This window comes from Alteromonas sp. McT4-15, from assembly GCF_020515205.1.
GTDB lineage: Bacteria > Pseudomonadota > Gammaproteobacteria > Enterobacterales > Alteromonadaceae > Alteromonas.
This window is the reverse complement of record NZ_JAJALG010000027.1, coordinates 1-57,225: the sequence shown is the minus strand read 5'-3', so window position 1 is coordinate 57,225 and position 57,225 is coordinate 1. Positions and strand designations below refer to the sequence as shown.

At 45.2% G+C, this 57,225-nt stretch carries 59 protein-coding genes and 1 pseudogene; 27 read left to right on the top strand and 33 right to left on the bottom strand.

Features of this window, described 5'->3' with window-relative positions; translation table 11 throughout:
* Positions 1-128 precede the first annotated feature (128 nt).
* Complete coding sequence (locus LHL20_RS16035) at positions 129-443, bottom strand: hypothetical protein (RefSeq protein ID WP_226434009.1); 315 nt, start codon at positions 441-443, stop codon at positions 129-131.
* 422 nt (positions 444-865) lie between these two features.
* Here LHL20_RS16035 and LHL20_RS16030 point away from each other — a divergent pair, with 422 nt between their 5' ends.
* Positions 866-2,104: a malic enzyme-like NAD(P)-binding protein gene (locus tag LHL20_RS16030; RefSeq protein ID WP_159627545.1), complete on the top strand. Its 1,239-nt coding sequence runs from the start codon at positions 866-868 to the stop codon at positions 2,102-2,104.
* 73 nt (positions 2,105-2,177) lie between these two features.
* Here LHL20_RS16030 and metJ read toward each other — a convergent pair whose 3' ends face one another.
* Positions 2,178-2,510, bottom strand: a complete 333-nt coding sequence (metJ, locus tag LHL20_RS16025) for a met regulon transcriptional regulator MetJ (RefSeq protein WP_159627547.1) — start codon at positions 2,508-2,510, stop codon at positions 2,178-2,180.
* A gap of 161 nt (positions 2,511-2,671) precedes the next feature.
* Here metJ and metF point away from each other — a divergent pair, with 161 nt between their 5' ends.
* Both metF and LHL20_RS16015 read left to right on the top strand, forming a co-directional pair.
* Positions 2,672-3,559 (top strand): methylenetetrahydrofolate reductase, encoded by an 888-nt coding sequence (metF, locus tag LHL20_RS16020; protein ID WP_159627549.1) that lies wholly within the window; start codon positions 2,672-2,674, stop codon positions 3,557-3,559.
* Positions 3,560-3,677: 118 nt separating this feature from the next.
* Positions 3,678-4,562 carry a virulence factor BrkB family protein gene (locus tag LHL20_RS16015; protein WP_226434008.1) on the top strand — a complete coding sequence of 295 codons (885 nt, stop codon included), beginning with the start codon at positions 3,678-3,680 and terminating at the stop codon, positions 4,560-4,562.
* A gap of 81 nt (positions 4,563-4,643) precedes the next feature.
* Here LHL20_RS16015 and LHL20_RS16010 read toward each other — a convergent pair whose 3' ends face one another.
* Together LHL20_RS16010 and LHL20_RS16005 are read right to left on the bottom strand one after the other, a co-directional pair.
* Positions 4,644-5,282, bottom strand: coding sequence for a DUF2959 domain-containing protein (locus tag LHL20_RS16010; RefSeq protein ID WP_159627553.1), 639 nt, complete (start codon positions 5,280-5,282; stop codon positions 4,644-4,646).
* Between the two features lie 4 nt (positions 5,283-5,286).
* Complete coding sequence (locus LHL20_RS16005; protein ID WP_159627555.1) at positions 5,287-5,523, bottom strand: hypothetical protein; 237 nt, start codon at positions 5,521-5,523, stop codon at positions 5,287-5,289.
* 187 nt (positions 5,524-5,710) lie between these two features.
* Here LHL20_RS16005 and pip point away from each other — a divergent pair, with 187 nt between their 5' ends.
* The 3 genes from pip (at position 5,711) to LHL20_RS15990 (ending at position 8,153) form a co-directional block, all read left to right on the top strand.
* Complete coding sequence (pip, locus tag LHL20_RS16000) at positions 5,711-6,688, top strand: prolyl aminopeptidase (protein ID WP_226434007.1); 978 nt, start codon at positions 5,711-5,713, stop codon at positions 6,686-6,688.
* Entirely contained in the window at positions 6,685-7,122 is a 438-nt protein-coding gene (gene dtd / locus LHL20_RS15995; protein WP_159627559.1) for a D-aminoacyl-tRNA deacylase, read from the top strand. The genes pip and dtd overlap by 4 nt, the downstream gene beginning before the upstream one ends.
* Before the next feature lie 116 nt (positions 7,123-7,238).
* A complete protein-coding gene (locus LHL20_RS15990; RefSeq protein WP_159627561.1) occupies positions 7,239-8,153 on the top strand; it encodes a bifunctional GNAT family N-acetyltransferase/hotdog fold thioesterase in 915 nt (304 codons plus the stop codon).
* 112 nt (positions 8,154-8,265) lie between these two features.
* On the opposite strand, the gene rpoH is transcribed toward LHL20_RS15990, so the two are convergent.
* On the bottom strand, positions 8,266-9,120 hold the full coding sequence (gene rpoH / locus LHL20_RS15985) for an RNA polymerase sigma factor RpoH (RefSeq protein ID WP_159627563.1): 855 nt from the start codon (positions 9,118-9,120) through the stop codon (positions 8,266-8,268).
* 518 nt (positions 9,121-9,638) lie between these two features.
* Between rpoH and LHL20_RS15980 the strand changes: the two genes are divergently transcribed.
* Together LHL20_RS15980 and LHL20_RS15975 are read left to right on the top strand one after the other, a co-directional pair.
* Complete coding sequence (locus LHL20_RS15980) at positions 9,639-10,871, top strand: EAL and HDOD domain-containing protein (RefSeq protein ID WP_226434006.1); 1,233 nt, start codon at positions 9,639-9,641, stop codon at positions 10,869-10,871.
* Between the two features lie 177 nt (positions 10,872-11,048).
* Positions 11,049-12,284, top strand: coding sequence for an EAL and HDOD domain-containing protein (locus LHL20_RS15975; RefSeq protein WP_226434005.1), 1,236 nt, complete (start codon positions 11,049-11,051; stop codon positions 12,282-12,284).
* Between the two features lie 107 nt (positions 12,285-12,391).
* Here the strand turns inward: LHL20_RS15975 and ftsX are convergent, their stop codons facing one another.
* The 3 genes from ftsX to ftsY are packed head-to-tail and all read right to left on the bottom strand — an operon-like array spanning position 12,392 to position 15,682.
* A complete protein-coding gene (ftsX, locus tag LHL20_RS15970) occupies positions 12,392-13,372 on the bottom strand; it encodes a permease-like cell division protein FtsX (RefSeq protein ID WP_226434004.1) in 981 nt (326 codons plus the stop codon).
* Positions 13,369-14,070: a cell division ATP-binding protein FtsE gene (gene ftsE, locus LHL20_RS15965; protein ID WP_202262662.1), complete on the bottom strand. Its 702-nt coding sequence runs from the start codon at positions 14,068-14,070 to the stop codon at positions 13,369-13,371. The genes ftsX and ftsE overlap by 4 nt, the downstream gene beginning before the upstream one ends.
* 25 nt (positions 14,071-14,095) lie before the next feature.
* The gene (ftsY, locus tag LHL20_RS15960) at positions 14,096-15,682 is read right to left on the bottom strand and encodes a signal recognition particle-docking protein FtsY (RefSeq protein ID WP_226434003.1); all 1,587 of its coding nucleotides are present in this window, start codon (positions 15,680-15,682) and stop codon (positions 14,096-14,098) included.
* Between the two features lie 66 nt (positions 15,683-15,748).
* Between ftsY and rsmD the strand changes: the two genes are divergently transcribed.
* The gene (gene rsmD / locus LHL20_RS15955; RefSeq protein ID WP_226434002.1) at positions 15,749-16,417 is read left to right on the top strand and encodes a 16S rRNA (guanine(966)-N(2))-methyltransferase RsmD; all 669 of its coding nucleotides are present in this window, start codon (positions 15,749-15,751) and stop codon (positions 16,415-16,417) included.
* Positions 16,418-16,426: 9 nt separating this feature from the next.
* Here rsmD and LHL20_RS15950 read toward each other — a convergent pair whose 3' ends face one another.
* The gene (locus LHL20_RS15950; protein ID WP_226434001.1) at positions 16,427-17,005 is read right to left on the bottom strand and encodes a YjaG family protein; all 579 of its coding nucleotides are present in this window, start codon (positions 17,003-17,005) and stop codon (positions 16,427-16,429) included.
* On the bottom strand, positions 17,006-17,608 hold the full coding sequence (locus LHL20_RS15945) for a YhgN family NAAT transporter (protein WP_159627581.1): 603 nt from the start codon (positions 17,606-17,608) through the stop codon (positions 17,006-17,008).
* Positions 17,609-17,954: 346 nt separating this feature from the next.
* Between LHL20_RS15945 and LHL20_RS15940 the strand changes: the two genes are divergently transcribed.
* Positions 17,955-18,137: a helix-turn-helix domain-containing protein gene (locus LHL20_RS15940; protein ID WP_159627583.1), complete on the top strand. Its 183-nt coding sequence runs from the start codon at positions 17,955-17,957 to the stop codon at positions 18,135-18,137.
* 82 nt (positions 18,138-18,219) lie between these two features.
* Here the strand turns inward: LHL20_RS15940 and pepB are convergent, their stop codons facing one another.
* Entirely contained in the window at positions 18,220-19,506 is a 1,287-nt protein-coding gene (gene pepB, locus LHL20_RS15935) for an aminopeptidase PepB (protein ID WP_226434000.1), read from the bottom strand.
* Between the two features lie 99 nt (positions 19,507-19,605).
* On the opposite strand from pepB, the gene sfsA reads away from it, so the two are divergent.
* The 7 genes from sfsA to panC all read left to right on the top strand — a co-directional run bounded on the left by sfsA (position 19,606) and on the right by panC (position 25,643).
* Positions 19,606-20,307 (top strand): DNA/RNA nuclease SfsA, encoded by a 702-nt coding sequence (sfsA, locus tag LHL20_RS15930; RefSeq protein ID WP_226433999.1) that lies wholly within the window; start codon positions 19,606-19,608, stop codon positions 20,305-20,307.
* A gap of 274 nt (positions 20,308-20,581) precedes the next feature.
* Complete coding sequence (gene dksA / locus LHL20_RS15925; protein WP_159627589.1) at positions 20,582-21,031, top strand: RNA polymerase-binding protein DksA; 450 nt, start codon at positions 20,582-20,584, stop codon at positions 21,029-21,031.
* A gap of 66 nt (positions 21,032-21,097) precedes the next feature.
* Complete coding sequence (gene gluQRS / locus LHL20_RS15920; RefSeq protein WP_226433998.1) at positions 21,098-22,015, top strand: tRNA glutamyl-Q(34) synthetase GluQRS; 918 nt, start codon at positions 21,098-21,100, stop codon at positions 22,013-22,015.
* A gap of 98 nt (positions 22,016-22,113) precedes the next feature.
* Positions 22,114-23,430, top strand: a complete 1,317-nt coding sequence (pcnB, locus tag LHL20_RS15915) for a polynucleotide adenylyltransferase PcnB (protein WP_226433997.1) — start codon at positions 22,114-22,116, stop codon at positions 23,428-23,430.
* The gene (gene folK, locus LHL20_RS15910) at positions 23,423-23,920 is read left to right on the top strand and encodes a 2-amino-4-hydroxy-6-hydroxymethyldihydropteridine diphosphokinase (protein WP_202262670.1); all 498 of its coding nucleotides are present in this window, start codon (positions 23,423-23,425) and stop codon (positions 23,918-23,920) included. The genes pcnB and folK overlap by 8 nt, the downstream gene beginning before the upstream one ends.
* A 63-nt stretch (positions 23,921-23,983) precedes the next feature.
* Positions 23,984-24,778 carry a 3-methyl-2-oxobutanoate hydroxymethyltransferase gene (panB, locus tag LHL20_RS15905; protein ID WP_202262671.1) on the top strand — a complete coding sequence of 265 codons (795 nt, stop codon included), beginning with the start codon at positions 23,984-23,986 and terminating at the stop codon, positions 24,776-24,778.
* Positions 24,779-24,791: 13 nt separating this feature from the next.
* Complete coding sequence (panC, locus tag LHL20_RS15900) at positions 24,792-25,643, top strand: pantoate--beta-alanine ligase (RefSeq protein ID WP_226433996.1); 852 nt, start codon at positions 24,792-24,794, stop codon at positions 25,641-25,643.
* A gap of 75 nt (positions 25,644-25,718) precedes the next feature.
* Here the strand turns inward: panC and panP are convergent, their stop codons facing one another.
* Positions 25,719-27,356: a pyridoxal-dependent aspartate 1-decarboxylase PanP gene (gene panP, locus LHL20_RS15895; protein ID WP_159627601.1), complete on the bottom strand. Its 1,638-nt coding sequence runs from the start codon at positions 27,354-27,356 to the stop codon at positions 25,719-25,721.
* Positions 27,357-27,731: 375 nt separating this feature from the next.
* Between panP and LHL20_RS15890 the strand changes: the two genes are divergently transcribed.
* A complete protein-coding gene (locus LHL20_RS15890; protein ID WP_226433995.1) occupies positions 27,732-28,463 on the top strand; it encodes an EAL domain-containing protein in 732 nt (243 codons plus the stop codon).
* Positions 28,464-28,520: 57 nt separating this feature from the next.
* Here the strand turns inward: LHL20_RS15890 and trmB are convergent, their stop codons facing one another.
* The 3 genes from trmB to LHL20_RS15875 are packed head-to-tail and all read right to left on the bottom strand — an operon-like array spanning position 28,521 to position 30,964.
* Positions 28,521-29,189: a tRNA (guanine(46)-N(7))-methyltransferase TrmB gene (gene trmB / locus LHL20_RS15885; RefSeq protein ID WP_159627605.1), complete on the bottom strand. Its 669-nt coding sequence runs from the start codon at positions 29,187-29,189 to the stop codon at positions 28,521-28,523.
* Positions 29,189-30,004 (bottom strand): ABC transporter permease, encoded by an 816-nt coding sequence (locus LHL20_RS15880; RefSeq protein WP_226433994.1) that lies wholly within the window; start codon positions 30,002-30,004, stop codon positions 29,189-29,191. Before LHL20_RS15880 ends, trmB begins: the two co-directional genes overlap by 1 nt.
* 33 nt (positions 30,005-30,037) lie before the next feature.
* Positions 30,038-30,964 carry an ABC transporter ATP-binding protein gene (locus LHL20_RS15875; RefSeq protein WP_202262673.1) on the bottom strand — a complete coding sequence of 309 codons (927 nt, stop codon included), beginning with the start codon at positions 30,962-30,964 and terminating at the stop codon, positions 30,038-30,040.
* Positions 30,965-31,230: 266 nt separating this feature from the next.
* Here LHL20_RS15875 and LHL20_RS15870 point away from each other — a divergent pair, with 266 nt between their 5' ends.
* Positions 31,231-31,833 carry a carboxymuconolactone decarboxylase family protein gene (locus tag LHL20_RS15870; protein ID WP_226433993.1) on the top strand — a complete coding sequence of 201 codons (603 nt, stop codon included), beginning with the start codon at positions 31,231-31,233 and terminating at the stop codon, positions 31,831-31,833.
* 31 nt (positions 31,834-31,864) lie between these two features.
* On the opposite strand, the gene pdsO is transcribed toward LHL20_RS15870, so the two are convergent.
* Positions 31,865-32,635: a sortase-associated OmpA-like protein PdsO gene (gene pdsO / locus LHL20_RS15865; protein ID WP_226433992.1), complete on the bottom strand. Its 771-nt coding sequence runs from the start codon at positions 32,633-32,635 to the stop codon at positions 31,865-31,867.
* 263 nt (positions 32,636-32,898) lie between these two features.
* Between pdsO and pdsR the strand changes: the two genes are divergently transcribed.
* From pdsR to LHL20_RS15835, 6 genes are all read left to right on the top strand, one after another.
* A complete protein-coding gene (pdsR, locus tag LHL20_RS15860; RefSeq protein ID WP_202262676.1) occupies positions 32,899-33,588 on the top strand; it encodes a proteobacterial dedicated sortase system response regulator in 690 nt (229 codons plus the stop codon).
* A 45-nt stretch (positions 33,589-33,633) separates the two neighbouring features.
* Positions 33,634-35,805 (top strand): proteobacterial dedicated sortase system histidine kinase, encoded by a 2,172-nt coding sequence (gene pdsS, locus LHL20_RS15855; protein ID WP_226433991.1) that lies wholly within the window; start codon positions 33,634-33,636, stop codon positions 35,803-35,805.
* Between the two features lie 135 nt (positions 35,806-35,940).
* Positions 35,941-38,247 carry a TonB-dependent receptor gene (locus tag LHL20_RS15850; protein ID WP_226433990.1) on the top strand — a complete coding sequence of 769 codons (2,307 nt, stop codon included), beginning with the start codon at positions 35,941-35,943 and terminating at the stop codon, positions 38,245-38,247.
* A 28-nt stretch (positions 38,248-38,275) separates the two neighbouring features.
* Positions 38,276-38,956, top strand: coding sequence for a Fe2+-dependent dioxygenase (locus LHL20_RS15845; protein WP_226433989.1), 681 nt, complete (start codon positions 38,276-38,278; stop codon positions 38,954-38,956).
* Between the two features lie 137 nt (positions 38,957-39,093).
* Complete coding sequence (locus tag LHL20_RS15840; protein ID WP_226433988.1) at positions 39,094-39,747, top strand: methylamine utilization protein; 654 nt, start codon at positions 39,094-39,096, stop codon at positions 39,745-39,747.
* A gap of 23 nt (positions 39,748-39,770) precedes the next feature.
* Positions 39,771-40,976, top strand: coding sequence for an outer membrane beta-barrel protein (locus LHL20_RS15835; RefSeq protein ID WP_226433987.1), 1,206 nt, complete (start codon positions 39,771-39,773; stop codon positions 40,974-40,976).
* Here LHL20_RS15835 and LHL20_RS15830 read toward each other — a convergent pair.
* The 4 genes and pseudogenes from LHL20_RS15830 to LHL20_RS15815 all read right to left on the bottom strand — a co-directional run bounded on the left by LHL20_RS15830 (position 40,973) and on the right by LHL20_RS15815 (position 45,640).
* Complete coding sequence (locus LHL20_RS15830) at positions 40,973-42,139, bottom strand: energy transducer TonB (protein WP_226433986.1); 1,167 nt, start codon at positions 42,137-42,139, stop codon at positions 40,973-40,975. The genes LHL20_RS15835 and LHL20_RS15830 overlap by 4 nt on opposite strands.
* A gap of 66 nt (positions 42,140-42,205) precedes the next feature.
* The gene (locus tag LHL20_RS15825) at positions 42,206-43,288 is read right to left on the bottom strand and encodes a CNNM domain-containing protein (protein ID WP_159627627.1); all 1,083 of its coding nucleotides are present in this window, start codon (positions 43,286-43,288) and stop codon (positions 42,206-42,208) included.
* A gap of 132 nt (positions 43,289-43,420) precedes the next feature.
* Positions 43,421-43,726: pseudogene (locus tag LHL20_RS15820) on the bottom strand (permease); the annotation flags it as partial.
* Positions 43,727-43,969: 243 nt separating this feature from the next.
* Positions 43,970-45,640 carry a carbon starvation CstA family protein gene (locus LHL20_RS15815; protein ID WP_159627631.1) on the bottom strand — a complete coding sequence of 557 codons (1,671 nt, stop codon included), beginning with the start codon at positions 45,638-45,640 and terminating at the stop codon, positions 43,970-43,972.
* Between the two features lie 105 nt (positions 45,641-45,745).
* Between LHL20_RS15815 and LHL20_RS21090 the strand changes: the two genes are divergently transcribed.
* Positions 45,746-45,871: a hypothetical protein gene (locus tag LHL20_RS21090; RefSeq protein ID WP_264180962.1), complete on the top strand. Its 126-nt coding sequence runs from the start codon at positions 45,746-45,748 to the stop codon at positions 45,869-45,871.
* A 17-nt stretch (positions 45,872-45,888) separates the two neighbouring features.
* Here LHL20_RS21090 and LHL20_RS15810 read toward each other — a convergent pair whose 3' ends face one another.
* The 11 genes from LHL20_RS15810 to LHL20_RS15760 all read right to left on the bottom strand — a co-directional run bounded on the left by LHL20_RS15810 (position 45,889) and on the right by LHL20_RS15760 (position 55,676).
* Positions 45,889-47,289, bottom strand: coding sequence for an NADPH cytochrome P450 oxidoreductase family protein (locus LHL20_RS15810; RefSeq protein ID WP_226433985.1), 1,401 nt, complete (start codon positions 47,287-47,289; stop codon positions 45,889-45,891).
* Positions 47,290-47,328: 39 nt separating this feature from the next.
* Entirely contained in the window at positions 47,329-48,159 is an 831-nt protein-coding gene (locus tag LHL20_RS15805; RefSeq protein ID WP_226433984.1) for a DUF4198 domain-containing protein, read from the bottom strand.
* 25 nt (positions 48,160-48,184) lie between these two features.
* Entirely contained in the window at positions 48,185-48,718 is a 534-nt protein-coding gene (locus LHL20_RS15800; RefSeq protein WP_226433983.1) for a DUF2271 domain-containing protein, read from the bottom strand.
* A gap of 104 nt (positions 48,719-48,822) precedes the next feature.
* Complete coding sequence (locus LHL20_RS15795) at positions 48,823-49,425, bottom strand: PepSY-associated TM helix domain-containing protein (RefSeq protein WP_226433982.1); 603 nt, start codon at positions 49,423-49,425, stop codon at positions 48,823-48,825.
* Positions 49,426-49,589: 164 nt separating this feature from the next.
* Positions 49,590-50,981 (bottom strand): tetratricopeptide repeat protein, encoded by a 1,392-nt coding sequence (locus tag LHL20_RS15790; protein WP_226433981.1) that lies wholly within the window; start codon positions 50,979-50,981, stop codon positions 49,590-49,592.
* 18 nt (positions 50,982-50,999) lie between these two features.
* A complete protein-coding gene (locus LHL20_RS15785; protein ID WP_226433980.1) occupies positions 51,000-51,620 on the bottom strand; it encodes an energy transducer TonB in 621 nt (206 codons plus the stop codon).
* A 17-nt stretch (positions 51,621-51,637) separates the two neighbouring features.
* A complete protein-coding gene (locus LHL20_RS15780) occupies positions 51,638-52,045 on the bottom strand; it encodes an ExbD/TolR family protein (protein ID WP_226433979.1) in 408 nt (135 codons plus the stop codon).
* Positions 52,046-52,048: 3 nt separating this feature from the next.
* Complete coding sequence (locus LHL20_RS15775) at positions 52,049-52,435, bottom strand: MotA/TolQ/ExbB proton channel family protein (protein WP_226433978.1); 387 nt, start codon at positions 52,433-52,435, stop codon at positions 52,049-52,051.
* The gene (locus LHL20_RS15770; protein ID WP_226433977.1) at positions 52,432-53,733 is read right to left on the bottom strand and encodes a MotA/TolQ/ExbB proton channel family protein; all 1,302 of its coding nucleotides are present in this window, start codon (positions 53,731-53,733) and stop codon (positions 52,432-52,434) included. Before LHL20_RS15770 ends, LHL20_RS15775 begins: the two co-directional genes overlap by 4 nt.
* Positions 53,730-54,500 (bottom strand): DUF3450 family protein, encoded by a 771-nt coding sequence (locus LHL20_RS15765; protein ID WP_226433976.1) that lies wholly within the window; start codon positions 54,498-54,500, stop codon positions 53,730-53,732. Before LHL20_RS15765 ends, LHL20_RS15770 begins: the two co-directional genes overlap by 4 nt.
* A 126-nt stretch (positions 54,501-54,626) precedes the next feature.
* Positions 54,627-55,676 carry an alpha/beta hydrolase gene (locus tag LHL20_RS15760; RefSeq protein ID WP_226433975.1) on the bottom strand — a complete coding sequence of 350 codons (1,050 nt, stop codon included), beginning with the start codon at positions 55,674-55,676 and terminating at the stop codon, positions 54,627-54,629.
* A 93-nt stretch (positions 55,677-55,769) separates the two neighbouring features.
* On the opposite strand from LHL20_RS15760, the gene LHL20_RS15755 reads away from it, so the two are divergent.
* Positions 55,770-56,660 (top strand): TraB/GumN family protein, encoded by an 891-nt coding sequence (locus LHL20_RS15755; RefSeq protein WP_226433974.1) that lies wholly within the window; start codon positions 55,770-55,772, stop codon positions 56,658-56,660.
* Positions 56,661-56,725: 65 nt separating this feature from the next.
* Here LHL20_RS15755 and LHL20_RS15750 read toward each other — a convergent pair whose 3' ends face one another.
* Together LHL20_RS15750 and LHL20_RS15745 are read right to left on the bottom strand one after the other, a co-directional pair.
* Positions 56,726-56,926 (bottom strand): hypothetical protein, encoded by a 201-nt coding sequence (locus LHL20_RS15750; RefSeq protein WP_226433973.1) that lies wholly within the window; start codon positions 56,924-56,926, stop codon positions 56,726-56,728.
* 216 nt (positions 56,927-57,142) lie between these two features.
* On the bottom strand, positions 57,143-57,225 hold an 83-nt coding region (locus LHL20_RS15745), incomplete at its 5' end, for a hypothetical protein (RefSeq protein WP_136783439.1).

Here is a 57,225-nt window from a genome sequence, read left to right as displayed (position 1 = left end):
CTCCACGGCGAGAACGCAGCTTCCCCCGAACAGTTAAGAAGAGACCACAGCGATACAGCAGAAAGAAAAATGCCGCTCACCTTAAGTGAACGGCATTACCTATATGGCGCTTTTTTATTGCCTAGGCATTAATGCAAGTGATGAGTTTGCAAATGTCTGTCCCAATTGCCACCACTCAACCGTTTACATTTTTCCTCGCTATCAAAACGTATTGAAGCAGCCTGAGACTTAATACTATCTAAGGCAATATTCACACTGTTTATAAAGTCCATATTCCACTGCGAGGTAACTGCCGCGTTGCGCTGCGACTCAGTTTGAAACACCGCAACGACATGAGGCGCATGCCAGTGTCCGGTGTGGGTAAGCCACACAAAGCCAACACCGTCTTTTTTAGCCGCTTCGCACACATCGGTAAGCACGTTAACAAGCTTTCTATCCGTCACAAATACTTCTCCTGAACGATTACAGCCAACTGCGTAAGACTGTTTTTGTTACCCACATCCCCACATTTAAAAATACAGTATGCGTATGAGGTTGATGTCATTAATAAATCATATGAATGGCAATTATAGCGCTATATTACTGGTCTAATAAGTACGCGTCACCTACATTGGTACATGAGAATTCTGATCAGATATGTACACAGTGAAAGGCTGTGTTAGAGTTGCGATCAACAAGCGATATAGTGAGTATTAATTTTGTGAATAATACCTTACTATTGCCTGTGCATCAGCTAAGGCTGGATTAATTCTAACAAAAACGTCGTGTAACCCTTGCTGTAACATTAACAATAACAACGATAAAAATGCGTACAAGGCGTGAGCGAAGACACCGATGAACCCTACATCTAAGGATACCATTTTACATGTCAGATTTTAGACAACGCGCACTTGATTACCATGCTAAACCCACGCCGGGAAAAATTCGCGTGGAGCTTTCTACCCCGGCTGATAGCGTTGACGATCTTGCACTCGCCTATAGTCCCGGCGTTGCCGAGCCTGTCAGAGAAATAGCTGAAGATCCTGATAACGCCTATAAGTATACTGCGAAAGGCAATATGGTTGCTGTTATTAGTAACGGTACTGCTATTTTAGGACTGGGTAATCTTGGACCTTTAGCATCTAAACCTGTAATGGAAGGTAAAGCGCTTTTGTTTAAACGCTTCGCTGGACTCGATGCCATTGATATTGAAGTTAAGCACAGAACTACCGAAGAGTTTATTAACACGGTAGCCAACATTGCAGACACGTTTGGCGGTATTAACTTAGAAGATATCAAAGCGCCAGAATGTTTTGAAATAGAACAAGAACTTATCAAGCGCTGTAATATCCCTGTGTTCCATGACGATCAACACGGAACAGCTATCGTTACCGCTGCGGGTATGCTTAATGCCCTTGAAATTCAAGGTAAGTCGATAGAGAGCGCCAAGATTGTATGCATGGGCGCAGGCGCAGCGGCTGTTGCATGCATGGAGCTACTGATTAAGTGCGGCGCGCAGCGCGAGCGTATTTACATGCTCGATAGAAAAGGGGTTATTCACACTCGTCGCGAGGATTTAACCGAACATAAAAAGCTCTTTGCAAATAATACTGACAAGCGCACTCTTGAAGACGTGATGGAAGGCGCTGATATATTTGTAGGCGTTTCTGGTCCAGATGTACTGCCTCCAGAAACGTTAGCATTAATGGCTGAAAACCCAATTGTGTTTGCTTGTTCAAACCCAGACCCAGAAATAAAGCCTGAACTTGCTCACGAAGTACGCAAAGACTTAATTATGGCCACTGGCCGTTCGGACTACCCGAACCAAGTAAACAACGTACTGTGCTTCCCGTTCATCTTCCGTGGTGCTCTGGATGTACGTGCTAAAGCCATTAACGATGAGATGAAAGTGGCCGCGGTTGAAGCGCTGCGCGCTATCACTAAAGAAGAGGTGCCAGCAGAGGTACTTGCGGCAAGTAAAAGTGAGAGTTTGACGTTTGGTAAGGACTATATTATCCCGAAGCCTATGGACCCTCGCTTGTGTGAACGTATCGCGTCTGCGGTATCAAAAGCCGCTATTGAGTCTGGTGTAGCGCGCATCGTGCAAACACCAAATGCTGAATAACAACTAATAAAAACGGCGCTTATCTTAAGCGCCGTTTTTCATTATCTATAGCCAACAATTGTTGAGTATTTGCTTACGCGTCTTCTGTCACGTCATTCTCGAAACTAGGGTCTATGCCCATCTCTTCCATAATACGTCTAGCTTCTGCCGGCACGCGATTAGGATTGTCTTTTCTCAAATCATCATCATTGGGCAGGGGTTGCCCTGTAAATGCATGTAGAAATGCTTCGCACAGCAACTCTGAATTGGTTGCGTGTCGTAAATTATTTATCTGCCGACGAGTGCGTTCGTCTGTCAACGCTTTAAGCACATTAATGGGTATAGAAACAGTGACTTTCTTAACCTGTTCGCTCTTTTTACCATGCTCTGCGTAGGGGTGAATATATTTACCGTTCCATTCTGCCATTGTACTAACTCGGTCTACTCTTATTTATGTTATGAATAGAAATTCTAAACAAGTTCACGAAAAGGTCAATTGAGCAGTGTAAACCTCTTGACGTCTAGACATATATTCTTTAATTTAGACGTCTAAACGTCTATATGATTACTATTTTGAGAGAATAAGCCATGGTTTCTTACGCACAGGGTATCGATGCATTAAATCAGTCACTATCAGAGCTGCGTGATATTGATGTGTCTTTTGAGTTTTTCCCACCGAAAACCGAAGCCATGGAAAAAACACTCTGGAAATCAGTTGAGCGTCTTGCGCCGCTAAAACCAAGTTATATGTCAGTAACCTATGGTGCAAACAGTGGCGAGCGCGATAGAACACACGATGTGGTAAAGCGCATTCAACAACAAACAGGCGTAGCAGCTGTGCCGCATTTAACCTGTGTTGATGCAAGCCGTGAAGAGTTAAAGCAAATTGCACAAGATTACTGGGACTCCGGCATTCGCCGTATCGTTGCCCTGCGTGGTGACTTACCACCGGGTGTCGATAAAACAGAAATGTACGCGTCAGACTTAGTCGCATTGCTAAAAGACGTGGCTGATTTTGACATTTCAGTTGCAGCGTATCCTGAAAAACACCCTGAAGCACCTAACGCTCAATTCGATCTACTGAATTTAAAGCGCAAAGCTGAAGCGGGCGCCACAGAAGCCATTTCACAGTTCTTTTTTGATACCAGCGTATTCTTACGCTTTAGAGACCGTGCCGCCGCCGCAGGGGTAGACCTAGACCTGGTGCCCGGAATATTACCCGTTACCAATTACCAAACTTTGGTGAAGTTTGCCGGGTTTACCAATGTGCACGTACCGGGTTGGCTACATAAAATGTTCGACGGATTAGATGAGGACGACCAAGCAACACGTAACCTTATTGGTGCCAACATTGCCATGGACCAAGTTAAAGTGTTGGCAAAAGAAGGCGTTAAACATTTTCACTTCTACACGCTTAATCGCAGTGAGTTGAGCTATGCCATTTGTCACATGCTTGGAGTGCGCGGAAACGGATAAATAGCTTTTTACACAAAAGTTTTGCTACAACGTCTTCTCACAGTTAACATTTCATAAGGTGCGCTAAGGTGCACCTTATTCTTATCTTAAGTCATTGAGTGTTATCGGGAGAGCTAGCGTGGATTTAGACAGGGTAAAAGCCATATATAGGGACGTTGCCCCGCAGGTCAAAGATCTCTTTGATATCTTTATTAAGCGCTGCAAAGAAGACAATATTGCGGTGTCCGCTGGGCATTTAGCTTATGTCACTTTACTCTCGCTTGTCCCTTTTATAATGGTGACGTTTACCATAATGTCAGCGTTTCCCGCATTCGCATCGGTACGCAGCAAGCTCGAGCACTTTATTTTTAGTAACTTTGTGCCAACCGCCAGTGATGTTGTTCACAAATACATGACTGACTTTGTGGGAAATGCGTCACAAATGAGTGCCATTGGTATTTTGTCACTGCTCGTCGTTGCACTTTTGCTTATTTCAAATGTCGATAAAACCCTTAATCGAATATGGCGTACGCAAAGTGACAGACCCATCATCTATACCTTTGCGATTTATTGGATGGTTATAACGCTTGGCCCCATGCTTATTGGCTCAAGTGTTATTGTAAGTTCATATCTAACAGGCCTTGCTGCGTTTACCGAAGAATATACACCAGGCCTTGGCACTTTCTTGCTCAGTTTAGTGCCAAGCGGCGCTGCCATGCTCGCGTTCGCTATTTTGTATATGGTAGTGCCAAACAGACGGGTATTTGCGCGCCACGCCTTCGCGGGTGCGTTAGTTGCCACTATCGCATTTGAAATGACAAAGTCAGGTTTTGCACTTTACGTCACCAACTTTCCCTCTTATGAGTTAATTTACGGTGCACTTGCGGTTATACCCATCTTGTTTTTCTGGGTTTATTTGTCGTGGATCATCGTGTTATTTGGTGCCGAATTCACATGTAGTTTGGGTGAAGCATTTGAGAATAGAAAAGCGGAACACGAGCCCAGAAAGGTCCCTCAAGAATAGGTGTGAGGATAGAAGCTATCTAGCGCGTGAATTACGCACAAAAAAAGGGAGCTGCAGCTCCCTTTCTAAATAGCTCTGCTATTAGTTTTTCATTGACGCAATAAACGCATCAGACTCAGCAATGGCTGAGTTCATTTGGCGAATAAGCTGAGCAACATTGTTCTCAATAGTCGATAATTCACCTTGCAGTGCACCAATGGCACTCGCATTTAGGTTGTGTTTTAAATACAACACATTGTCTTGTAAGGCCGTTAATACTGGCGGCATTTTGCTTTCAGCATTTCGCATAGCGCTCATAAGCGACTTATAACGACGCTGCGTTTCACGCAACTTTGCAGCACTATCACGCTTAAGCGATGCATTTTGGTACTTTTCTAGCTCTTCCTGCCATTCATCGAAGAGCGCTTCGGCAACACTTTCCACCTTATCGATACGAGCACTCACCTCTTCGGCAGCCGCTACGCTATCTTCGTACTGCCCGTTTAAACGGTCATATACATCTTCAAGTTCACCGCCATCAAAGGCAACCGCAGCACTAAATGCTTCAAGTGCAGAACTAAACTGCTCTTGCGCGTCTTCTTGTGACTCTTTGGCATTTTCAACACGGTCTACTAAGATATCGCGCTTTTCTACGCCAACCTTTTCCCATGCCGCATAGTAAGCAGACTGACAACCGCTAAGGGCTACCATTGCCACAAAGACTGATGCTATGAGTTTCATTAGGCTAATCTCCACCCTTGTAGCGCGCTGCGCTGATAATACAAATTAAATGTAAAATGACACCTAGGGGCCAAAATACAACGGCTAACACCACAGTGGCCGCAAGTGCATAAGACACACCTACCGCTACGAAGTAAAACAGCGCTCCTAAAATGCGGCCTTGTACTAAATGCCCTAAACCAGGGATAAAAAAGTTACAAATAGCGGCAATAACGTTACCACCTGATCCTTGACCTGCCATATAAACATCCTCGCATTTATGACTATAATGTGATTAGCTAGTACGCATAACACTTTTTCTAGCGTTTATCTTTTTGTGAAACAACCAACAAGATTCGGCGTTAGGAAGGTGAAAGCGGTAAGCTCGCGTAAGTCTTATAATGATAAATTAAACTAAAACAGGCACTCGCACAACGCGCAGAAACAAAATGAAACGACTTTACCCCGATGTCACCTGCTATCAAAATGGATTTATAGACGTAGGAAGCGGGCACTCGCTCTACTTCGAGCAAAGTGGTAACCCTAACGGGATACCTGTATTGTTTGTTCACGGTGGACCCGGTGCAGGTCTGCCACCCAACTATAAGTGCTTTTTCGACAGCAACAAGTATCGCATTATAGGCTATGAGCAGCGTGGCTGTGGTCGCTCTACTCCTATAGCCTCAACATCAAATAACGACACGGCAAACAACGTCAACGATATTAATGTATTGCGCGAGCACTTAGGCATTTCTCAGTTATTGCTGTTTGGTGGGTCGTGGGGCTCTACCTTAGCGTTGCTTTATGCAATTGAATATCCTCAAAGGGTGACAGGGTTAATATTACGCGGTGTATTTCTGGCAAGACAGCAAGATAGAGACTGGTTTCTTTCTCCTCAAGGTTGCGCAGCACAACTGTTTCCTGAGTACTACAGGAAATTCACTAAAGATATTCCTGAGCCTATCACTACCGCCGCGGTTTGCGATTTTTACAGCGAAGCCCTGCATTCAAACAATGAAGTGTTGCGTCATGCCGCACTAAAACGGTGGTATCAATGGGAAGAACGTCTATCGCGTATTACGCTACCGCCTGGCGTTGGTGATTGTACTTCTCACTATCCCATGCAGTTAGTCACCTGCCTAGCCACGCTAGAATGCCATTTCCTTTCAAATAAATGCTTTATCCCCGAGAACTATATTCTTGATAATATAGACAAAATACGCCATATTCCCGCCACTATAATTCACGGTCGATACGACATGATCTGCAAGACAGAAGCCGCAGAAATGCTTCACAAAGCATGGCCTCAAAGTCAATTGCAGATTATTCCAGATGCGGGGCACAGCACATCAGAACCCAGTATTGGGTACGCTTTGTGCAGAGCAACCCGTGATATGTCGCGTTTTCTTCGGGAGTCAAAGAAGTGATAGGACTAATCCAACGCGTTTCACAAGCGAATGTCACAGTAGCCGGCGAAGTTGTGGGCGAAATTGGTAAAGGCATGCTCGTGTTGCTTGGTGTTGAAAAAGACGATGGCGATGCGCAAATTGAAAAGCTCGCTAACAAATTATGCCGTTATCGCATGTTTAGTGATGAAGACGGTAAGATGAATTTAAACGTCGAGCAAATTGATGGTGAAATTTTAGTTGTGTCGCAGTTTACGTTAGTTGCAGATACTCAAAAAGGCAACCGTCCCGGCTTTTCCAGGGGCGCCACTCCACAGCATGGCGAGGCGATTTATCATAAATTCATTGAAGCACTCAATAAAAAAGGAATGCGCGTTGCTACAGGGCAATTTGGTGCTGATATGCAAGTGGGCCTCATTAACGATGGACCCGTGACATTTCATTTTCAGGTGTAACCCACGATAGTGTTGCACCAATGCTTCAACGTATTTCTGCTTACATATTTAAACTTGTGCCAAGGTAACGGTTACGTTTAAATAGCAATTCACTCTTACAAAAAGGTCGGTTTATTGTGTACAAGGTTGTAACGCCAAAGAGCGATGCCGAGTTTGACGCTTACTTTCATTTTCGCTGGGAGCATTTACGCCAGCCTTGGAACTTCCCTCCTGGGTCGGAAAAAGATGAATATGAACAAGTTGCCGAACACCGCATTATTACTAACCGTAACGGTGACATTGTTGCCTGCGGTCGCGTGCATTTAAACACGGCTGAAGAAGCGCAAATTCGCCATATTGCCGTACACCCCGAACATCTTAGAAAAGGGTTGGGGCAAATGATGATGGCAGCACTTGAGAACGTCGCTAAAGACTTAGGGGCAATTCGCGCAGTAACCAATAGTCGAGAAATCTCTATCGATTTTTTCAGTGCCTGTGGTTTTGAGATTGAGCGTGAAGCCCCTAACGAATTGGGCATGCTTAAACGCCAGCAGATGGTGAAGAAGTTTTCTGAAAACAACACCCTTGTGCTGCACCCTAAATGGTGTAAGACGCTACAAGATACGTGGACAGAAACTATTCCTATCACTGAGCACATGGGTATTAAGCTTTATCAGTATACGGGAAGAACCTTAGAGACCCGCGCTTCACTGAATAAAAACATCAATATTCACGGTACTATGTTTGCTGGTAGTATTTTTTCATTGGCCACCCTTACGGGATGGGGAATGATTTATCTGCAGTTAAAAGAGCGTGGGTTAGACGGAGACATCGTGCTTGGCGACGGTGACATTCACTATCACAAACCCATTACCATGAAGCCACGTGCAATCTGCAATATCGAAACGCTGTCAGGGAAGTTTAAGCCTTTAGAGAAGAACCATAAAGCACGCTTTGAGTTAAGTGTGGCGATCCTTGATGGAGATAACCCTGTTGCGGAGTTTGAAGGTGTATTTTGGGTACTTCCCCCGTCTAAGAACGAAGAAGAATAAGCGTTAAAGCTCAGCTTATTAACAATAATAGTCGGCTTAACGCAAGGTAAGACAGGTCAACAGATAATAAAAAAGCGCCATTCAGGCGCTTTTTTGTATCTCTAAAATAGCTTTACGCTACCATTGCTGCTTGCAGCTTCTTCATCGCGTTCTTTTCGATTTGACGAACGCGCTCTGCAGACACTTGGTACTTGTCAGCTAAATCTTGCAGCGTAATTTTGTTATCTGCCAACCAACGCGTCTCGATGATATCTTGACTGCGCTCATCAAGCGTCTTGATGGCTGAATATAGGCGCTTACTTGCAGCTTTGTCCCAGTCGTTATTAATAACATCAGTTTCTACGTCAGAAGATTTATCTTCCAAGTATTGAACAGGTGCAAAATTGCCCGTTTCGTCTTCATCTGCCGTTAAATCAAACGCTTGGTCTTGGCTGCTCATACGCGCTTCCATCTGAAGCACTTCTTTTGTACTCACACCCAATTCGTCAGCAACCGTCTGTACTTCATCATGCGTAAACCAGCCAAGGCGTTTCTTCGCTTTACGTAAATTAAAGAACAACTTACGCTGTGCCTTCGTGGTCGCAACTTTAACGATGCGCCAGTTTTTAAGTACAAACTCATGAATTTCGGCTTTGATCCAATGTACCGCAAAAGAAACCAAGCGAACGCCCACTGTAGGGTCAAAACGCTTAACGGCTTTCATCAGACCGATATTACCTTCTTGAATTAGATCAGCTTGTGGCAAGCCGTAACCTGAATAAGACTTTGCAATGTGCACAACAAAACGAAGATGTGACATTACTAGCTTTCGAGCGGCTTGTAAGTCTTCGTCTTCGCGAAGGCGCACTGCCAACTCGCGCTCTTCCTCAGCGCTAAGCATATCAATGCTGCTTACAGCTTGAATGTAGCCTTCGATGCTACCGCTGTGTGGCACTGACAGGGCCATAGATTGCAAATTATTGCTCATTGTTCACCTCATTTATTGCCGCTTCATATTAGCAAAGTAACTGAAGCCGCGCGAGACCTAATTAAGATATGAAGTCTAACCGATATGTAGGTATAGTGACTTTTCACACAATATCAAGACCTACATGTAGAAAAAAAGTTCAAATTTCTGTAGATACTCCCACCTATAAACTAACTTGGTCACAAGAACGCTTATAAATTGCAAGAGTGGAACTTAATAATACGACTTTTTATTACAATAGTATTATACGGACGCGAATAAATTTTTGTTTACCGCTAATCTCAGCGTGATGAAAACTACCGTATTCGCTCGCTTAACTTATCAATTAGTATCAATTAGGCTATTTGATTTGTTGCAACACATGATATGTCTTGCTTTTCGCAATGGAAACTGAAAATAATAGATTGATGTAATCGATTTTTTGCACTACTACCGCTGCAGCGCTTTTCTTTAGACACAAACTATAAAAAATAAGTCGATGTATAAGGGATGCCATTCATGCAGCAAAGAGGGATTTGATGTTTGCTTATGTCGCTAGACAACCTATATTCGATGTAAATCGCGAAGTTTACGCCTACGAATTACTTTTTAGAATTGGCGAAGAAAACTGCTTCCCTGATATTCCTCCTGATGAGGCAACGTCGAAAATTCTTACCTCCACTCACCTGAGTTTGGGTATAGAAGAAATCACAGGTGATAAGAAGGCGTTTATTAATTTTCACCGTGACACCCTCATGTTTCGCTTTCCCACATCGCTTGATGCAAGCAAAGTCGTCATAGAAGTGGTTGAGACAGTTGAGGTGGATGATGCACTTGTCGCGGCATGCAAGCACATCAGAGGGTTAGGTTACCCGATTGCACTAGACGACTATGATATGAAAGGGAAATGGGAGGACTTCATCCCTTTCACTAGTGTCGTCAAAATCGATATTACAGAAATCCCTCACGACAAAATTCCCGCCCTTGTAGAACGCTTTAAATCGAAAAAAATAAAACTTGTCGCTGAGCGAATCGAAACCTACGAAGAGTTTCGAAAGTTCAAGGAAATGGGTTTCGACTATTTTCAGGGTTATTTTTTAGCCCGACCAGAAATTGTTCGACATCGCAAGCTAGGCCCAAGCAGCTTAACAATGATGCAGCTGATGACATTGAGTAGTCAAAGCAAACTCAACTTTGACGAAGTGAACAAAATTATTGAGCGCGATCCATCATTAACCTATTTGCTACTGCGCTTTATCAATAACCCCTTAGTCAACAAACGTCACAAGATCACTTCACTTAAACACGCTTTGACCTTTATGGGCGAGTTAGAAGTGAAGAAGTTTATTTCGTTGCTTGCGCTTGCGAATTTGAATGATGGTCAACCAACCGAACTCATGCAAATGGCACTGGTTCGCGCTAAATTTTGTGAATTGGTGTACACCAAAATTCATAGCAATGACGACCCAATGACAGGCTTTTTGACGGGCTTACTATCGCTACTTGATGCCATGATGGAACAAAGTATTGAAGATCTGGTGAGTAAAGTGCCAATAAGCGATGAGGTAAAAGATGCCTTGTGTGGAAAACCGGGTTTGCTTCGCAACTGCCTCACACTGTCGCAGTACTTCGAACGCGCAAAATGGGCGGGTATTCAGCAGTTTGCAAACAAGTATGAGATTAAACAAAGCCTACTGCATAGCTACTACAATGAAGCAATAAAATGGGCGAAACATATGCACAACGCAGCGCTTAACGACAATAATGAGTAGAATTAATAACAACAATAGTTGTTAGTTTGCGTTTACATATCTTAGACTACAAAAAGAGCTGCTATTTTTTAAGCAGGCTCATAGAGTTAAGTAATGCGTTTGAGCCGGTTTGGCGCCAAAGGATAGGCAATCAAATCTTATTAGGCACGCGCTACCATGTTGAATCAGGAAAGAATTATGTTCGCGTTTATTGCCCGTCAGCCCATATTAGATAAAAGCAAAAGTGTTTTTGCATACGAACTGCTTTTTCGCGACGGTAAGAGTGGATCTTATCCAGAGCATAGCGAAGAAAAATCAAAGTTTATTACCGAGCAATTTCACCCTCTGGGTTTAGACGACATCTGTGGTGAGAAGAAGTCATTCATCACATTTTCTTCTGACACACTTATTTCTCGCTTCCCTACAAATTTGAATCCCGACTCTGTCGTGGTAGAGCTTGCTGACCCTACCGACACAAGTAGCGGTTTGTTTGAAGCGTGTCAGCACATAAAGCAATTAGGTTTTCAGCTGGCCATTGACGATCCTATGATGGTGGGCTCAAAACACGACATTTTTCCACTTATTGATATCGTTAAAGTTGACGTTACAAAGGGTCGCTTTGAGACCATTGAGAAACAAATCCCCCGTTATCACGATGCCAATGTGCAATTAGTCGCTGAGCAAGTTAACACTCAGGACAATTTTTCAACGTGCGTTGACTTAGGCTTTGACTTCTTCCAAGGGTATTTTTTCTCTCAGCCAGAAGCGCGTATTCTTAGACAATTGCCAGCATCGAAAATGAATGTCGTGGACTTGATGGGCGAAAGCGCTAATGCTGACTTTGACATTGCGCGCATCAGTCAAATTATTGAGCGCGATGCAACATTAAGCTTTTTACTGCTGAAGTTTATCAATAACCCAACTATCAATAAGCGATACAAAATCACTTCACTTCGCCATGCATTGAATTACATGGGAGAAGTAGAGATTAAGAAGTTTATCGCGCTACTAAGCCTAACGAATTTAGGTGACGAAAAGCCGCTTGAAATTATCCATATGTCTTTGGTTCGCGCCAAGTTCTTCGACTTGCTTGCTGAACGCCGGGGACTCAAAAACAACCCGCCTATTTCATTTTTGGTTGGTTTGTTTTCACTGCTAGAAGGTCTGCTTGACCAATCAATGACAGACATATTAAAGCAGCTTCCACTATCAGAAGAGGTAAACGATGCCTTGCTGGGTAAGAATGTTGAATTAAATAGTTACATGACATTAGTAAGGGCTTTTGAAAGTGCCCTTTGGATGAATGTTATCAAGCAAGCAAAGCTATTGGATATTGACCAAAAGCAGCTTCACGTTTTGTACAATCAGGCCATTGTATGGGGTAACGGCGTAAGAAGTGCCATTTCATCACATTACCCCCGCGCGATTGCTTAGCATTTGTTATAAAAAGCAAAAAGGCCCTACAAGGGCCTTTTTTAATTACGCTGTTTTTTAAGCTATATCTACTTAAATTATATTTCCTAAAATTCTGTGTTCAAAAATTATTTGGGCTCAATTTGTCGCACGTGACGCTGCACTGAAATCAGAGAGCCTAACAATCCGAGTAATATAGATAACCCCAACATAGTCAGTAACGCACTTCCGGTTAACCCTGTGATGTTGAACTCTTTTTGATACATAGAAGCAAATGTTGTAATACTGCTATCCATCCACCATAAAATAATGATCACCGCAAACCAGGCCATTAAGCCACCAAGCAGCCCATACCAAAAGCCCGTGTACAAAAACGGACGATGGATAAATGCATCTGTCGCGCCTACCAATTTCATTACGACGATTTCATCATACTTATTGAGGATATTAAGGCGAATGGTGTTACCGATAATTAGCACCACTGCAATAAATAACAATAGGCCAATTAACGTGACCAAGTCTCTGGCGATATCAATGACCGCATAGAGGCGCTCAAGCCACTCAATATCTAGCTTACCTACATCGACTTCTCGCTGTTGCCTTAGTTTATCTAACAGTGCTTGCGCTGCGGTAGGCGACGCGTGTTTTTCATTTGGCGTAACTAATACAACATCGGGCAGCGGATTTTTTTCTAGGTAGGCAATGGCATCACCGAGTCCTGATAAATGCTGAAACTCTTTTAATGCGTCATCAGCTGGAATGTATACCACACTGTCGATTTCCGACCATGTGTTGAGCCGAGCTACCAGTTGTTGTGAACTAGTCGCCGACACATTGGGCTTTAGAAACAAGGATATCTCCGATGCCTGGTCCCACCCTGCGGTAATTTTTTCGGTGTTTTTGACCATAATATACAAGGTGCTTGGCAATGTGATACTTAGTCCCAAAACACCTATGGTCATGAGCGATGCCATGGGCTGTCGCCATAATTCACCTAGGCTTGAAAGCGCTTGTCTGACATGGCTCACAAAAAACATCACAATGGTTTGCAGTAATCCAACCTTTGACGATGAAGCACCTTGGGCTCGGCCTTTGAACAAAATACTCATGACCAGTCTCCATCGACGGTGGTGTCTAACTCTTCGGTCAACCCATCGGTAATCATTTGTCCATTCTTAAGCGTTAGCGTGCGGTAGCGCATGCGAGCAATGAGTCCTAAATCGTGGGTGGCAATAAGCACTGACACACCAGCTTGATTGAAATCTTCAAAAAGGCGAATGATTTCCATCGACAGTTTAGGGTCAAGGTTACCAGTTGGTTCGTCGGCCAATAACAAAGGAGGTTTATTCACAACGGCTCGTGCTATGCCAACGCGCTGTTGCTCACCACCAGAAAGCGTAATAGGCAAGCATCTGACCTTGTCTCGTAGACCCACCATTTCAAGTGCAGCTTCAACACGCTTGCGTATTTCTTTGTGAGTATACCCTTCAATAACTAACGGCAATGCAACATTGTCAAAAACTGTTTTATCCATAAGCAGCTGATGACTTTGAAAAATCATGCCGATATCACGACGGATATAAGCAATGTCACGGCGAGTAATACTATTTAGATCATGCCCATTAATAAGCACTCTACCTACAGTAGGTCGCTCCATAATACTGATAAGTTTGAGCAATGTGCTTTTACCCGCACCAGAGTGGCCCGTTAGAAAGGCCATTTCCCCTGGGGCGATATGGAAATTCACCTTACTTAAGGCGCGCTGGCCGCCAGGGTAGGTTTTGCTTACCTGCTCAAACTTTATCATTATTGTTCCCTACTGCCGCGTTAGATTAGCTTTGTGGTGTTTCCATTTCGCTAAACAAGGCATCTATAAATTCTTGGCCATCGAATTGACGTAAATCGTCAATGCTCTCGCCGACACCTATATACCTTATCGGAATGTTAAACTGATCAGCAATAGAGAATATAACGCCACCTTTTGCTGTGCCATCTAACTTGGTCAATGTGATCCCCGTTAAACCAACTGCTTCATTAAACAATTTAGCCTGACTAACAGCGTTCTGTCCTGTTCCAGCATCTAATGTCAACATGACTTCATGAGGCGCATTGGGGTTAAGCTTTTTCATTACCCTAACCACTTTTTTGAGTTCTTCCATTAAATTGTTTTTGTTTTGCAAACGGCCTGCAGTATCGGCAATCAGCACATCAGTACCACGTGATTTTGCCGCTTCAAGTGCATCGTACAGTACCGATGCACTGTCAGCACCTGTATGCTGAGCAATAACCGGAATATCATTGCGCTCACCCCACACCTGCAGCTGCTCCACCGCTGCCGCTCTAAAAGTATCGCCCGCAGCTAGCATGACTTTTTTGCCCTGTTGCTGGAACTGCTTAGCTAGTTTGCCGATAGTTGTGGTTTTACCTACGCCGTTTACGCCCACCATAAGGATAACGAAAGGCCCTTCAGCTGCGTCGTGCGCTTGCATAACTTCAGGTAACGGTTGGTTCACTTTTGACAGCATACCTGCCATTTGTTGCTTAAGAATGTCTAATAAGGCTTCAGCATCTTTAAGCTGTTTGCGCGAGGCACTGTCGGTAAGGTGATTGATTATCTTTTGCGTGGTGTCCATGCCCACGTCGGCGACAAGTAACTGAGTTTCAAGATCTTCATATAGCTCATCGTCTATAGCCTTGCCTTTAAACAAGCTAACGATACCACTACCTAAATTTTCTTTCGTACGTGACAAACTGTCTTTTAATCGAGCAAAAAGAGACTTTTTCTCTTTTGGTTCAGCCTCAGCTTGCGCTTTAGCCTGTGCTTCTGCCTCAGCTTGCGCCTTCGCCTGTGCTTCTGCTTCAGCTTGCGCCTTTGCCTGTGCTTCTGCTTCAGCTTGCGCCTTCGCCTGTGCTTCTGCTTCAGCTTGCGCCTTCGCCTGTGCTTCCGCCTCAGCTTGCGCTTTTGCCTGTGCTTCCGCCTCAGCTTGCGCCTTCGCCTCGGCTTGCGCCTTTGCCTGTGCCTCTGCTTCAGCTTGTGCCTTCGCCTCAGCTTGCGCCTTTGCTTGTGCTTGTGCCTCTGCTTCAGCTTGCGCCTTCGCCTGTGCTTCTGCCTCAGCTTGCGCCTTCGCTTGTGCTTCTGCTTCAGCTTGCGCCATTGCCTGTGCTTCCGCCTCAGCTTGCGCCTTGGCCTGTGCTTCCGCCTCAGCTTGCGCTCTTGCCTGTGCTTCTGCCTCAGCTTGCGCCTTCGCCTGCGCTTCTGCCTCAGCTTGCGCCTTCGCTTGTGCTTCCGCCTCAGCTTGCGCTCGTTTTTCTGCTGCGGCATTTTCTTGCGCTTGTTGCTGCGCTACCTCTTGCGCCTGTTGCGCTTTTTCTTTCTCTGCTTTTTTATTCTTGCTGAACCAGCCAAAAAGTTTCGACATTGTTAGGACAAATCCTTATAAATTCTGAGCAAATTCGGCTACACTTGCCGCCTATTGTATGAACGCATGATACCATTGTCAGCCACTATGAAGCGAGTTTCTCGCCCATCTCGGGCACCATCTTCCGCAAAAAAACGTCAGACCGCAAAAAATGTGCATGCACCGCAACGCGGACAACCGGGCCAAATACGTATAATTGGGGGCCAATGGCGAGGACGCAAGCTCCCCGTGCTGGATGCACAAGGGTTACGACCTACCACAGATAGAAATAAAGAAACGCTATTTAACTGGCTTATGCAGCGTGTTAACGGCGCCCGTTGCCTAGATCTTTTTGCAGGCTCAGGAGGTTTGGGACTAGAAGCGCTTTCTCGTTATGCCACGCACTGTGACTTTATTGAATTAGATAAGCAAGCCAGTGCGCAATTGAAAGCGAATTTAGCAACGCTGAAAGTCGAGCCAGCCGTTACTGCCCGTGTCCATAATGGCGATGCGCTGAACATAGTGAAGTCTCTTGCACAAACGCCTTATGACATTGTTTTTGTCGACCCACCCTTTAATCAAAACTTGGTTGAGCCAGCGCTCAATGCTCTGGTAAGCAATGTACAAGTGGGGAGTGTTATTTATCTAGAGCACGAAAGCAGCTTATCAACGCCGCCGTTACCGGATAACTGGCAAATTACTAAAGAAAAGCGCACAAATGCACTAGTCTACATGCTGATAGAAGTTGTTAGTTGACACACTAGGCTACATTTCAAGCCCTATATTCGAGATACCAGCCTCTAACGCAAGCTGTTTCATTTCATCAACAGCTTTAGCCGGATACTTGGCTTGTTCAACATAGTCTAAAAGCTCGTTTTGCACTTCCACTTCAAACTCCATAAGCGGGTGCGATTTTACACTTTCATCGTCCGCTTCATCTGTCGCTAGAAGGTATGCTTCAACGCTGCCTTGCGACAATTTGCTAATAACCACCGCACCTTGAGGATCATCACCCGCGACTAAATTGAGCAATCCGGCCAAACCAATAGCGGCATCAATTGCAGGGTAAACGCCGTAATTATCAAATTCACTCGTATCAGGTGTGGCAACTTCGACCTTTTCCAACTGAACAGCAACATTGAATTTGCTTTTAGGCGACTTCAGCGACTCCCACACCAAGTTAAGGCAGTTGCGAAGACCAGTAGCATCGCCTGTTTCTGTGACTTCACAGAAAAGCGCGTAGTTCGGCAACATGCGTTCAAGCAATGCTGCGCCAAACGCAACCGCTTTCCAACCTTCAAGTGCGCGAACACGACCAAATGTATTGAGTTTTTGCTTCGCCATTTATAGTGCTCCAGTGGCATGCATAAAGTATTGAGACACACCATCCAATAACATTTGAATAGCTATCATAACTAAGATCATCCCCATTAAGCGCTCCATTGCCACTAGGCCTCGCTCACCGAGAATTTTGTGAAATACGTTTGAGAACATCAATATTACGGCGCTAATTGACCACGATGCAGCAAGCGCGATAGACCAATCTGTCATTCTATCAGGCGCTTGGTTGGCCAAGAGAATAAGTGCCGCCAGCGTTGATGGGCCTGCAATCATGGGAATAGCAAGAGGAACTAAAAACGGCTCTTCACCCACGGCGAGTCCACTAGGGTTACCCGAAGAAGGAAAAATCATTTTTAGTGCGATTAAAAATAAAATGATACCACCAGCAATGCTCACCGTTTCTTGTTCGACATTCAAAAAGTTAAGCACCGACTGCCCACTGAACAGAAACAAAAACAAAATGCCCAACGCAAAGAGCAACTCGCGAATCATAATAAATTGACGTCGTTTAGGCTCGATTGACTTTAGCACCGACATAAACACAGGCAGATTACCGAGTGGATCCATGATCAAAAAAAGCATGATTGCAGCAGACCAAGTATCCATTAATAGTACTCTCCAGAATGTGATAAAGGGCAAGGCGGTATTGGCGCGCAATGGTAAACCAAGCTACGCAAGTTAAAAACACCAATCTCGCATTGAAAGCGAAAATTACTCGAAAAATAATAAATATACGCTTAAATAATAAGGTAACGACGGAACATTACCTAATTTTCTTAGTCATGGTATAGATGCTTAAACGTTTTAAGGCAAAGGGTATTGACTATCTACACCTTTTGGATAATGTCTTAACTGCATGGCTTTTGATGTAATGACAGGTTCCGACGTTTTTGTTCGTGACTTTTAACTTCAAGAATAAGAATAACCAAAATACAACAAGTGGATAAATACAATGAGTTTAATGACAGTCAAAGAGGTAGCCGCGTTTTTAGGTGTACAAGAAGTTCGCGTTGAGCGTTTGGAGCGTGAGAGCCTTTTAGTGTCGAAGGACAAAGATACCGACGGCAACCCACTTTTTGATAGTGGCGATGTTGAGCGTTATAAGCAATTAGCAGAGCGCTTAGGCGGCATCTAGCCTGATTCATGCCCTATAAAATTGAAAAAAGGCACAATCCTGCGATTGTGCCTTTTTCATTGCTATGCGCCGCTTAAAAAGGTTAAGAGGGCTTATAATCTTTTAGCATGCGTGCAATCGAACGAATACCCTTAGCTGTTGCGCCAACCGGCATTTCAGCTGTTGCACCACCGTGATAAGCAGCCGCCAAGTCTAAGTGAACCCAGCCTTCATGTTTTACGAATCTAGACAAAAAGCCCGCTGCATTTGAGGCACCGCCGCCACCGCCACCTTTCATCGGACGGCTATTGGCAGTATCAGCGAAGGCTGATGGGCAGCGCTCTGCATGAAATGCTTCTAACGGTAGTGGCCAGAAGCGCTCGTTTTCTGCTTTTGCCGCCGCTAACATTTGTGCCTGTGCATTTTCATCTAGTGAAAAAATTCCATGGTAATCAGAGCCTAGTGCCACTACCGCTGCGCCTGTGAGCGTCGCAGCATCGATAATAAGCGGAGCGCCGGTGTCAGTTGCGGCCATCAAACCATCTGCAAGTACCAAGCGACCTTCAGCGTCGGTATTCACCACTTCAACGGTTACCCCGTTTTTGTATGTGAGTACATCGCCCAGTTTGTAAGCATGTCCACTAATTAAGTTTTCAGCACAACACAAAATCAACTGAATACGCTTTTCAATACCTTGCGTAATCGCTAAGCCGAGTGCCCCTGTTACCGTTGCGGCACCACCCATATCGCATTTCATATCAAGCATGCCTTCACTTGATTTAATGCTATAACCACCACTGTCGAAAGTGATACCTTTACCCACTAGCACTGCATCTACTGGAGCGCTGTCGTTTCCAGTAGGATTGTAATCTAGTACTAGCATGGCAGGCGGGCGCTCACTACCGCGACCTACGTTGTAAATGCCAATCCACCCCTGCTCTTTCAGGTCTTCTCCAACGGTCATCGTATAAGAAACCTTGTCACCGCCAAGTGACGCAAGCCACGTTGCCGCACGTTCTGCTAATGTCTCTGGGCTTAAGTCTTCGGGTGTATCGTTAACCAGTTGTCGAGTAAACAGTAATGCTGCGTACTCTTGCTCTAATGCCGATTTATCAGCATTGTCGACCCAAGTAATGGCGCCAGGCTTGCGCGCACGCGTAAAGCTCATGGCGAACGCCCATTGCTGCTCTTTGTGCCACTCACCCGCTAAAGAGACTTCAGGCAAGTTCAGACCGTCGAGCTTTCTTGCTGCTTGTTGAATTATGCGCTCGTTGTGTGACTCATCGGGTAAATGAATGACCGCGCCAGACTCGGTAAACGAAAGTTTAGCGCCTTCGCCCCATGTACTTTGAGCGGTTTCTGTCGATAGGCTAACGGTAAATATTGCCATTAGATGTGGCTCCTTTATGTCCTAATAATTCGCAAGCACATTCTGGCTTGCATAAATGTCTGTTATTCTGCGCGCTTGTTCTCACAATTAAGGAGAATCATGGAATTTTCATCTTCACTCATACGCGGCACGCTTATAAAAAGATACAAACGATTTTTGGCCGACGTTGAACTTGCTAACGGTACTATAGTAACCGCGCATTGCCCTAACACTGGTGCGATGACAGGCTGCGCTGAACCCGGATACACCGTATATTTAAGTGAATCTACCAACCCTAAGCGAAAACTCAAATACACTTGGGAACTGGCACAAACGTTTAGCGGCCATTTTATTGGTATTAATACCCACAATGCTAATAAGTTGGTGGCACAAGCATTGAATAACAAGGTGCTTAGCATTTTTTCTGACGTAACATCATTTAAAGCGGAAGTAACACCACCTAATGCAAATAGTCGATTCGATTTCGCATTAACCCGCCACAAAGATATTGCCTACATGGAAGTAAAGTCGGTGACACTGGCTGAAACTAATAAAGGTTACTTCCCTGATGCAGTTACACAGCGAGGAGCAAAGCACTGTTTAGAGCTTGCGCGGCTGGCCGAGTCTGGTATACCAACATATTTACTTTTTTGTGTGCAACATACGGCAATAGAAAGTGTACGCATTGCGTCACATATTGATCCAACCTATGCAAAAAGCGTAAAAGCTGCGGCGAATGCAGGCGTAAAGATAGTGGCAGCCGGCTGTACAATTGATGAACAAAAACTTATTTTAAATCAATCACTCCCAGTTATTTTGTAAAAAATAGGTTGATTTTTTTCATTTCGACGCCATATTTGCGCCTTGTTTTAATGGGAGAACGCATTAATTGCGTTAGCTGGAAGCCGCAAGGCTTGTGTAAAAAGAGTTAGTGTCTGTTGGCCTTTTCTTGACGTTTTAGAGCAAAGTTCAACAGACGCTAATTACCAGCATAATAATTACATAGACACGATTGATTGCCTGAAGCTGTCGAGTCTGATATAGATATCGGTCCAATCAGGACAAGATGGATGTCGTAGTGTAGGAGATGTGGCATATGCCAACAGGAAAAGAAACAAAATCCCTAGGACTATTAGCGCTGGCAGGTTTGCAGCCATACGAAGCAAAACCAGACGAAGAGTACATGGGCGAGCCCCAAATGGAGCACTTCCGTCTATTGCTAAAAGCATGGCGTAACCAGCTTCGCGAAGAAGTTGATCGCACGGTAACCCACATGAAGGACGAAGCAGCAAACTTCCCTGATCCAGTGGACCGCGCCGCGCAAGAAGAAGAGTTCAGCCTAGAGTTACGTACACGTGACCGTGAGCGTAAGCTAATAAAGAAAATTGAAAAAACGCTTAAGCGCATCGAAGAAGACGATTTCGGTTTCTGCGATTCTTGTGGAATTGAAATTGGTATTCGTCGTCTAGAAGCTCGTCCTACAGCTGACCTTTGTATCGACTGTAAGACAATGGCTGAAATCAAAGAAAAACAACTTCAAGGCTAAGCGCAACGCACCTAGCTAGAGTCATTGTGAAAGCCTCATCCCGAAACGATGGGGCTTTTTGTTATTATGCATGAAAACTATGTAGGGCGTTTTGCTCCCTCTCCTTCAGGCCAACTTCATTTTGGTTCACTCGTTACCGCTGTAGCCAGCTATCTAGACGCTAGGCATCACAACGGCAAATGGCTTGTGCGCATGGAAGATATTGACGAGCCACGCTGTATCTCAGGTGTCGACAAGGATATTCTTACCACCTTAGAAAAGCATGGATTGTGTTGGGATGACGAGGTTATTTATCAAAGTCAGCAGCATGCTCGATACCAAGACAAACTCGATGAGCTTATCTCACAGCAGCGAGCTTACTTTTGTACGTGTACCCGCAAGCAAATCAAAGCTATGGGGGGGCAATACAATGGCCATTGCCGCGATAAGGGCTATACAGTTTCCACAGAAGGCACTGCCATAAGGTTGAAACTCGATACATCACTTGAAGGCTTTAACGATGTCATTATGGGCAACGTTGCAGTTCCACTTCAAACCAGTCGCGCGGAAGATGCAGTGCTTAAACGTCGAGATGGGTTATTTTCTTACAATTTAGTTGTTGTGCTTGATGATGTTTTTCAACATGTAACTCACATTATTCGTGGCTGTGATCTTATTGACGTTACTGCTTTACAACGCGCAGTTTACGGTGAACTCGGATTTAGCATGCCAACGTACGGTCATGTACCTGTTGCCTCTGTCGCCCCCGGTAGAAAACTTAGCAAGCAAAATCGAGCTACTCCCATCAACAATCTAACACCGCTTGAAAACCTTGTAAGAGCAATGCGCTTTTTCGGTTTTTCATTCCCTGATGCTACAGCGTTTGAAAATGTGTCAGTATTGTTAAACTATGCTATTTCAGTGTGGGACAGGAAAAAAGTCGTTAAAACGCCCGAAATTATTGTTCCACAACATGAATCCACTTATTATAGCGAACCTTTATAGTCTGCGGAGATACCATCATCATTCATCGTGTTTTTAAATCTGTTAAACGCGCTTTTTCAAAAGAGAGCTCGTCAGATAACAAATTAAAGCCTAGAACTATGACACGTGGTGAGCACGGTATATCTCGTGAAGATATCAGTGCGAATGCGTTAAAGGTGATGTATCGCCTTAACGGAGCCGGTTTTGAGTCGTATCTAGTTGGCGGCTGTGTACGCGATATTTTGATGGGACATGAACCGAAAGACTTCGATGTAGTAACCAATGCCACACCAGAGCAAATTAAAGGGCTATTTAAAAATTGTCGTTTGATTGGTCGCCGTTTCAGGCTTGCACATATTGTTTTTGGTCGAGAAATCATTGAGGTTGCCACGTTTCGTGGGCACCACCAAGAATCCGATGACGATGACACCATACCTAAAGGCAAAGCAATTGCTAAACGCGACGCCCACGGCCAGCTCGTTCGCGATAATGTGTTTGGCTCGATAGAAGAAGATGCTGAACGCCGCGACTTCACCTTTAACGCCATGTACTACAGCGTGGCAGATTTCACAGTCAAAGACTTTGCTAATGGACTTGAAGCCATTGAAAAGCGCGAGGTTGCACTGATAGGTGACCCAGAAACTCGCTATCGCGAAGACCCTGTGCGAATGCTTCGTGCTGTTCGATTTGCTGTGAAACTTTCGATGCAAATTGAAAAACACACCGCTGCGCCCATCAAGTCACTGGCAAACTTGCTACAAAACATTCCCCCTGCCCGTTTATTTGAAGAGACGTTGAAGCTCTTTTTATCTGGCAAAGGCGAAGCAACGTTTTTGATGTTGCATGAATACGGTCTGATAGAACCATTGTTTCCTCAGCTTGCACCATTTTTAAAAGATGAAAACAGCCGGGAAATGCAGTTTGTTCGCCGTGTGTTAGCCAATACCGATGAGCGAATTAACAGTAATCAGCGCGTTACACCAGCGTTTTTGTATGCTGCACTTTTATGGTACCCAGTAGAAGAACAATCTCAGCGCTTACAAGCAGAATCTGGCCTAAATGCACATGATGCCTTTAACATTGCTTCAGGCGAGGTTATCGCACGCCAAACGCAGCGCATCATGATACCCAAGCGCTTTTCAACTGTGGTGCGCGATATTTGGATATTACAACAGCGTTTACCCAAACGATTTGGTCGTCGTGCTTTTCAGTTATTAAGTCATCCTAAATTCAGAGCGGGCTACGACTTCTTGCTTGCCCGAGGGCAAACAGAGGGTGGCGACTTACTTGAACTTGCACAGTGGTGGACTCACTTCCAGCATGCCGAAAATGGCAAGCAAAAAGGCATGTTAAACGCGCTTAGAAAAACGGAAGGCTCGAAGAGTACGCCTAGAAAGCGTAAGCGCCGTCCAGCCAAAAGAGACTCAGATGCATAAAGAACATGTTTATATTGGTGTAGGTAGCAACCTTGGTGACAGCCAAGGTAAAGCGCGCAATGCCTTTGATGCGATTGCCAAGATTGAAGATACTCGGTTACTTAAGACATCTTCACTTTATTCAAGTAAACCAATGGGACCTCAAGACCAACCGGACTATATCAATGCAGTATGTTTGATTGAAACAGCATTGAAACCCCATGGTTTACTCAAGCAGCTACAACGTATTGAACTTGAAGAGGGTCGCGAGCGCAAGGGCGAACGCTGGGGTCCACGTACGCTTGATTTAGATATTTTACTCTATGGTAGTGAAACTATTGATACCGCTGACCTTGTTGTGCCTCACTATGGCATGGCAGAACGTGAGTTTGTAATGGTGCCATTGTTTGAAATAGCCCCCACAATGGTAATGCCTGATGGGAAACCAATTTCACAATGGGTCGCCAATTGTTCTCTAGACGGTCTTCGTCGCCTGCGCTCTTCCAATTAGCGACAAAATCCGTATAGTTCGCCACATATTATCTCTATTTCCTTACATTATCGGGATCATGTCATGAAGAAAGTTACGGTTTCAGGCTTGCTAAAGAAAAAGCAAGCAGGTGAGAAAATTACCTCGCTAACAGCTTACGACGCTAGCTTTGCCAAGATGTTCGATGAGCAAGGTATTGACGCCCTTCTTATTGGTGACTCGCTTGGCATGGTACTGCAAGGTGAAGACGATACGCTGCCGGTAACGATTGACGATATTGCCTATCATACGCGCAGTGTGCGCAAAGGCACTCAGCGCGCGTTTGTACTCGCCGATATGCCATTTATGTCATATGCCACTGAAGCACAGTCTTATGAAAATGCGGCTAAACTAATGGCAGCAGGCGCAAGTATGGTCAAAATGGAAGGTGGTAGTTGGCTATGTGACACCATCAAGGGTCTTAACTTACGCGGCGTGCCAGTATGTGGTCATTTGGGATTAACACCGCAATCAGTCCATGTATTCGGCGGCTTTAAAGTACAAGGACGCGAAGCCAGCCAAGCAGAAAAGCTCCTACAGGAAGCAAAGGCCCTTGAAGCAGCGGGTATTCAGCTTCTTGTTCTTGAGTGCGTGCCATCATCGCTAGGTAAAGCCGTAAGCGAAGCTCTCACCATTCCGGTTATTGGTATTGGTGCAGGCAAAGATACTGACGGCCAAATTCTCGTGATGCACGATATGTTTGGTATTAGCGCGAACTATATGCCGAAGTTTTCAAAAAATTATTTGCTTGAAACCGGGGACATGCGCAAAGCGGTTGCCCAGTACATTGAAGAAGTCGAAAGCGGCGTGTTTCCGTCACCAGAACACAGCTTTGAGTAACGAGGTTTTTACTATGCAGGTTGTCGATAGCATTGCATCATTGCGCGAATTAATTACCCAGTGGAAGCGCAGTGGGCAAACCGTAGGTTTTGTACCCACAATGGGCAACTTACATGATGGCCATTTGAAGTTGGTAAAGCGCGCAAAAGCACACAACGACAAAGTCATTGTGAGTATTTTTGTTAATCCAATGCAATTTGGTGCAAACGAAGATCTTGATGCCTACCCGCGTACAATTGAAGAAGATAAGGCTAAGTTGATAGCAGATGGTGCTGACGCGGTATTTCTTCCAAGCGTGAGTGACATGTACCCCGCAGGCCTTGACGTACAAACCTATGTAGAAGTCCCTGGCATTTCAGATGTGCTATGCGGTGCAAGTCGCCCCGGCCACTTTAGAGGCGTTGCAACCGTAGTCAGTAAGCTATTTAACATGGTACAGCCAGATGATGCGTTTTTTGGTGAAAAAGACTATCAGCAGTTGCAAGTTATCCGCACTATGGTGCGCGATCTTTCGATGGCGGTAACGGTTCATGGCGTCCCCACTGAGCGAGAAGAATCAGGGCTTGCTATGAGTTCGCGCAATGGTTATTTAACCGCTGAAGAAAAGGCCACTGCAAGCTTAATATATAAAGCGATGCAGCAAATGAAAACGGCGATTGATGAAGGTAACACCGACTTTTTGGCGATTGAAAACGCTGCAGTTTCTGAGCTTGAGCAGCACGGCTTTAAAAACGATTACGTTAAAGTAGTCAATGCGCAAACCTTTATGCCTGCCATGCCTAACGACGCACATATCGTCATTGTTGTAGCCCTCTTCATGGGTAAAACACGTCTTATTGATAACCTACAGATACATCGCGTGTAATAACGCTATGTATACAAAAAAGCCCGCACGACAATTAGCGTAGCGGGCTTTTTTTTATTTTTTGCTTTATGACGTTCAGGCAGACGCCAGTATGTGCTCGTCTGAGACAAAATCGATAAGCTCTTGCCACGCTTTCGTCTCTTTAGCGATAAGGTGCTGTTCTGCCAAAATAGCGGCTAGGTCGTTATGACTGGTCAGTGGATTGGCAAGAACAACACGAAATACAGTGATACATTGCGACGGGTAGTCTGGCGCTTCTAAACGTGTACGCGAAACAAACGACTTACCCGCTTCACGCTGTTGCTTTTGCACCGCTACAACCAATGCATCAATTTTTTCATTAATGGCGTTGCGCGTTTTTGCATTCACATGCTTAAGTTTTTGTTGCACTTCGATAGGACAAACACGGTAAGTAAGCAGTGACAATGTAGGAGACGTAGTAAGCTCAAAGTCTTGCGCTTTATCAATCATATGCGCAAAGTCTTTGGCTTTATCGATGCTTCTATCAATCAGTAGTTCGTAACCTTTGCGACCAAAGATATGCAGCGCTGAATACACCATCATCGCCATACCATTGCGCGAACCTTCCAGTGTAGTAGCGCCTAGGTCTTTAGAGCCAGCACGCAATATGTACTGAGCGTGATGTCTTACGGCATTGGCGTTTTGCGGATCTTTGAACAGCGCCATACCAGCCCCCATCGGCACATACATTTGTTTATGTGCATCTATGGTGACAGAGTCTGCCCGTTCAATTCCCTTGAGCCTGTCACGGTAGCGCGACGAAAACAACGTTGCACCACCCCATGCGGCATCGACATGGAACCAACAACCAAGTTCTTTAGCAACATCGGCAAGTTCATCAAGGGGGTCCACATGACCTGTTTCGGTCGTACCGCCAACGCCCACTATGGCTAGTAGCTTATTGCCTTCTTCTTGATAGCGCTTGCCTGCGCGCAGCGCTTTGGCTGGGTCGAGTGTTTGTTGCGGGGCGGGTAGCGTAATGAGCTGCTCACGTCCTAAGCCCAGTACATCGACCGCTTTTGACAATGAGTAATGTCCACGCTTACTGCACATTACTCCTAAATTATTAATATCGTGAAAACGATAAGCTGCCGCAAGTCCTGCTTTAGCGACACCTGCAAACCCTTTTTGAGGGCCTAGCAACTTATTACGCGCAACCCAAAGCGCAGTAATGTTAGCAATAGTACCACCAGAACAAAACGCACCTAATGAGTGAGCTGCGCTATGAAGGTGCTTTTCATAAAAAGCGTGAGATTGGTCGTACACCAAGTTATGCATCATCCCCAGAACTTGGCGTTCTAGCGGCGTAAAGGCCTTCGATGTTTCAATTTTAACAAGGTTTTGGTTTAGCCCTACCATCAACTTAGACAGTGGTAGGTGAAAATATGGTAGTGCAGAGGTCATGTGACCAATAAAGGTTGGCGAGTATGTATTTACCGAGTGAGCGACCAGTTTATCCAAAAGACTTTCTGCATGCGTAGAAACAAACTCAGGCGACTCAGGCACTTTCGAGTCTGAGAAGTCTTTTTCAATTTCTTCAAGCGATGTTTTTTTCGTAACAACATGCTGCGACAAAAAGTCTAGAATGTTGTCAGATAAATGCTGCTCAATTTGAGCCAGCTTTGAGTCTTTGTGTTCAGGCTTGGTAAAGACCCTAAACAAGTGCTCTAAACTAACTTGCGCTTCACCCACTACACACCTCACTCATCAAACATACACATATTCTGCTTAATCAGCAGAATTGACAGGCGGTTTAGTCGGAGACCGGCCTGACACTTACTTTCCTTTTGCGCTAGTGTTGTCTTATCTGCGAGTTAACCTTTGTTCAATCAGACTAGACAGCTTAGCATTGACATGGTCCATTCGTTGCCAAACCTGAAAACTTATCACAATACTTTCAGGGTGACGCACTTTACATCAGAATGCAATTCTCGCCAAGTGCTTGGCACCCGCATTTGTCTATCTAGACAGGCTATTTAATTCTATTTCACGTTTATACAGGCATCGCCGTGCATTGCTGCTATATTTTATTTATGAATAAATACGAAAAAGCGAGGGTGGTAGTTTATGCCCATACGTGAAATATCTGAAGCATTCACAATAGATGACATCGTGCCTTACTTCCAACCCATTGTCGATTTACACAGCCAAGGGGTGTGGCGATATGAGTGTTTGGCCCGCCTGATCACTCAGGGCGATAAAACCTTTTTGCCCAGCGAATTTTTGTATTTACTCGAGCGCGAGCATCACGTAAATACCCTCGCAGCCAATATGTTTGTGCAATGTGCCAGTTACTTTCGCGACGTAAATATTCCGTGGAATATCAACATAACCGCCAATGACTTACACAACGATGAACTCATCCACACGCTGATAACGCACTTAGCTAGCTACCCAAACCCTGAGCGTGTGAGTATCGAAGTTACCGCATCAACAGCCTTATCTAACCCCAAGCAACTTATGACCTTTATAGATAAGAGTATGCATGCTGGACTTGGCGTATTTATCGATAATGTCGGGTCATGCCCTGGCAATATTCGCGCATTAATGAGTGTACCAGTAAGGGGCATAAAACTGGCGGGCGGATTGGTTCGTCACTACGATGAGCAAGATGCTGTGAGAGAGTATGTCGACTATTTGCTTGGTATGTGTGAGCAACACAGTATCAACGTTATTGCGGAGCATGTAGAAGATGAATTATTGCTGGAGCGAGTAAAACGCTTGCCTATTCGTTACGCGCAAGGCTACGTATTTAGTCCTCCGATGGCGAATGTGAGACAAGCACAACAACGACACTAAATGCATTGAGTTACATTGTTGCGCTATCTACCGCCAAACTGACTCGCGCTAAACTTATCAGTCTTCTTCGCTTCGGCAATTAAGTTGCCAGCACGCTTGTCCGCTGGCGCGGTATTTTCGCTCAAAAGGCGTCATATGAAACTCGCCTGTTACCTCTTTAAGGTCAGATATCAAACCATAATGCTTTGCGGCCTGCGCGAACTCCATAAGGTAAATGAGCCAGTTACTACGTACTTCAATATTAGGCGTAATTGCCATTAAATCGACCATAGCGGCACTGCCATGCCAGCGCTTTTGCACTTGAGTTTTCTTAGGATAGGGATTGGGATACAGCAAGAAGTGCTGAGTAACCTTCCAACTTGACTGTTGAACCAAACGCCAAAAATCATTCACATCAGCGCGAATAACACGATAGTTGTTTTGTTGCGCGCGGTAGTGCTCGTGCTTATCAACGCGTAATGCTGATTTATCAATACCGATAATACGAGCGTGAGGGTTGGCTTGCGCTAGGTTAGCCGTGCTTTCTCCTACACCACAGCAGGAATCAAGAATAATCTCGCCATCGTAGCCTTCAAGCCAGTCGTTCACCTCGTCAAATGCCCGTTGTGTATGCTCACTTACTGGACGTTTGTTTTCGCTGGTACGGTATTTTGTAACAAGCTCATCAAGTTTATCGTGCACACCTACCTGAGAGGTGGTGATTTCTCGTGAATTTCCACTAGCCATTAACTGCGTATACCTTTACCCGTTTTCAGGAGGTAATACGCCACGCTGAAAAGTAATGCGTTAAAGCCAACTAGCAAACCTAAAGACAGGGTTACATTAACATCAGAGACGCCCAAAAAACCGTAACGGAAGCCGTTAACCATGTAAACTACCGGATTAGCTTTACTTACCCATTGCCAAAATTCAGGCAACAAAGACAGCGAGTAGAACACTCCGCCAAGGTAAGTAAGTGGGGTTAATACAAAGGTAGGCACCACGCTAATATCATCAAAGGTTTTCGCAAACACCGCATTAATTAAACCTGCGGTAGCAAAAAGTGTAGAAGTAAGAAGCAGTGTTAACGCAATAATCCCAAGATTATGGATGGTGACATCAACAAAGAATAGCGACACCAGCGTCACAATGATTCCTATCAAGATAGCGCGTGCTACGCCTCCGCCCACGTAACCAAGGATGATAACCGAGGTAGGTACTGGCGATACAAGTAACTCTTCAATGTTGCGTTGAAATTTAGCACTGAAAAATGAAGATGACACATTGGCATACGAGTTTGTGATCACTGACATCATAATGAGACCAGGCACGATAAACTCCATATATGTAAAGCCCCCCATCTCGCCAATTCGATTTCCGATAAGGCTGCCGAAGATGACGAAATAAAGGCTCATTGTAATAGCCGGCGGAACCAGAGTTTGCACCCAAATGCGCAAAAAGCGCGTGCATTCTTTTATCCAAATAGTGGTTAAAGCGACATAGTTTTGCTTTATCCAGCTTGTATTGTCTTGTGTATTCATGTCTGTGGTTTCTGTTTTCACTGTCATTTACCGTATTTGTTATTCACATCAGGCCTAGCCCGCTTGTTTAGCAGACTCTACGAGACGTACAAACAGCTCTTCTAATCGGTTGGATTTGTTTCGCATACTCATTACTTGTACGCCTTGCTCACTTAATTGGGTAAAGACAGGGTTGAGCCCTTCCGTTTTTTCCACATCGACTTCCAGCGTGTGGTCGTCTAATAAGCGATACTCAAAGCCTGAAAGTTCAGGGGCTCTCGTGCCTTCAGGTACTTTGATATCGAGCACAAAGGTTTCTAAGCTCAGTTTGGCAAGCAACGCCTTCATACTGGTATTTTCCACAATAGTACCCTTGTTGATAATCGCAATGTTGCGGCACAGCATTTCAGCTTCTTCAAGATAATGCGTGGTAAGAATAATAGTAATACCTTGACGGTTTATCTCTTCTAAAAATCCCCACATCGAGCGGCGAATTTCAATATCAACACCTGCTGTTGGCTCATCAAGAATCAGCAGTTTCGGCTCATGCATAAGCGCACGTGCAATCATTAAGCGGCGTTTCATACCCCCTGACAATTCTCGCGCTCGTGCATCGCGTTTTTCCCACAAATCTAATTGTGCCAGATATTTTTTCGCACGCTCTTTCGCGATATTTCGAGGCACACCATAATAACCCGCTTGATTAAGCACAATTTGCAGAACCGTTTCGAACTGGTTGAAATTAAATTCTTGAGGGACAAGGCCAATACAGGCTTTGGCGAGTTCTTTTTGTGAAGTTAGATCGTAACCAAAAACAGAGACGCTCCCTTGTGACTGATTCACCAACGAGCTGATAATGCCTATAGTGGTCGACTTCCCCGCCCCATTGGGACCCAGTAATGCGAAGAAATCGCCTTGTTCTACCGACAAGTCGACACCTTTAAGTGCCTGAACGCCACCCTTATAGGTTTTCGTTAACCCTTTAATATCCAACGCTTTCATGATTTGCCTGTGTTATTGGTCACAGCCTGTTAGCTGTGGTGAGATACTATCGCGACGTCGACAGCCTTTACCCTAGCGATGAGGTAGGACTGTGTTGATCTTTACGGTTCGTGTTTTAAGCGTTTAAGTGTAACGTAAAACTTACTGCTTATAGAATACGCGCGCGATCTAGCGATTGTTTTTAACGATTAAATACAGCAAGGTATGTGGGTACAAAAAGTGTGCTTTTCAAGCCCCCTAGTAGAATAACAACGAAGGAATTGCCAATGTCACTGGACCCACTTTTATCTCCACTTCCACCTGAGACTACACCTGAACTAGCCGATGACTTTGCTGTGTTTATCGATATTTTGGGGTTTATCCCAAACAGTCTTTTGACCATGCAACGCAAACCCGAAATGGTAAAGGGTTTTGCTGCATTAACCAAGGGCGTTATGGGTGAGGGCAGTGTTGTGGATGGCGGCTTTAAACGCCTTATCGCCCACTTCGCCAGCCGTGCCGCAGGATGTCAGTACTGTGAAGCACACTCACTTATAGCGGCAGGTATTCACGGTATCAGCGACGAAAAAGTGGCAGCAGTGTGGGAATATAAAACGAGTCCGCTATATAGTGAAGCAGAACGTGTAGCGCTTGATTTTGCGCTGGCTGCAGGTAGTGTACCTAACGCTGTTGATGCACCATTAATGGCGGCAATGCGTGAACACTGGGGTGAGCAAGAGATTGTCGAAATTTTAGGTGCCGTCAGCCTCTATGGCTTCCTAAACCGTTGGAATGATTCCATGGCGACAGAAATAGAATCGTCACCCAAAACCTTAGGTGACGATGTGCTAGCGAAAGGGGGCTGGACGGGCGGTAAACACGTTAAATAGACCGCCTTGATAAGACTTGGACGTTGCAGCGCTATTGAGCGTTTTGACTCATCAAAACAGGGGCTCGCTCTGCAATTTCCATTTCTACTTTGCGGTCAAAGAATATCCCTTCATGTTCAGTTTGCATGCTTTGCGACTCCCCTACTGCGACCGTCATAATTTGCTCACTGGCCACGCCAAGCTCCGTTAGGTATTTTTTCACACTAAGGGCTCTTTGCATCGACAACGCTTGATTAAATTGCGAGTCACCGCGTTTGTCGGCTTGACCCGTAAGACGAACAGTGAGTTTCTCGTTGCCTTTTAACGCACTGGCTACGAGGGCGAGCTGGTCACCATAAACAGGTTCAACAATAACAGAGCCGGATTTAAACTGAATACTACTTTTCAATGTTGGCGCAGGCGCATGGCTTAACTCTTCCTCGTAGGCAACCTTAGTAAGCATTAATTGCTGTTGCATAGCGTGATTCTCTTCACGCAATGTTGAGTTTTCCTGTTGAACGTATGCAAGCTCGGCGAGCTCAGCATGCGATTCGTTAAGGGCTGTCTCCTGAGCCGTATTTTCCCCAATAAGCGCCCCTAAAATTCCTGCTACTGCGGCACCTGCGGGCCCTGCAATAATAGCCCCTACGACAACGCCACTGCCAAGGCCAACTGCCGCGGCCTTTGACTCTTTTTCTTTCTGGGCTTGCATGTTGACAGGCGTGCTATCACTCGATGCCATACGTGAGGCAGCCGCTGCGTTTATTGATAAGGTGGTCATCGCAATTAGTACTGCTGAGGCTAGTGCTTTATTGTTTCTCATCGTGATTCCTCTTTTTAAAAAGGCGCTGTGCGTCGTTGGGGTAACGCACAGCGCAAAGGGTAAGTCGTTGTTTGTGTTCAGTAGCGTTAGTAAACCAATTACAAGTGGCAAAAAAAGCGTGCAATCGGGGAAATGTCGTGATGCAAAACGCCAAATATGGCGTAAATGAGGCACTCTTGAGGATTTTATGTCGAACTTAAGCAAAGTAGACGGTTCATAGGTATAGTGTGCATCAAGACAGAAAATGAAAGACGGATACAGGTATGCCTAAGACCATCGCACTTGTAGAAGATGACGCGGCTATAAGAGAAAACTACATTATGGCGCTCAAAGCACAGGGTTATAGCGTAAACGCATATGAAGATAGACCATCTGCGGCACAGGCATTTAGCCACACGCTACCCGATTTAGCGATTATCGATATTGGCCTGAAAGACGAAATTGAAGGCGGCTTTATGCTGTGCCAACAGCTTCGTGGATTGTCGCAAACCCTGCCAATTATTTTCTTTACTGCACGAGACAATGATGTCGATACCATTAGTGGTTTGCGCATGGGGGCAGATGACTACCTCACCAAAGACATTAGCATGGCACATCTTTTAGCGCGTATTGCCGCGCTGTTTCGTCGCACTGATTTATTGTCAGCTCCTACAGATCAAAAAGATGAATTGAAAGTGGGTGATCTAAAAGTGGATGTATCGAGAATGACGGTGAGCTGGCAAAATCAACCAGTCTTACTGACGGTAACTGAGTTTTGGATGCTACATGCGCTTATCAAACGACCGGGGCACGTAAAAAGCCGACAACAATTAATGGACGAGTCTCGGATGGTGGTGGACGATACCACCATTACGTCGCACATTAAGCGTATGCGCAAGAAGTTTGTTCAACTGGACCCGCGTTTTGACCACATCGATACTGTTTATGGCATGGGTTATCGTTGGCAGCTATAGCGTTTAAATACAATAGAATGGGTGTTCAGTGATTAGGACTCTGTAATGCGGTTTCGCTTTTCCATACGCTTGCAGCTGTTAGTGCTGTCGTTATTTTTATTTACCATTCCGTATTTGGGCTACAAGTATGTGTGGGAGCTGGAACAGTACTTAAGGAACGGTCAAGAGCAAACCATGATTGGCACGGCGCGTGCCGTTGCCACAGCACTTCATGAACGCCCTGCTCTTTTTGACAGTCAATCGGCCTATTTGCAAGACGTAAGGCCAGGAACCGATTTATACGCGCCGCCTATTCCCTCTCCTATTCGTTTGGACGGAGAATTAAACGATTGGCAGCAAGTGAACGAACTCATCGGCACTTACGGCAGCCAAGAAGTGATTGAATACTATCAAGGTAACCAAGGCGAACCCGTTAGTCTTTCTTTTCAGCACATGGTTGGGCGATACGGTCAATTTCTCTATGCCATGTTTGAAGTCTCTGACGATACTCTGTTATGGCGTGAACCCAACAGCTTAAGCGTTGAAACGGGCGATCACCTTCTTATTGGCATGGAGACAGCGCAAGGTACACTTGCTCGCTATGTTGTGGCCCCCTACGAAAGCGGATGGGTGAATGCTTACAAACTTGCAAGCTCAACAAACGCAACGCGGGCAGTGGAGAATGCATTATCTATTCAAGGACGCTGGCAAGAAACGGCAAACGGCTACAATATTGAACTGCGATTTCCACTGTCGATGACCACAGGTGGCTTAGCATTTTCGATTGTCGATGTGGATGACCCTGTTTCACGCCAAACTCAATATGCCATTGGTACAGCCAATACAAAGGCACTGAAAGAGTTAGGCACAGTCATTACCCCTTCACCAGAAATTGAGCGTATTCTTGCTGGGTTAAAATACGCAGACTCACGGGTATGGGTAGTTGATAAGCACAAGCGTGTGCTCGCCCGTGCTGGTGATATCCAATCTGCAACGGGCATTGAAGTAACCCCACAGGAAACATCGACCATTGCTGCATGGGAGTGGTTTGAAAGTGAGTGGTTACTTCCTATTTATTACCAGATATTAACCCGTCCCCCAGCTGATTTCATTGACGAACTTGACGACGCTTATGCCCTAGTGGGGCAAGATTTAGGCACCGCACTTAACGGCCAGCCGGATTCATTGTGGCGTTTATCTCCTGACAATAAAGCCATCATTTTGTCAGCGGCTTACCCCATATTTATTGACGGTAATGTGATGGGCGCCGTCATTGTAGAGCAGACAACCAATGGTATTCGCACCCTGCGTAATCGCGCCCTCGAACAGCTATTCCACGTTATATTGGCAGTGATGCTACTTGGCACACTGGGCCTACTTCTTTTTGCTAGCCGTATTTCAAGTCGTATCCGTGCACTTCGCGACAATACCGAAGCCGTTATCGATGACAATGGCAAGATAGTCGGAACGCTACCCACTTCTACCCAGCGTGATGAAATTGGTGATCTGTCACGCTCATTCTCGGATGTGCTCTCACGTCTACAACAATACAATTCATATCTAGAAAATATGGCCTCGCGGTTGTCTCACGAACTTCGCACTCCCATTGCAGTAGTGAAGTCATCACTTGATATGCTCTCTCACGTTGATGATTCACAGCAACAAGCTATTTTTGTGGAGCGTGCGCAGTCAGGCGTAAATCGGCTAAGTACCATTTTAAATAGCATGAGTGAAGCCACACGATTGGAACACGCTATTGCACAGGAAGACCTTGAGCCATTTAATTTGGTAAAGGTCATTGGTGGTTGCATTGAAGGTTACCGTCATACTTATGCGCACAGACAATGGACTTTTCAGGCGCCAGAATCTGCACTGAATATAAACGGGTCACCTGAACTTGTTGCCCAGCTATTCGATAAAATCATTTCAAACGCCGTGGACTTTAGCCGAGATAGCGACACTATTGATGTCTGTGTTGAGAAAAAAGACAAGCGTGTTGTGTTACGTGTGAGTAATCCCGGCCTTCTTCTTCCACAGGGCATGAAGACGCAATTATTGCAGTCGATGGTCTCTGTGAGGAAAGAAAATGATGTACAAAATGCAGCGCAATCTCCACATTTAGGCCTTGGTCTTTATATAGCCAATATCATCATGGTATTCCACAAGGGCACGTTATCGCTCGATGATAAAAGTGACAAATCGGGTGTCGTGGTTACTGCGTCCTTTCCAGCTATTTAGCAAAATTTCATCAGCCTTAAGCAATTATGAAAGGTCCTTTTATTTAATATAAATGAGAACAGTTATCATTTATATTTACATTAATTTATTCTTTCCCTACACTTCGTCGTCCTTACACACACTCAGGAAGACACAATGAAAAACAGAAAACTCACCATGGGAGCACAAACTATTGCTGCTGCTTTGGCGTTTGGCAATACGGCAGTATTTGCGCAAGAAACCACAGACAAGTGCACCGAGTCTACTGCGGCACAATGCGAAGCAACAACCGATGAGGCCATTGAGCTAATTCGTATTCACGGTGTTCAGCAGTCTATTTACCGTTACAACAAGTCTGGCGATCCTCGTCGATTGGCCGATCTTGTAGATACACCACAAACCATTAGCGTTCTTACCCAAGACCAAATCCAAGAAAGTGGAAGAACCGACTTAAAAGATATATTACAAGCACAAGCGGGTGTAACCCTAGGTACAGGTGAGAATGGTAATGCTTTTGGTGACCGCTACATTATTCGTGGCCACGAGGCGCGTAGTGACGTGTTTGTAGATGGACTTCGCGACCCAGGTATGACTACCCGAGAGAGCTTTGCAACAGAGCGCGTTGAAATTACTAAAGGCCCAAGCTCAACCTTTGCAGGGCGCGGCTCATCAGGTGGCGCGGTAAACTCAATAACAAAGAAAGCTTCAACAGCGTACAATTTTGGGCGTGTCGATGCCGCAGTCGGTACAGACGAGCACACGCGCCTAACCGTTGACCTGAATAAAACCCTCACAGAAACCAGTGCAGTACGTTTAAATGCGCTGACGTCTTCAGAAGACAAACCGGGTCGCGAGGGCATTGAGCGTGACCGTGACGGTATTCAGTTTTCATATGTGAATCAACCTACTGACCGCTTGTCATTTACGGGCGACATTTACTACCTAAACGCTGAAGATAGGCCAGATTTAGGCAGCTACTACGACCGTGATGCAGGCCACCCACTTGAAGATATTCCAGTATATGCACAAGACGAAGACTTCCTGAATTCAGAAGTCACCACGTTTACGCTGCGCACCGAATACGATATCAATGATAATTTGCGTTTTTATAATGCGACGCGCTTTGGCAAAACAGAAAACGAATATATTACAACGGGAATGCGTGGTACTAATCGTGACGCAACCGATCCTGATGCGCCTGGTGCTTACACGTTATCTCTTAGCACCCACCAAGGCTGGCAGGATGTAGACTATGTTACCACCCAATTCAATTTGTTCTGGGATACGCCGTTCTTAGGTGTTGACCACCGCTTGGTATTTGGCTTTGAGTACACCGACGAGTCGGTAGATAACGGCGTCTTCAGCGTACAAAACAACAACCCCACAAATTGCCTTGTAGGCGGGCGTCGCGGTGTTTCTGAAAGCTACTGTATTCTTGATGGTAATGGCGATGCCGTTGACAATATTGGCGGTCTAATGGGAAGAAGTTATACCCGTGGCGATGCCGACGCGCTTTACGATATTGAAACCTACTCCTTTTACGTAATGGATATGTTTGAGCTTACCGATAAGTTTGACGTATTCTTTGGTCTTCGCGCAGATAGCTACGACTATACCAATGCAACTTCAGGTCGTGGCGGCGATCAGCTTTATGCATTTGAAGATGATCTATACAACGGTCATATCGGTTTGGTATATGAACTTACTGAACACGGTAACCTTTACGCCTCATACAGCACAGCAACCAATATCAACGGTGGTGAATCAGATCTTGGTGCAAACTGTGGCTACGGCGGTCTTTGTGGAACGCCTGAGCAAGCAGCACAAGCCGACCCAGAGCAGGTAGAAAACCTTGAACTAGGTACCAAGTGGTCTTTATTCGATGAAAAGTTAGTCGCGAATGCTGCGCTATTTAGAATTACTAAAAGTGACGTACATGAAAGTGTGGGCGATTCGTACTCAACGCTTGGGACGCTTAATACAGGTGAAAACCGCGTTGAAGGTATTGAATTTGGATTAAGTGGCGATATTACTGACAAGCTAAGCATTCAAGCATCAGCGGCATTTATGGACTCTGAAATCCTTAAGTCTTACAACGAAGACAACATTGGTCTAGCACTGAGTAACTTTGCTGACGAAAGCTTCTATATTCAAATGCGCTACCAGCCAAGCGAGAAATTCGCGTTTGGTGGTGACTACAGTTATCAGTCAGAAATGTTTGGTGGTCAACCTGATACGGCGGCAGGCTTTAATGCTGAGACAGGCGAGTACTCAATTGTGGTTCCTGACTATGAAGTAGTGAACCTGTTTGCAAATTACTATTACTCTGAATCGCTGACTTTCCGCGTAAACGTTGGCAACCTGTTTGATAAAGAGTATTGGACTGCAGCGTATCGCTCGGGCTCGTTCATGTATATCGGTGATGGTAGAAATATCACTGGTACATTGAGCTACGAGTTTTAATTAACACAGCAACAAGAAGCGTTGAAAAATGATTGTTATTGAAAACCTATTGTCAGTTGATGAGGTCGCACAGTTTCGTGCAAACTTAGCTGAAGTGCCATTTAACGACGGTAAAGAAACCGCGATGGGTATGGCGGCAAGTGTCAAAAATAACGGTCAGGCAGACGCCCAACACCCGCGCGTTATGCAACTTGCTAATGTGCTATTGGGCAAGCTCGGCAACCACCCCAAAGTGGTTGCTGGCGCGCTGCCTCAACGCATCTTCCCACCTTGCTTTAATCGCTATAGCGAAGCGCAAACCTATGGCTATCATGTCGATGCAGCCATTATGCGCCTACCTAACTCAGCCGATGTTTTGCGCAGTGATATGTCAATGACGGTGTTTTTGTCGCACCTTGATGAATACGAAGGCGGTGAACTTGTTATCCAAACCGGATTTGGCGAACAGCGTATTCGTTGCGAGGCAGGCAGCGCCATTTTATATCCCTCTTCTAGCCTACACAAAGTCACTCCTGTTACGAAAGGTGAGCGCATTGCAGCAATCACTTGGATGCAAAGTATGGTCAGCGACCAGCAGATACGGGAAACGCTATTTCAACTTGACCAAAGTATTCAGTCGCTCATCAACGACAGCAATGCGAATCGCGAGCAACTAGATAACCTTCATCACGTTTATCATAACCTTATCCGAAAGTTTTCTGTGGTGTAGCCAAGGCACTGAAATAAGCGCCCGTTCACATTACATGAAATTATTCGTCGCCAGTTAAGGTCTTTTTATAGAATGTAGGTTAGTCTTAGGGTGTGTCTGTACATGCACCTAATTCACTATTCTAATATGGCGATGAAATGAATAAGCGTTTAACAATAATTATTTTTAGCGTACTTGCTTGTTTTAGTAAGATTACAATAGCCAACGACAGTGCAGCGTTAACAATCAAACTCACTGACAGTGCATCGTTAGACGTTAATGATGGCGTGTTCATTTTTGAACCTCTGTTTCAAGTAGACGCGAAATATATTCCGAAACAGCCACCGGCTGTTATGAATCAAATTAACAAGCAGTTTGTGCCCCACGTGCTAGTGGTAAAAGCGGGTACCGATATATCTTTTCCCAATGCGGATAACCTATTTCATCACGTTTACTCGTTTTCTCCTGCCAAGCAGTTCGAACTAAAACTGTACAAAGAGTTTAATGCCGAGCCGCTTAGGTTTGACTCCGCGGGTGTTGTCGATATTGGCTGTAACATCCACGATTGGATGTTGGGCTATATTGTGGTTTCAGATTCCCCGTTTTTCGGTAAAACAGATGCGTCGGGGATGGTATCGGTACAACTTCCTAAAGGTGAATACCGTGTGCGTTTTTGGCATCCGTTAATTGATGGCGAAAAGGCACTTCCGGCTCAACGTCTTTCAATAACCGAAACTACCACAGTGACATGGCAACTGAACCAATCTATTCCCGTTGACGACGGATTTGACTCAGGTTTTGGCGACTATTAATGCGTTTTAAGGCGAGATTAAACGTGATTAAGCTGGTTGCGGGCATTGTGTTCACAGCGCATTCGGTGACAGCGTTTGCCAAAACAGACGTGCTGCTGCGCACTACCTTAAGCGCGCAAGATAATACCGCAAGCTTTCAGCAGCATGGTGTAAGCCACCAGCGCTTTGACGGTGATGGCATACATCTTTCTCAAGCAATGCTATCAACTGAACATCAATTAACGAATGACTGGTTTATTGCCGGTGTTCTGAACGCTTACAGCGATGGTGAGCGACGTGCAGGCATTTCACAATTGTATGCAAAATATCGCCCCTTAAGTGCATCCAGTATTAAACCAGAAGTGAAAATAGGTATGTTCTATCCGTCATTATCCGCTGAGAACACGGATGCTGGATGGCTTTCTCCTCATTTTTTGACTAATTCTGCGATTAATAGCTGGATTGGCGAAGAGCTTCGCACTGGCGGCCTTGAAGTAAGTCTTAGACAAAATGGCAGACAGGTGCGCAGTAACTGGTCGTGGAAAGTACTTGGCAGTATCTTTAAGGGCAATGATACTACGGGTACTTTACTGTCATGGCGCGGATTCGCATTGCATGATCGACAATCGTTGCTAAATGACCGTGTTAACTTTGCCCCAATCCCTTGGGTGGTCAATGACAGTGGACTTAATGCCCCCGCTTGGACAGATCCTTTTCGCGAGATTGATACTCGCTTTGGGTACTATGTAGGGGCGCATATTGCGCATAAGCGCAATGCCGAGCTGAAATACTACTACTACGATAATAATGCTGATCCAACGCTATTAGATCCAGATAGAATTTATGCGTGGCACACCCGCTTTCACTCACTCACGCTTCGTTATATGGCCAATCGAGACCTAACGCTGTTCTCACAATTTTTGTATGGCAACACATTGATGGGGAGCAATATTGTTAACAACGACTTTGTTAGTGCTTATGCCGCTGTCACTTATGCCTTTGAACAATTTACCTTTGCCGGACGCGCAGACTGGTATCAAGTGATTGATCGCGACGACACAATGTACGACCCGAACAACAGTAGTGGTTATGCATTGACACTAAGTGCCCGCTACGACCTGAGCGAACACATGGCTGTCACTGGGGAATGGCAAACCAACAAAGGTAAGCAGGACAACCTGGCATTCTTTCAAAGTCAAACAACTTACACCGAAAATTTGCTTCAGGTTGCCTTAACATTAAAATTCTAGGAAGACGTCGACTGCGCGACTTCAATAAGGTTAAACGCAGCATTCTCTTGCCCTTCAACAAGTACCCTACACTGTCCCCAACTTTCCGGAATGTTCCAAATGTGATTTTCTGCTACGGTGAATCTTTCGCGGTGCGATTCACATCGCACTTCAACTGTGTCTAACTTACCTTCAATACCGTCAAACGCAAATTGATTTCTAACAAGGGTGTGAAACCAATTTCCGCGTTCGTCGATGGTGACTTCAACTTGAATAGCGCTGTCTGAATCAATATGTTCACGCACTTTAGCAATAAGCGGCGTAATTTCACTTAAACGCTCTTGTTGATTGTCCATCTCTTGAAGGCGCTCGTAGTATGTTTGCGCATCAGCATACAGCCCTAACTTGCTGGCTAATATCACCATTCGTTGATGCACAAAAGCAATATGATTGTCACTAAACACACTGTGTTTGCCGTCAACGCTTCTATTACTAGGCAGCATACGCGCGAAACTATTTAGCTCTCGCTGCCAATCTTCTAAACCACTGGCTATAAGCGCATCCATATTCCATAACCATGCATTCTCATAGCGATTTAGATTATCTTGATTGTGTAAGTCTTTAAGAGCTGCGTTAGCTTCTGCGTATTTTCCTTGCTGGTATATAGCATCAACGTCTTTATACGCTCTAATAAAATCGCGCGTTGCACCGGGTTTTCCACCCATCAAAAAATCAAATTGTACCGCTTGATGGCATTGCTGAGTTGGTTTGCCATTTTTCATCGCAGGCTCAAAAGTCCAACGTTTAATAGCGTTCAGCGCTTTGCGTTTAAAGGCACGGTTACCACTAAAGTCATCGACGACAGGGTCTTGTACATGCCCATCTTCGTCAATCACATAGCTCATTTTTACCCAACCTTCTTGGCCACGCCTTGCAGCCTCTACTGGGTATTCAGGGTTTATGCGCTTAAGCGTTTTTGCAGGCTGAAATGCCGTTATACGCTTCACTTCATCATCCGATGTGTTCGCTTTAACTTTTTCTTCTAACTCATCGCACGGCACGCTTAATTCTTGTGCGCTAGCTAAACCCGAAAGCAGCAGGCTTGTGAATAGCAGTGAAGGGGCAAACAACCGACGACGAGGCGTGTTGTGTTTGTGTAACGAGTGAGGTGTATTTTTTTTCATGGCGTATTGTCCTTAATAAATACCGACAGGGTAGTCACTTACCCATCGTGAAATTATGGTGTTAATTTAACGCTTTTTACTCTGTTGTTCAAAAGATGCATCGGGTACGTTTTTAATCATCATTTGCTCTTTGCGTTTAGTCATCATTTTCGCTAAACGTCGCATACTCACTGTGGTGTCTTTCTCATCTACAATGTCTACACCCAGTAACCTTTCTAGCAAATCTTCTAAGGTTAATACCCCTTCTAGACCGCCGTACTCATCCACCACCAATAACATATGAACATGCTTGTTGATGAAATGATCGAAAGTCACACTTAGCGGCATGGTATTAAGTACCGTTACCATGTCTTTCGCATATTCAGATAGCGGCTTGTCAGTATTGCCTCGCGCCTGGGCGACCAGTAAATCGGATCGCATGACGAAACCCGTTATATTTTCTGAATCGTTATCTTCATAAACAGGAATACGTGAAAACTCAATATTAGCGTGCTTGTGGAAAAAGGCTTCCACGGTTGTTGATTCTGACACTGAAAAAAGCGCTGTTCTGTGGGTAATTGCGTCTTTCACTTTCAGCTCATGCAAACTTAGTAAACTCTGTAAAAATGCTGCTTCGTGATTAGCCAATTGGCCTTCTTGACCCGATAACTCTGCCATTGCGTGTAGTTCGCTTCGGCTTAGGCCACGAAGTGGACTATCTTCTTTAAAGCTTCGGGTTAAAAGCTCTGACATTTTCACAAATGGTTTAAGTACCATCGACAGGTACTTTAAGAAGTATGCCGTTGCAGGCGCTAGCGAACGCCAGTATGTCGCCCCCAGCGTTTTCGGGATGATCTCAGAAAATACTAATATCAGTAAGGTAAGTACGGCTGAAATAACCCCTAAATAGGCTTCTCCGAACACCGCCGCCGCTTGTGCACCAGCGCCTGCTGCCCCCATGGTGTGGGCAATGGTGTTTAACGTTAAAATGGCTGAAAGTGGGGTATTGATGTTGTCAGTTTGTGCGCGTAACAGCGAACCACTTGGTTTCCCTTCTTTTTCTAACACCGAGATGTAAGCCGATGAAACACTAAGAATAACCGCTTCAGCAATTGAGCAAAGAAATGAAAAGCCCAATGCAATAAAAACGTACACAACAAGTAAAAACATGAATGGTTTCCGAACCCACTAAAAAGCGTGTTTTGTTAAAAAATGCAAAAATCTATTATGAGTGACAGTACATAATATACAAGGGGAGTTAGCAATAAAGTGTTACAAGAACTTGCAGCACGTTACCCGCAACACGCTATCAACACCGGTTTCTGGTGTAGATACTAAAAAAGAGATGGTTGATGGCTTTGATGCGCCACTTCGGCGCAATCCAAGCGCTGCGGGAATAACACCACAAGAGCAAAGCGGAAGAGGAGCCCCTATTATTGCCGCTTTACTGATAGAGGATAATGACTCGTTGCCCATATGCTTTTCAAGGAATGACACTGGAACAAGTTCGTGCATAACGCCAGCCACAAGCAACCCCAAAAGCAGCCAGGGCGCCGATTCAACGAAAAGCGCCAAGAAGTTTTGACCTAACAAAAAAATCTCCGACATATTACCTCGTAGCGGCTAAATTAAGTGACATTGCTTGTTCACTTGCCAGTGTTGATTTGATACTACCAGATTATACTCCATGCGAAAAACCCGCATACTTAAATTGCTAGCGTGAAGTCTCTTCTACTGACTGAACGACATAACCTTCAGATAAAAAAGCCAGCGCAGATGCGCTGGCCGAATGTTGACTTACTCGAAATGATGTTCAAATAACGAGGCCAACCATGAAAACACTAAAGCGGTTTAAGCGTCTTTCTCTTTCTTGAGCTTTGATACAACTGAAAACGCTTCTAGCATGACTAATACAGACACAATTAATACCACTGCATCTAAAAAGACCAATAGATAGTTTTCAGCAAGGTAATACTCTTTTAACTTTATAAGCCCAGCGAAGAACGCCATGACTAACACAAACACCATTGGAATAAGGGTGTAACGCGCAGGGCGTCCAAGCTTGATCAGCATTACCGAGATAACAAGTAAGGTTAGACTTGCCAGTATTTGATTAGTCGAACCAAACAATGGCCAGATGATCATGCCGCCGCTACCAGATGAGCCACCAGCGCCAAACGCAAGCAGCAAACAACATCCCACTGCAACTAACGTGGCAACGACGCCATTTTTCAACGCGCTTATTGAGTAGATATCACCCCACTCCTGAATGATGTAACGCTGAAGACGCACGCCAGAATCCATCGTCGTACCAGCAAAAAGCACGACCATTACAGCCAGTATGGTTGAAGAAAAATCAACCGGTAAGCCCCACCCTTGTTGAATTAAGTTAGCACCACCGGTAATAAACGCCCCTACACTACCGGCACCTAAATGGCTGTAGACTTCATGCCATTCTTCAGGTGACGCAGCAAAGGCTACGCCGCTCACTGCGACTATGGTAATAAGTGCCAAAGAACCTTCACCTATAGCGCCTAAATAGCCAACAAAACGTGCATCGGTTTCTTTATCTAACTGCTTAGAGCTTGTCCCCGAGGAAACAATGCCGTGGAAGCCTGATACTGCACCACATGCAATGGTTACAAAGAGTAACGGTATAATACTGGGCGTATCCACCGCCGTTTGCATGTTAAATGCCGGCGCAGTGATATCAGGTAACGAGAAGAAAACCGCCCCATATAGCAAGAAGAGCCCAACTAACAGTTGCATGCCGTTAATAAAGTCGCGTGGTTGTAGAAGCATCCATACTGGCAGCAATGACGCAATAGCTGCATAGACAAACAAAATGATGATCCAGTTTGCCTTATCGCCTAAACCAAATAGGGTTTCTGGCAGGCTTAATGGAATATAGCTGCCTGCGTATACCGATGCGTAGAGCACCACAATTCCTACAATACACAAAGGAATTAAACTGAAGTTGCGCTTTAACAACTGGCCAATTACCAACGCCACAAGAATGGCGGTCCATGCTGGGAATACCGCGTTAGGTTGAGACACAAAAGAATTGGCAATAACCACACCAAACACCGCATTTACCATTAGCAGTACAAGAAATACAACAATCATAAATAGGGCGCGAGAACGTTTGCCAATGACACTCTCAGATAGTGCACCCATTGACTTTCCTTTATGACGGGCGCTGGCCCAGAGAGCCCCCATATCATGCACACCAGCAAATAATATGGTGCCAAACACTACCCATAATACTGCGGGCACCCACCCCCAATACACTGCAATAGCGGGACCCACAATAGGTGCAGCTCCGGCTACAGAGGTAAAATGGTGTCCCCACAATACCACCTTGTTGGTAGGTACATAATCAACGCCATCGCGCTCGGTGTGCGCTGGCGTTACAAAGCTATCATCCAATTTGAAAATGCGATTTGCGATAAATTTCGAATACACAAACCAACCGAACATCATTCCAATAATGCCCAGTATTACAATGGCAATAGACTGCATACTGTCGTCCTATTTGTTGTTTTTCTAAACACTACACCACTTTATAGTGCCTAAAGGTCTTACCTGCAAACTGCAAATACCTCAGTAACTTACACGGGAATCAGATTGATTCAAAAAAGAGAAACCACAGTAGATGGTAATGATAGCGACTCATGCCATGTACTTGGCATCGACGCAGGTTACTTCGGTCGCGTATTTAAACATGTAAATAGCTTAGCCGGCAGACATTAGACTAAAGTCTAACCCTGTTAGTAGAGGTCGCGATGATAACGCTTTTGCTCAGCCAATTTCTTATGCCCGCTGTCACCTAAAATTGAACGAAGTGCGTCGTCTACACCCTTGCCCATACCCTCGTAGCGTCCACATACATACACTTGCCCTGTCTGTCCTAAGAAGCTGCGTATATCACTGCTTTGCTGAAGTAGCAGCTGTTGAACGTATCCACTGCCATGAGTTGCCTGAGAAAAAATAATGTGTTTACGTATTAAGCATGACGATAAATGAAAAGGTGACAATGTTTTATCAAGCACATCGTCGAATGTAGGATGGCGCTCGCCAAATAAAATCCACACGGGGCCCGCATCTTTGAGTAGAGCGCGCTTAGCGAGCTGTGCCCTTATCCCAGCCACACCGCTTCCAGCTCCAATCAGTAATAAGGGAGATTGGGTATCTGTGATGCAAGCATTGGCATGCTGTCTAATATAGCCCTTGATGGGCTGCTCGTTTTGCAAAGTGTCAGTTAAAAAGCCCGAGCCAATACCAAGCTCACCTTCGTCTTTCACTAACTGCCTAACGACCAACTTGATATTTTTTTCTTCCGGCACAGAGGCAATGGTATAGGTGCGAATGATTTGTGGTATCTGATGAGAAGATTGATGTTGAGACACGTTTGGTGCTGGCAGGTTAAGCCCAGCGTCTTCATTGTTTTGCTCGATAAGAACATCCAACACATCGCCCGCCTGCCAGTGGACAGTAGACAAGTGACTGTTGTGGTCAAACGACAGCGCGCATAGCTTTTGCGATTGCGGTGAGTCGCTGTTTAATTGCTTTCGTTTGGTTAGGGTTAGCGTTATCGAAGGTTGTTGATAGTGAACGTCTCCCGATGTATTGAGTAAAGCAAGGTGTTCACCACTTCCTGCATCTAACTTTTGCACTGGCTGTATAGCATTACCGCCTAATTGCTTTATGCCGTCAAAAAGCGTATCTGCAAACTGACAAAATCGCGCATATTGACGATCGCCTACCCCCACAACTTCAAAATGAAGATGAGATAGTGTGGTAGAGCCCGTGGTAGCAGCCTGCGCAATAGCGCGATTGAATTTACGTCCCATGTCAGGAGGCTCGCCTTCGCCGTAGGTGCTAACCACAAAAATCACCTTCGATACTCGCTGAAGCGATTGCAACGACAACGACGACATAGATATCACGGGTGCGGGTTCTGGGAGTGGTAGTTGCGCCGCTTTCACCCTTGCTATTTTCTCTGCTGTGCCTGTTTGGCTAGCATACACCACCAGCGTACTGTCGCTGGTGAGTGAATGTGCGAGTGTGCGGTCATGCACTTTCTTATGCTTGTAATAAAGCACTGCTACCCAAAGTACGTACAGCATGGTCGCTAGGAAGGCCAACAGGTAGCGGTGCGTTTCTGTCATGGTGCTTCTTATATTTTGATTGCTAAAGCGCGTTAATTGTTACAGCGGCAGTACTTCTAGTGTGGCCGAATAGCTTGCGCTTCTTACTGTAGCTGGCGCTGAAGCCTTATCATCTTCGTAGCTAATTTCGACGAAGTACATCCCGGCTTCTGGCCATGTAACAGTGAATTTCCCGCTGCTGTCCGACTTAACTGCGATAAGTTGTTGGTCGTTGCGATAACGCATGCCACCTCTAACAACTTCTATTTGTGCGCCAGCGGCAGGCTCGCCATCAATTAACAATGTGAATGTTGCGGCTTCTTGAGCGAACAAATCGTTGGGGTGAGTAACAGGAACAAGCTCTAACCCCACATTTGTTGGTGCAAATACTTTATTTGACGGTGCACCAAGTGTGACGAACGTTTCAACACGACGAGCACTTTGAATTACGCGAAGTTCACTTGCCTCTTTTGGCACTTCGGCGTCAAATTTAGTCGCGTCAAAAGGCTGCCCTCGACCTGGCCACATTTTTCTGTTGCCGTCTTCGTCTCGCCAAAATGCACGTAGTCCTGTGCTTGCCGATGCGAGTTTGTAAGTGCCTTCTTGGTCTAGTTTCACATCAAACGTTGTTCGGTATTTGCCTTTCGCCATATTGAGCGCTTCAACATTATTGCCTTGCGGGGACATTATCGTCAGGTTATTCATGCTCATGGCAACGTGGTCTGGGTGAAACAACGTATTAGAGATAGCACCATCTACGGTTACATACGCTTCTTCTGAAGATAATACTGTGGAGCTTGGCAGTAGCCATGCACGGTGAGCACTGGCCGAGAAAGATAACGCAAGGGTTGCGGTAGCGAGGACTATGGCACGGTTAAACGTCGCTTTCATGTTGTTTCCTTATTTTGTATTTCGCTTAGTTGCTTTTTACGCTAAGTACCACAGTACCCACTTCAGATGAGCCAGACGCTTCAATGGGTAGCGTATTTTTAGACAGGGGAAGTGAGAAAGGTATAGATACAACTTCGCGACCACCAACCTCGCGCGATACCTCAACACGCAAGGTATAGTCACCTGCCGTCAAGTCATCAATAGCCTCATTTAACTGTTCATCAATGGAGTACTGACCTGGCCCTTTAGTTGCGCTGGTAAGCCCATCATAGGGCAAATCTAAGCTTCTTCCGCCACGACGCCACCATTGGCGTAAATCTTTCAACCACTCTTTACCCTTGTGTTCACGTTTATCTACGTCATACCACACCGCTACGTGCGTTGCTTTGCGCTTTGCATCTTCAATCCACACTGCCACATAAGGTTTGTGATACTCGGCTACATCGAGCTGTGGCAAACCAACATTTAATGTGGCTTCATCTTGTGCATTCACGGCATTAGAAGACACTGTCAACGCCAAGGCGCCAGCTACTATGACCAAACTATGCAGAACTTTCATTAATACACTCCTAACTCTAGAAATTGTCGCCCTAGGCTAAAGCCTCGATGGTTATTAAGTTACGTGGCGAAAAACATCATTTACAACGGTGCTTTACTGTTTCTCTAGTGGACAAAAAGCAGCAAAATAACAAATGGGATGAGCACGCCTAGCGCGGTAATGGGCCAGGTTGAGGCTCTATGAGCAGAATGGCGCATGAGTAACAAAAGGCCGGTTACGCTAAATACAACACACGCTAGAGCGAATGCATCGATAAACCAACGCCATGCCGTCGCGGTATTGCGACCTTTATGCAGATCATTAAAGTAGGCAATCCAGCCTCTATCCACGTTCTCATAAGTAATGATGCCAAGCTCAACATCAAGCGCTACCCAACTATCAGCACCAGGGCCAGGCCACGCAGCATAAAATTCGATCCCATCCCATTCACCCTGAAGTGAACGAGGAATAGCAACATCGTGCATACTTGCCATATGAGCCACCAATTGTTGAGGTATGGTTATCTCATCAGGTGCAAGGGCACGAAAAGCATCAACGACCTCTTGTGAGGCTTCAGTCTCTACCGCGTTAACAACTCTGTTTGCAGGTATGTCGGCTGCATGATTAAGCGTGATCCCAGTGAGCGCGAATAAGCACATGCCCACTAAGCACACTGCGCCGCTTATCCAGTGCCACTGTCGCACTGTGCCTATCGAAAAACTCTTCACTGACTTGTTTGACTCTTATTTACTTCTGCGTTTTATCGGGCTAGATGATACAGATTTTATGACAACAATCAATGCAAATGAGATTTATTATCATCTTTAACCTAATAGAAAAAGCTCTTTAAGTAATGGTGTAAACGGGTAGTCATGTTGATTAAAAAGTATGGCTACGCGGCGTGTTTGATGATTTTTTCTAAAGCCGCAATATTGTGTAGTAAGTCAGTACGCGATGGATAGTGACTATATACATCACGTAATAATGAAAGCGCCTCAACGTATTCTTGCTGCTCTATGGCCATTTGCGCTTGCGCTAACATAGCGCGCTGTTTGGTTTCCTCAAGCGCCTGTGCGCGTATGTATAGCATTTTTGCGTGATCTAGCCGATGTTGCTTGCGATAAATTTGGGCTAACAACAACAAAGCCTCGCCGTTGTCAGGAACGGCATCCAGTGCACTGCGTAATCGCGTCAATGCTTGTTTATTTTGCCCCTTCGAGATCGCTAACTGCGCATGAAGCACATCAAATTGCGATTTGTGTTCTGTGCTTAATCTCTGCGTTTTATGACTCAGGTGCTCAAGTGATGTGGCTAAAAGCTGCCACTGCTGAGTGTTGACCAGATGCGTAGCAATATCCACATAAGCACTCACTCCTTCACCGGTTGTATCTTGAAGCAGAATATCACTGTGCTCGGCGAGTAAATGGCTGGCTCTTGTTGTACTGCCAGCTTTAATATGAAGCTTGGCTAATGTCACTACATTAGCTATTGTGTTATTCCCCAACGACAAGGCGGTTTCTAAGCTACCAATAGCTTTAGTCTTATTCCCCTGTTTTAGCGCTAATTGCGAGCGTTGAAGCCAAAGTTGCTTATCTTCTGGCGACTGCACCAGCATTTGTGTTAGCAAGCTTTCTGCTTGCGCTAAGCTGTTACTTTGAATAAGCGCGTAGAGTAGCCCCTGATACCACTGCTCGTTGTCTGGCTCTAACAAAAGCGCTTGTTGATAGCCGCTTATGGCGGTAACCGCTTTGCCCATTTGCAGGTTTGTGTAAGCAAGTTGACCAAACACCTGTGGGTCATTAATACCCAGCTCAATACAGCGCGTAAGGTGATGACGGGCCTGAGATAACGCGTCTTGCATCAAGTAGGCAAGACTCAACGCACGATGGGCAGAACCTAAATCAGGCTCTTCTTCAATTACGCTGCTTAGTACATCACGTGCTTTGTCATAGCGTTTGTTACTCAATAAGATTTGCCCATAAAGCTCTCTCAACTTTGCACTCATTGCCGATATATCTTGCTTATCGAATAAATGCAGCGCTTTATCAAGCGCCTTTTGCTCAACTAATGACATTACTTGCTTCGCAAATGTGCGCTCATCTGCGGTAATCGACACTGTAGAGGGGCTTGCTGGAAGGTGACCCACTACGAATTGCCAACTTGGGACATCAAGTTCTACGTCTATCGCTGAAGCTGCATAACCAAAACATGATGATGCGAAAAACACGACGATCGAAATGATGACCTTGAATAATTGACCCCGTATACCTATACCGTTCTTCATTATGGCAACAAACTCCTATTAGGCTTCTATTAGCACCGGCCATATAAAGCGCGCTTTCACTGCGGCATCTTCTTTAGATGGAGAAGTGAACCGGCTATTTTTGACAAAGCGTACAATTTCTTTGTTTAATTCATGGTGAGGGTTTTCAACAATATCCATCAACTCGACATTACCCTGTTCATCTATCAGCACATCAAGCTTAACCAGCACTTTACTCACACCTTGCTTTTTAAGTCTTTTGGGAAAGTGGACTTTTATCGGCGTTAACAAGGTAGGCGTGCTATCAAGTTCATTAAGGGCAAATGCACTGGTATCGATATCGGAAAGTGACCATTGTAAAAAAGTGGTGTCGATTTCCGGCATGGTCGGCATATCAATATCAAGTGTGGGCGATACGACTATTTCAGACACCATCAATTGCGCACCCGCCCCCTTTATTTGAATATCAAGGGTAGGGTCTGTATGCGATGATTGACTAACAGGGGGTGGAGGCGGCGGCGTTGTAACAAGCATATCCACATTACGCACAATGACTGTAGTATCACTACTTTCTGCCAGTAACTGACCAAGCCACATAGTTCCTAGCGCAAAGGCAAGTACCAGCCCTGACAATAACAACGAAGATGTACGAGTTACCATTGATAGCTAACCTTATTTTACTGCTTTAACGTGGCAATATTGACCGACTGTGCACCCGCCAGTTTGGCTTCGTCGATAACACTTACCAGTAATTCTGAGCGCACCGATTTATCAACTTGAATTACCACAGGGCGCGGTTCACTACTTAGAGTCTGCTCAATTACAGTACGCACACCAGTAAGCCCGATATTAGCGCCGTCGTACACCACACGGTTGTCGTGGGTTATGGCAAGCATAATGGTATTTTGCTCTAGCTGTTTTGCCGAAATGGCCTGCGGTTTGTCTACTTCCACCCCTGTTTCTTTTACAAACACGGTTGAGACAATAAAGAAAATCAGCAAGATAAACACCACATCAAGGAGCGGTGACATATCAATGCCTTGCGTATTCTGCAATTCAATTCGGCGTTGAAGGCGAAGACTCAAGGGCTAGGCTCCTTGTCTATTTTGCAAAAGAGAAGGCGACCGCTTACGTTTTACAAGGGCCATAAGTAACCAGCCGGGAATGGCTAACACTAAACCTAGCTGAGTGGTAAACAAAGCATCCGCAATGCCTTTTGTTACCACCTGACTGTCTATGCCCTGTGACATCATGCCTGTAAAGCTTAACTGTAACCCCGAGATGGTGCCGAGTAGCCCCATCAAAGGCAGCGCTCCAATAAGAACATTGGGTATCATTTCATTCGACGCGCTGTCTTGGGTATCCATTCTGTCTCGTCTCTGCTTTCCCAACGAAATAAAGATAGATTGATAGGTAAACCAGGCCGTAACCACCATCACCCAGCACAACGGGGTTTCAATGAGTTGTGATATCAAGACGCTACCCTCGCCTCTTCGCTGTCGCTGCTAATCACCAGTGCGAACGACTCGAGTGAATCGTAATACGTTTTCGCTTTGCGAGATAAAATGGCATTGAGGATAAGTGCGGGGATAGCAACGACTAATCCAAGCTCAGTGGTGACTAGCGCTTTTGCGATTCCTCCTGAAATAATTTCGGGATCACTAGAACCAAATGCGGTCATCATTCTAAACGTTTCTATCATGCCGCTCACTGTACCTAACAATCCAAGTAACGGTGCGACAGCCGCAGTAATTGAAATGGCGCCATTGTATTTCTCTAGTTTGTACTTAAATGCCTGTAACTTAGCAAAGAGTTCATCGTCACGTTCAAAAGGCGTGCGTGCGCCTTGTGCGATATCGATAAGTTCGCGCTGCATTCCAGAAAAGTGATTGATAGAAGATTGATGTAGCAACGATGACAGCGCTTTTGCTGATGTGACGGGCTTAACAGTAGGTAATCGCCATAATTGGGCGACTTTAAATAGTGCAATACTCAGCGCAAGAATGCCGAACAATACAATGGGGATAACCCAAAGCCCGCCTTTAATAACGTGTTCGTGCAAGCTTTCACTGCTGTCTGATTGTGTGACGGCTCGTCCTAGTGTAGGGTCAAAAACAACTGCCCCTGAATCAACATTCAGTAAATCAAATAACTGTTGTGTGCGTGCACGACTAAACTGTGTGTCAGCATGCCAGTGTGAATTTTGAAATGTCGCCAGGCCAGACACTTGCGGCGCATGAGTGAGATACCAAGTGACAGGCCCTAAAGTGAGCAACTGTGCATCGACCAACTCTCCATTTGATAGTACCAAGGGCTTAGCTTGGAACTGCGGAAACTGTGCATCATAATAGCTTTTTGCTATCGGCAAAACGGACTGTACTTTTTCAGAAAGCGTCATAGATTTCAGTTCCGCTTTCTCACTTTTTACCTGCCGTAGAAAGCGATTGATAACATCTTCTTGAAATACGTGCTGCTCCTGCCATCGGGCAAGGCGCTCTTCCAATTGCACAAGCCCCAGCGTTTTTTCGTCTGCCTTACGACGGGCTACAGATGTTGCCTCTCTCAGCGCTATAACCTCTTGCTCTAGTGCGTTAAGCGTATTCGACAATGATACACGCGCCTTACTAATACTCGATTCTGTCTGCGCCAACCTAGCCTTGGCTTGCTCGATTTTTTTGAGCATTTCACCATTGGGCGACTGCGCAGTTGTTGCATGACCTGATAACGTATAGGTTGCCAAACACAGCATGACTAATAGGTTGAGGCATCTCATAATTCGGCCCTATTTAAATCTAATGGAAGCGTGACATAATCGGGCTGTTGCTGCTTTTCATAAATCGAAATGGCGGTCAAAATATCATCCAACTGACCGTCTTTTGAGGCGCTGAATGTCCACTGCCATTGCCCAGAGAGACTACTTCCCCACCCCTGATATTGACCATCGCTATTTGAAAACCAAGCATATTGGCTGCCCAAGTAAAGCTGCTTCATCATTACCATTTTGTTATCAGGAGTTTTCATGATGCTTTCATGAACGGTAATGGCCGAATTGAATGTTTGAAGAGAAAAAAGCTGCGCCAACGCGACTTGAAGTTGTTGTGAAGAAGTGGCGTCGCTTGTCAGCACTTCCCTTTCACTGTCCCAGCGCTGTTGAATAAGTTCTGGCAAAGTAGGATAAATGCTATTTAACACAGAATACAAAGGCGCGAGTGTTTGTTCTAATGCGTATTGTTCAGCTTCTAGCGTATTCTGTTGTGCAAGCAATGCCTCGCGTTTCTCTTCTACATCAGTGCCAGTTTGCTTACTTTGTGACAGTATCTCGGAAAGCTGCGCTTTTTCAGCTTGTAAGAGTGCAATGCGCTGCTTAAGTGTTGGCTCTTTTTGTCGCCAATCATTTTCTAACTCACGCGTTTGTCTTTCTATGCGCAGCCACTGCTCGGTTAGGCTATCAACTTGCTCGGGCAAGCTACTTGCACTTAGGCAAAAACTCGACACAGAAGCAAAAACAAACATTGCAAACAGGTAGCAACGATTCAACATCAAGAAAACCTTCTTTACGAAACAAGGAAAGGGTTTTTGGCCGTGTCTATCGCGTTGCTAAAAACGCAAATGATAACGCGACTCAAGGCAATCTTAACGATAATCGTTATCATTTGCAATATTGTGTTATTTGTTTGATGCTGTGTGCTGACTAAAAAACTGCTTGATGGCGCGATAGGCCGCTATGGATTCAGGTGTTTCATAAGCAATAAGATAGTCAGCATGTGACATGCCCTCAAAGACCTCCAGCACGGTATCACCACCTGAATCACGAATTTTGCGATTAACTCTTACCGTATCGCTTAAGAACATATCCCGGGTTCCACTGAGAAGAAAGGTAGGAGGAAATCCTTCAAAGCTGCCATAAAGCGGCGATATGCTTGTGTCATCAAGCGGTTTACCTGATGCATAAAGTTTTGCAGCAGAGGCCAACTGCCCGTCATAGGTCACTAAAATGCGATCGACACCTTCATTAGTAAATAACGTATCGCCCGTTTTCGTTAGGTCAGCCCATGGTGTGCCGGCATAAAGTGCACGTGGTGGTGCTATGTCATCTTTAATGAGTTGCTGAGTTACAGCTAAAATCAAACCTCCACCTGCTGAAGTACCACCGACAAAAATATTGTCGGCACTATATGAAGTAAGCACGTCTTTATACACCGCAACGACATCGTGTAATGCAGCGGGAGCCGGTGACGAAGGAGGCATACGATAATCTACACTTAATACCACAATACCCAGCCTATGAGCAATTAGAATGCCTTCTTCTATACTCGGCAATCCGCCAAAAAGTACATAGGCACCGCCATGTACGTCAATGTAGACCTTATCTTTAAATTCTTCGGATAAGGATTCAGGTGTAATTTTACGTACTGTCACTCCCGCAATATCGAGTAACTCAACGTGTACGTTGAACTGCTTGCGCATTTTCTTAATCTTTTTTTTCTGGTCGGCGTTTCGCTGTTGTATGTAGTCTCGCCATTGCTCGACAGTTTGCGGTGTCGCTGCAATTGACTCTTCAACCGTTGGTACAGGAAATTGCGTGATCGCATGTTTAAACTGACTACTGGTATCACTTGGAGGGGGAAGTGCTGTTTGGGGCATTGTAATCTCGTTAGCAACTGATGAGAGTGAAATAACGACAGAAAGAAATGCTACGTGCATTAGGTATTTCATGATTGCCGAATCCCTGCAAATATGTGATTGTTCAATCTACTACAAACCTTATGCCTGCATAAAGGTCTACACACGCTAATAGGGAAATTAACAATGAAACGCTTTTCTTTGCGCAACATGGTACTCGCTTTGAGTGTTGCGTTAACATCGTCATCACTAATGGCCAACGACGTTAATAGCGCAACTACGTCTGTATGGCAGGTGTCGAAGGGCGAGGACATTGTGTATGTCGGTGGCACAATACACTTACTACCTGCGTCAGAATTCCCTTTACCTGACGTATTTACGGCAATATACGAAAACGCTGACACTGTGGTGTTTGAAGCACAATTACCAGACCCGACTGACCTTGTAGCACAACAAAAGATGATGGCTGCTGTGGCATACCGCAATGGGCAAACACTTAAGGATCAGCTGTCAGCAGAAACCTACGCAGCATTGGACAAGTACTTAAGCACGTTTGGCGCAACAGCTGACCAGATAGCGGGCTTTAAGCCGGGCATGGTGGCGACAATGTTAGTTGCAATGGAAGCTCAGCGCAATCAACTGGCTGGTGAAGGAGTGGATGCCTATTTTACCCGACTCGCAAAGCGCGACGGAAAGCCAAGTGAATACTTAGAGTCAGTAGAATTTCAAGTTCAAATGCTTGCCAACATGGGAGAAGGCGAAGAAGACCGCTTCATTGCTCAGACCTTAGAGACCCTACCTGAGCTTAATTCAACGCTGCAAGATACCATTAACGCTTGGCGCGTTGGGAATACAACGCAGTTAAACGAACTGGTAATAGAAACCTTCAAGCAAGAATCACCGGCATCGTTTGATGAGCTTTTTACAAATCGCAATCAAAACTGGGTACCGCTTATCGAAGCCATGTTTGGTGACGATGATCTTGAATTTGTTCTCGTTGGCGCAGGACACCTAGTAGGCCAAGATAATGTTCTGAAGCTGTTAGAAGCGAAAGGATACAAAGTCGTACAACTTTAACGGCCACCGAGCACCTCTTAATGTGACGCCACCCCTGCAACTTTGAATGGGCTTGGCGTTACATTTTACCTTGCTAAAGAAGAACCTAAATTCGCACTCTCTTGCCTTTTGATTACGCCCATAACACCAAGGCAAACGCCGGTGAATGAAGCAATACCTCCATACCACATTGCGGCATTATCCAATTCAACAAATCCGCTGAACAAAGCATAGGAAATAGCAAGGCAGGCGCTGATAAACCCCAAGGCCGTACAGGCATAACCCACTGCTTGTTCCCTCTTCTCCCAATACTCTTATGCTATGCCGCAAGAAGGGAGTGAGTGTATGCCCTCTGAAACCCTACACCGCAAGGATGCGGTGTCGGAGCCCCCATGGATGGGTTTACGGCGTGTTTCAGAGGGCATACACTCACGCACTTTCAAAAAGGCATAAAAAAAGCGCACCTAAGTGCGCTTTTTTGGGCTTGTGTTGCTAAGTCTAGATTAGTCTAGGATCTTAGATACAACACCAGCACCTACTGTACGACCACCTTCACGGATTGCGAAACGAAGACCTTCTTCCATCG

Excerpts from the sequence above, each read along its gene's own strand:
- LHL20_RS16030 (WP_159627545.1), top strand. The coding sequence starts at position 866 with ATGTCAGATTTTAGACAACGCGCACTTGATTACCATGCTAAACCCACG.
- metJ (WP_159627547.1), bottom strand. The coding sequence starts at position 2,510 with ATGGCAGAATGGAACGGTAAATATATTCACCCCTACGCAGAGCATGGT.
- metF (WP_159627549.1), top strand. The coding sequence starts at position 2,672 with ATGGTTTCTTACGCACAGGGTATCGATGCATTAAATCAGTCACTATCA.
- LHL20_RS16010 (WP_159627553.1), bottom strand. The coding sequence starts at position 5,282 with ATGAAACTCATAGCATCAGTCTTTGTGGCAATGGTAGCCCTTAGCGGT.
- LHL20_RS16005 (WP_159627555.1), bottom strand. The coding sequence starts at position 5,523 with ATGGCAGGTCAAGGATCAGGTGGTAACGTTATTGCCGCTATTTGTAAC.
- pip (WP_226434007.1), top strand. The coding sequence starts at position 5,711 with ATGAAACGACTTTACCCCGATGTCACCTGCTATCAAAATGGATTTATA.
- rpoH (WP_159627563.1), bottom strand. The coding sequence starts at position 9,120 with ATGAGCAATAATTTGCAATCTATGGCCCTGTCAGTGCCACACAGCGGT.
- LHL20_RS15980 (WP_226434006.1), top strand. The coding sequence starts at position 9,639 with ATGTTTGCTTATGTCGCTAGACAACCTATATTCGATGTAAATCGCGAA.
- LHL20_RS15975 (WP_226434005.1), top strand. The coding sequence starts at position 11,049 with ATGTTCGCGTTTATTGCCCGTCAGCCCATATTAGATAAAAGCAAAAGT.
- ftsX (WP_226434004.1), bottom strand. The coding sequence starts at position 13,372 with ATGAGTATTTTGTTCAAAGGCCGAGCCCAAGGTGCTTCATCGTCAAAG.
- ftsE (WP_202262662.1), bottom strand. The coding sequence starts at position 14,070 with ATGATAAAGTTTGAGCAGGTAAGCAAAACCTACCCTGGCGGCCAGCGC.
- ftsY (WP_226434003.1), bottom strand. The coding sequence starts at position 15,682 with ATGTCGAAACTTTTTGGCTGGTTCAGCAAGAATAAAAAAGCAGAGAAA.
- rsmD (WP_226434002.1), top strand. The coding sequence starts at position 15,749 with ATGATACCATTGTCAGCCACTATGAAGCGAGTTTCTCGCCCATCTCGG.
- LHL20_RS15950 (WP_226434001.1), bottom strand. The coding sequence starts at position 17,005 with ATGGCGAAGCAAAAACTCAATACATTTGGTCGTGTTCGCGCACTTGAA.
- LHL20_RS15945 (WP_159627581.1), bottom strand. The coding sequence starts at position 17,608 with ATGGATACTTGGTCTGCTGCAATCATGCTTTTTTTGATCATGGATCCA.
- LHL20_RS15940 (WP_159627583.1), top strand. The coding sequence starts at position 17,955 with ATGAGTTTAATGACAGTCAAAGAGGTAGCCGCGTTTTTAGGTGTACAA.
- pepB (WP_226434000.1), bottom strand. The coding sequence starts at position 19,506 with ATGGCAATATTTACCGTTAGCCTATCGACAGAAACCGCTCAAAGTACA.
- sfsA (WP_226433999.1), top strand. The coding sequence starts at position 19,606 with ATGGAATTTTCATCTTCACTCATACGCGGCACGCTTATAAAAAGATAC.
- dksA (WP_159627589.1), top strand. The coding sequence starts at position 20,582 with ATGCCAACAGGAAAAGAAACAAAATCCCTAGGACTATTAGCGCTGGCA.
- gluQRS (WP_226433998.1), top strand. The coding sequence starts at position 21,098 with ATGCATGAAAACTATGTAGGGCGTTTTGCTCCCTCTCCTTCAGGCCAA.
- pcnB (WP_226433997.1), top strand. The coding sequence starts at position 22,114 with ATGACACGTGGTGAGCACGGTATATCTCGTGAAGATATCAGTGCGAAT.
- folK (WP_202262670.1), top strand. The coding sequence starts at position 23,423 with ATGCATAAAGAACATGTTTATATTGGTGTAGGTAGCAACCTTGGTGAC.
- panB (WP_202262671.1), top strand. The coding sequence starts at position 23,984 with ATGAAGAAAGTTACGGTTTCAGGCTTGCTAAAGAAAAAGCAAGCAGGT.
- panC (WP_226433996.1), top strand. The coding sequence starts at position 24,792 with ATGCAGGTTGTCGATAGCATTGCATCATTGCGCGAATTAATTACCCAG.
- LHL20_RS15890 (WP_226433995.1), top strand. The coding sequence starts at position 27,732 with ATGCCCATACGTGAAATATCTGAAGCATTCACAATAGATGACATCGTG.
- trmB (WP_159627605.1), bottom strand. The coding sequence starts at position 29,189 with ATGGCTAGTGGAAATTCACGAGAAATCACCACCTCTCAGGTAGGTGTG.
- LHL20_RS15875 (WP_202262673.1), bottom strand. The coding sequence starts at position 30,964 with ATGAAAGCGTTGGATATTAAAGGGTTAACGAAAACCTATAAGGGTGGC.
- LHL20_RS15870 (WP_226433993.1), top strand. The coding sequence starts at position 31,231 with ATGTCACTGGACCCACTTTTATCTCCACTTCCACCTGAGACTACACCT.
- pdsO (WP_226433992.1), bottom strand. The coding sequence starts at position 32,635 with ATGAGAAACAATAAAGCACTAGCCTCAGCAGTACTAATTGCGATGACC.
- pdsR (WP_202262676.1), top strand. The coding sequence starts at position 32,899 with ATGCCTAAGACCATCGCACTTGTAGAAGATGACGCGGCTATAAGAGAA.
- pdsS (WP_226433991.1), top strand. The coding sequence starts at position 33,634 with ATGCGGTTTCGCTTTTCCATACGCTTGCAGCTGTTAGTGCTGTCGTTA.
- LHL20_RS15850 (WP_226433990.1), top strand. The coding sequence starts at position 35,941 with ATGAAAAACAGAAAACTCACCATGGGAGCACAAACTATTGCTGCTGCT.
- LHL20_RS15845 (WP_226433989.1), top strand. The coding sequence starts at position 38,276 with ATGATTGTTATTGAAAACCTATTGTCAGTTGATGAGGTCGCACAGTTT.
- LHL20_RS15840 (WP_226433988.1), top strand. The coding sequence starts at position 39,094 with ATGAATAAGCGTTTAACAATAATTATTTTTAGCGTACTTGCTTGTTTT.
- LHL20_RS15830 (WP_226433986.1), bottom strand. The coding sequence starts at position 42,139 with ATGAAAAAAAATACACCTCACTCGTTACACAAACACAACACGCCTCGT.
- LHL20_RS15825 (WP_159627627.1), bottom strand. The coding sequence starts at position 43,288 with ATGTTTTTACTTGTTGTGTACGTTTTTATTGCATTGGGCTTTTCATTT.
- LHL20_RS15815 (WP_159627631.1), bottom strand. The coding sequence starts at position 45,640 with ATGCAGTCTATTGCCATTGTAATACTGGGCATTATTGGAATGATGTTC.
- LHL20_RS15810 (WP_226433985.1), bottom strand. The coding sequence starts at position 47,289 with ATGACAGAAACGCACCGCTACCTGTTGGCCTTCCTAGCGACCATGCTG.
- LHL20_RS15805 (WP_226433984.1), bottom strand. The coding sequence starts at position 48,159 with ATGAAAGCGACGTTTAACCGTGCCATAGTCCTCGCTACCGCAACCCTT.
- LHL20_RS15800 (WP_226433983.1), bottom strand. The coding sequence starts at position 48,718 with ATGAAAGTTCTGCATAGTTTGGTCATAGTAGCTGGCGCCTTGGCGTTG.
- LHL20_RS15790 (WP_226433981.1), bottom strand. The coding sequence starts at position 50,981 with ATGAAGAACGGTATAGGTATACGGGGTCAATTATTCAAGGTCATCATT.
- LHL20_RS15785 (WP_226433980.1), bottom strand. The coding sequence starts at position 51,620 with ATGGTAACTCGTACATCTTCGTTGTTATTGTCAGGGCTGGTACTTGCC.
- LHL20_RS15770 (WP_226433977.1), bottom strand. The coding sequence starts at position 53,733 with ATGAGATGCCTCAACCTATTAGTCATGCTGTGTTTGGCAACCTATACG.
- LHL20_RS15765 (WP_226433976.1), bottom strand. The coding sequence starts at position 54,500 with ATGTTGAATCGTTGCTACCTGTTTGCAATGTTTGTTTTTGCTTCTGTG.
- LHL20_RS15760 (WP_226433975.1), bottom strand. The coding sequence starts at position 55,676 with ATGAAATACCTAATGCACGTAGCATTTCTTTCTGTCGTTATTTCACTC.
- LHL20_RS15755 (WP_226433974.1), top strand. The coding sequence starts at position 55,770 with ATGAAACGCTTTTCTTTGCGCAACATGGTACTCGCTTTGAGTGTTGCG.